Here is a 57,671-nt window from a genome sequence, read left to right as displayed (position 1 = left end):
TTTAGCGGAAATTCTTTTTCAGGATCACTCATCCTGAACTCTACATTACCCAGTTTATAACGCTCACCTGTTTCAAAGCGTAGGTTCACATCGGCTGTATTTTCGGGTTGGGCAATGCGCACATCATGCAAGCGCCAGTACGCATCAAAATAACCATTATTGCTGGCTGCGGTATTAATCCGGTCTTTGGTTTTTTCATAATCCCCATGGTTAAAGATATCACCTTCTTCCTGTTCCGGTAGAAGACTAATAACCTGGAACTGCGGCTGTTCACCACCTGGGCCACTAAACTCAATATTATGGGTATTGATAATGACCGGCTCATTCGGAGTCACATAGACTCTAACCCGACTGTCAGATAATTTTTCAAATCTGAACTGGGCATTGTAATAACCTACAGCTTGGGCAGCCTGATTGGACAGATTACGGAGTTGCGGTAATGCAGATGAAAAATCTTCAAAGGATTCCTGGGTAAAGCTGGAAAGTTTAGCTTTTACATTATTTCTGAGATTCGTATAACCTTCTGACTGGGCTTTACGATTCAATCCGCCATTGCTTTGCGCAGTGCCATTTCCATTCACAATGACCACATCTGCACTGATCCGAGGCAAACTGGCGGTCATAATCTGGCGAGGTGGACGGATTTTATAAAACAGTCGCTTGAAAATATTCGGACGTTTGTCATTTTCAGGCGTTGTTGGTGCAGGCAATTCGGATAAGGTCGCATCCGACTCATTTCTTTGCACGATGATCTGACTATCGGCCTGAATGGACTGCATAAGCTGATCAACATTCACAGGTGCCTGATTGATTTCAACCAGTTCCTGCTGACTCATATCATTGACTACTGTTTCAGTTTGCGCGGTCTGGCGATAGGCTTGCGCCTCGCGTTTCGCTTCTTCCGCAACCTGATAAATCTCATTGGCCATGCTCTGGTCAATCGTTTGCACCGGCAGGCTTTCTAAATCATCAAACTCAATTGGCTGAAATTCACCCAGAGACGTTCCCATAGTCTGCTGCTCTTGCAGCATTTGCATACTATCTACGGTCGAAGTTTCAGGTTCTAAGGCTTCTTCAACTTTTTCTGTCGCTTCAGCTTCGGTCGTAGCTACCCCTTGTCGAACGGCTTCCTGGGATAACTCTTCGATCATTTCTGCCTGAGAGAGTGCTACCGGAGTTTCCGTCTGCTCAGTTTGTGCCATGCCCTGATGCGATAACATCATGAAAAATATACTCATACATAGCCTGGCTCGGCCATGATACGGTACGAGAGACCCCATACTACGATTCAGCATCGTTTGTTTAAATTTTCTCTTTGCGGGCATAGCAAACTCTAAACGAATACATTCTTTAATTGATTATTTGACCGAAAAAGATAAGCTAAAGAACTTAAATTATTGGGTTTTGCCTTTACATGGACGAAAGTATCTTACATGATTTTTCTCAATGTTTACGTATATCTCACATTTCTTAATAAATCTTAATGTAGCACGTCTTATATGAACAACAATGAACATTTGTTAGCGAGCCGCCGCTTTTTACCCATGTTCCTGACCCAGTTTTTTGGTGCACTGAATGATAATGTTTTTAAACAGGCATTATTACTGGTGATTACCTATGGTTGGATTCAGCAACAATCAGCCAGTATTAGCACACTAAATAACCTTGCCGCATTATTGTTCATTTTGCCTTATTTTATTTTCTCTGCGACGGCAGGCCAGATTGCAGACAAATATGAACGTTCCCAGCTGATTCGCTATCTAAAGATTTTTGAAATTGTGATCATGATTCTGGGGACTGTTGGTTTCCTACTCGGTCATTTATGGATGCTATTGTTCGCCCTGTTTTTAATGGGTACTCAATCCACTTTTTTCGGCCCGATTAAATATGCCATTTTGCCTGAAGTATTAAAACCGGATGAATTGATGTCAGGTAACGCACTATTTCAGTCAGGCACTTCATTAGCGATTTTATTCGGTATGATTCTGGGTGGTGCAGTCATTGCTGCTTCTACAGGCAATCTGATCTGGATCAGCCTGACGGTGTTAAGTATTGCCGTGGTTGGCTATCTCTCCAGTCGTTATATTCTGAAGCAGAGTATTCCAGCACCCGAAATCAATATTGACTGGAACTTTTTCCGGACCAGCTTTCAGACCATTAAATATGCTAAAAGTTTACCGCTGGTTTTTTTAATTCTGCTGGGTAACTCCTGGTACTGGTTTTATGGTGCGACTTATTTGACCCAGATTCCACAGCTTACCTTACAAAACCTGCATGCTTCTGAAAATGTTGCCAGTCTGCTTTTAACCTTTTTCTCTGTCGGGATCGGTTTAGGTTCTTATCTATGCCGTAGATTAGGTGGTACTGAGGTCAATATTAAAATGGTTCCTATTGGCGCTATTGGTCTTGTAGTTTTTGCATTGTATCTGGCAGCAAGTCTTGCCTTTGTCCCGGAACGTACTGGTGCTCTACTTGGCTTGGCAGATTTATTCCAGCAAGGCTGGAGCTATTATCATGTCATGCTGGCAGTAATTTTATTGGGCATTAGTGGCGGTTTTTATATCGTGCCGCTGTATGCCATGATGCAAGCGCATTCTCCCCGCTCACATCGTGCACGTGTGGTTGCAGCAAATAACATCCTGAATGCCGTTTTCATGGTATCTTCTGCTATATTCTCAATTATTATTTTAAGCATTTTAGAGTTTGATCTTAAAATACTTTTCTGTATTACTGCAGTGTTGAGTGGCCTGTTTACTTTATGGCTGCTTTATAGATTGAAATCGATGATCAAAACTGCAAAAGCCCCTTTGGAGGATTAATTCATGCGTCAATATACAGGTGTCGATAAGCTTATTCATTCTTTTGACCAGGCATTACGCAGTCTTGTTCCCGGAACGACTTCCTCACAACGGGAAAATCCAGCCAAACCGGTCGAAACTCAGCTTACCGTAAGTGATGCCCGTCATGTGGCTGGTTTAATGCGTGTGAATCATAGTGGTGAGGTTTGTGCCCAAGCGCTTTATCATGGACAGGCATTAACCGCGAAATTACCAAATGTACGTCGGGAAATGGAACAGGCGGCAATTGAGGAGCAGGATCATCTGGCCTGGTGTGAAGACCGCTTACAAGAACTGGATAGCCATACCAGTTTACTTAATCCGGTCTGGTACGGCCTTTCCTTTGGGATGGGTGCAATTGCCGGCATTGCGGGTGACAAATACAGTCTGGGTTTTGTTGCTGAAACCGAACGCCAAGTGAGTATGCATTTACAGCATCATATTAATCAGCTGCCCGCACAGGATGAACGCTCACGTCGCATTCTGGAACAAATGAATGAAGATGAACTGCATCATCGTGATACAGCTTTGGCTGCAGGCGGTGTAGATTTACCCCTTCCAGTCAAGATTGCTATGACCGGTATTTCCAAGTTAATGACTAAAACCAGTTATTATATTTAAGTATCAAATGAAGCCCTCTTTTTTGAGGGCTTTTTTTATTCTTATGAATTCTTAAACAAGATAACTCATTGATCGTTTTTTGAGTGTAGATCAATCAATTTAACCGCCTATCCAACAGAATATTGATTCACATTTTAATCAAACTCTATTCGTTTATTTAACTGTTATAATCGAACCGGTTTCATCTCGTATTTATTAAAATTCTAGAACGATTGAGACAGGTATAACTATTAAATAGCTATGACCTATTTATCAAAAAAATAATGCTTTAAAGGTGACGTATGGAAACAGGTATTATTCTTGGCATTCTATTCGCAATTATTGTGTTGTTAGTTATTTTTTATAAAAAGAAAAAGTAAATAACAGTTTTTTGGCAAATACAGATCCCCTACTTAGATAAAACTGAAAAATTCATTAGATTAATTTCAGATACAGATTAAATTTTGACTTGTGGATATTGAAGACGGCGATCATATTCAAATGCAGGATGAGACCAGATGTCATGCATCGGGATTTTTACGTCTAGTGCAAGCGGTAATTTTTTGGGATTAAATTCCATCTGGCTTAAATCATTTCCCCATGCAATCAGGTCGACATCCAGGCTGATCTGATGCGATGGTCGAACCCGCCCTGAATCCGTTTCCATTTGCTTTAATAAATCTGTCATATCTTGAACAGAAACTTCACTGTATAGGAGGCAGGCCGCATTCCAGTAATCTGCTCCGATACTATCCCGACATGGAATGAGGTAAATTGGAGAAAACCGGACTTCCCCCAACTCACTGATCCGTTGCTGGGCAGCCTGAAAATGTTGCTGTGGATGACAATTACTCGCCAGTGCTAGGGCGAATATCGTTGCGGTGGCGTTCAAGACGTATCCCTACAGAATTGGCTTGCGCGATAATGGCAGGCTTACGGATCGTAATCATAATCGATTCTACACTTTCAAAGGTAGCAAAAAGCGCGTCTAGTACCAGTTTTGCTGCATGTTCGATCAATTTTGGCTGAGCTTCCTGAATCACCCGCGCTGAAATCTCGCAGATTTCGGCATAATTCAAAGTATCTTCCAGTTCATCTGACTGTGCCGCTTGTTCTAAGTTGGTACGAATGTTTAGATCCAGCATTAAAGGCTGAATGATTTGACGCTCCCAATTAAAGCAGCCGACTACTGTATCGACCTTTAAGCCTTCAATAATAATTGCGTCCATTTTAAAACTCGGAATTTAATATTTACCAATAATCTCCCTAAATCCCTCTTTAATACAGAGGGACTTTCATCACTTCTATTTATTTTGTAATGAAAGCCTCCCTTTCTTAAAGGGAGGACGGGAGGGATTAAATTAGTGCTTTAACAGCAAATTTGGGTCCATAGTCTGAACCATCTGCAAACGCTGATCTGCATAGATATCTGTATACGGCGCCAGAATTCTCATGAAACGGTCGAAATACAGCATTTGCTTGAACAATAAAGCAAAGTCACGTGGGAAACGAATGCCATGACGTTCACCGACTGCTACCATATCCATCATGATATCGTTGAGATCTGCAGGGCTTGAAGTTAATAGATCCTGAGGATCAGCTAACATCACACCACTAAATAAACGTTCAAGATCAGCCGCAAGCACTTTGGTATCAATCTCAACTGCAGTCATACCCATTTTCAGCATATTCTCTGCCATCAGGGTATAATTGGTATGCTGCAAGGCATCCATAAAGGCCATACACGCTGTCCAGACTTCTGGTTTAAGCTGGCCGACAATACCAAAATCAATAAAGCCCACACGACCATCTTCAAGCAGCATCAGATTACCCGCGTGTAAATCAGCATGGAAACTGTTACACATCATCAGGCTGCCAAACCAGGTGTTCATTGCAGTGATGAGAACCTGTGACGGGTCTTTAGCGACCTTTTTCACCACTTCAAAATCAGTCAGTGGCACGCCATATAAACGTTGCATGGTCAGCACACGACGTGTTGAATATTGATGATAAACCTTAGGAGCAGTTGCTGCCTTATTATTGGTGATATTCAGATAATTGACGAAATCATCCAGATTTTGTGCTTCCTCGATGAAGTCAACCTCACGCACCATTCGGGTTTTGATTTCTTCGACAATATCTGCCAATGACGCAAATTTTACTTTCGGCACTGCTTTTTCCAGCAGTTTGGTCGCCCAATGCAATACATTTAAATCGGTATATAGAATTGTTTCCACACCCGGTTTTTGTACTTTAATGACCACATCTTCACCAGAAACCAGCTTGGCCGCATGTACCTGTGCAATGGAAGCAGAAGCCAGTGGTGTTTCCTCAATTGAGGCAAAGATTTCATCCAAGTTTCGGCCAGAAAACTCTGATGCTAGCACTTCCTGGATATAGCTGAATGGCAAGGTCGGTGTTTGATCCAGACAGCCCTGAAACTCTTCCACATATTCACGCGGAAACAGCGACGGCGTACTGGCAATAAACTGACCGAGCTTGATATAGGTTGAGCCTAAAGACTCAAATGTTTCACGCATGAGTTTGGCATTACTTGGCTTTTCAGTGGCATATTTAATGCCGGCCTTCGCCGCAACTACCGCGGTTTCACCCATACGGGCAACCGAACGTATTCCATCTAACCAGATATTTTTTTTCATAATGTCTTAGGAAAAATTAATTACATGCAGTGTAGCAAAAAAATTAAATTTTGCAGGCCTATCTTGCCTGACAGACCGGGCAATCTGTATCTTTTTCGAAACTTAAAATGCGCTGTTTGAAACTCAGACCATCCCAGAGTAGAAGTTTCTGTCTAAGTGGCATTTTACCCAGGCCTAAATAAAGCAATGCATGATGAGCTTGCAAACTCGCCATCACATTTGGCGTAGTCGCCAATACGCCTGAATCTGCACAACGCAAACTGGTATCAGCCTGATGTTCAGGTGGAAACAGGCAGGCATAGCAAGCTGAATCCCCTTCCATCATGAACAGTTGCCCTTGCAAACCAATCGCAGAAGCACTGATTAAAGGCACATTCAGTTTTACACAGCTTTGATTGATCAGATAACGTGTCTCGAACTGATCACATCCATCCAGCACCAGATCTTGATGTTCAATGATACTTTCTGCATTTTCAGTTGTTAAAGCCTGATTAATATATTCAACCTGAACATTCGGATTAATCTGAGCCAGCCTTTTCGCGAGTATTTCTGCCTTATAAAAGCCTAAATCATTTGGCGTAAATGCCAGTTGTCGTTGTAGATTACTCATCTCGATGGTATCAGGATCAATCAGAGTAATTTTGCCTACACCCGCTCGTGCCAGAAGTTCTGCCAAGGCACAACCAATCCCGCCACACCCCACGATACAGATATTAGAAAATTTCAGCTTTTCCTGTGCTTCAATATCCCAACCATCCAGAAGAATCTGGCGACTATATAAGTGCAATTCAGCATCGGTGAGTTCAAACTCTGGGGATATGGCATCCATAGTCGATATAGACAACGTCGTTCCTTGTTTCGAAGATTTTTAAGAAGCATATGCCACAAAAAGTGCATTTACCGAAATTTCAATATGCGGATAAATCTCGAGCAAATTAACTTCTCTGCGCATAAACAGCAAATCAATAAATGGCTTGGCAATACTAGCGCCAAATAGCATATCAGTTAAATGCTCCGTATCAAGCTGATAGTGTCCTAATAAATATGTAATAGTCATATTATGAATGCACTTAACTTGATCTATATGCCACTTAATTTATTCACGTATTACATCTTCCTGGAACCTCGTTCTTCTATTCTTTTATCACCCTGTAACTGAATTTCGATTGTTTAGCACTTCTGTAGCTGCTACCTGCAATTCAGTAGGAAAATGTATCAGTTCAGTGAGACCCTCTGTATCCATTCCCAAATATGATTAAGCTGCTTAAGGAATAGCAATTATCCTCGCTTTCAATAAATAGTATGGAGCATATAGATGAACGAACAAAATCAGCATAATTATCGTGAAAAATTATGGGAACTAATTAAAGATGTGCGTTACACCATGATCAGCCATATGACCGAAAGTCAGGAAATTCATTCTCAGCCAATGACCATGCTCAATTCTGAGCAAATGAATGAAGATCAGAATTTGTATTTCATCATGCGTGACACCAATGATCTGGTGAAAGCTGCCAATACTGGTCGTACTCAGATTGGCCTGTCTTTCGCTAAACCTTCTGATGGTATTTATGTATCAATCAGCGCAAATGCACAGATCAGTACTGACCGTATTTTGATTGAAAAATTATGGAATCCATGGGCAGAAAACTGGTTTGAAGGTAAAGATGATCCTAGCGTGCGTGTACTGATTGCTGAAGCTGAAAGTGCAGAATACTGGAATGTCACCGATAACAAAGTAACGCAGCTATTTAAGGCATTAAAAGGTGGTGTGACTGGCGAAGCTGGGGAACCAGATGCTGAGCACAAAAAAGTTGATCTATAAGTAAATAAGAATTCCACCTTCAATTTAGCCTCTTAATAAGAGGCTAAATTTTTGATTTATTTTATTTAAAAGATGAAATATATTATATTGTAATGACAATTATTTTCTCTGATAAATTCGAACATAAACAAATTAATCGTATAAAAAAGGCCGCAATTGCGACCTTTTCAATATATTTAAATGAATATATTAACTGACCTGTTTAATGCCTTGAATCTTAGCAATTTCCTGTTGTTTAAGCAGATTACGCTGAATTTTACCGCTAGATGTTTTAGGTAAATCACTTACAAACTCAATCTCTTTCGGATAGGCATGTTTAGATAAACGGGAACGCACATAGTTTTGCAATTTCAGCATCAGTTCTTCACTAGCGGCATATTGTGATTTAAGCACTACAAAGGCTTTCACAATTTCGGTACGTTCCGGATCTGGTTTTCCAACCACAGCGGACTCGAGCACCTCTTCACACTCCAGCAAGGTACTCTCTACATCAAAAGGTCCAACTCGATAACCCGAAGTCGTAATGACATCATCCGCACGACCAATGAAATCTATTCCACCATGTTCATTCAGTTTTACGGTATCTCCTGTTAAATAGTACTGTCCCACAAAGGCTTTCCGATTATTACCGCCATAGCCTTCAAACCACATCAAAGGTGAGGCTGAGTAGTCCATGGCCAAAGTACCAATACCACCTTTTTCGACTTCCTGATGCTCTTTATTTAAAACTGCAAAACGATGTCCTGGAATGGCAAAGCCAGCAGAACCGATTTTCTTGTGATGCTCCAGCGCATGATGATTGGCAATCACCATCCCAAGTTCAGTCTGTCCATACTGGTCGTAGATATTCACGTCCATTTCATGATTAAACCACTGAATGACTTCAGGCGTTAATGGCTCACCTGCACTACTGACCACACGTAAACACGAGCTAATCTCAGCATCAAATTTCTCCTTAAAGCCAAAGAACATCCGGAATGCAGTTGGAGAACCAGTCAGGTTATTCACCCGATATTTTTTAATGACTTCAACAGCATTGTCTACACTAAAGGCACGTTCATCCAGAATAATGCTATGCCCCAAACTTAATGGACCTGCAATTCCATAATACAGACCATAAGCCCAACCCGGATCTGCCAGATTCCAGAAAGTATCTTCGTCACGTAAATCTACGGCGTGCAGCATATAGCCTTTAAATGCCAGTAAAGCTTTAAGGGGAACAGGCACTGATTTTGCCAGCCCCGTTGTACCTGAAGTAAACATCATCAGGAAAATGTCACTAAAATGACCTTGAACCGGCTCAAACTCAGTTGGATATTGCTTCAGTTCAGTCCAGAAATCTGCATCCTGATTGATACTTTCAGGCGTTTGATGGACGGTTAAAATATGTGGAATATCCAGATCATTCAGTTTCGCTCGCTGTTCCTGATTGGTAATAATGAGTCGGGTATGTGCGGTATTAATACGATGCTCGATTGCCTTGCTTTCAAAAGCGGTAAATAAAGGCTGATAAATCGCACCAATACGCCAGGTGGCTAGAATGGTAATTAATAATTCTGGGGTTCGTGGGAGCAGTCCGGCAATACAGTCTCCTGCTTGTAAACCCAGTGAGGTCATATAATGAGCCAATTGTCCTGAAGCCTCAGCCAATTGTTCAAAAGTCCAATATTGGGTCTTGCCATTTTTACCTTCCCAGATTAACGCGATCCGGTTTTGTCCCAGAAAACGTCCACAGCATTCTGTATAGGCATTGAGTGAATCTGGCGTTCCTGCCAGATGTTGTTGAACCATAGTGTCAAAATCAAATTCACGATACGCTTGTTCTAGTGTCTTCATCACGACAACCTCTATTCCGTTTATAAACAGACTTTATGTCTGTGTCCGTTGTATTTGTTGTTCTGTCTACCGTCTGCGAATTCCATTGCAATGCCGGTTTTATATAACATGCCCTATTGCTAGGACATGTTAGGTGTCACTCTACTGAGTCACTTTTCGCTTTATCAATAATTGACCATGTTTTATAGACCCTCACAATTTCCATCTCCCTCAAATGAGCTGCAGGATTTGAACAGTCGGCTATTTCATGACTTTTAAACTTTGCTCACTTCCCGGGCAATGACCAGACGCTGAATATCTGATGCACCTTCATAAATCTGGCTCACTCTGACATCACGGTAAATACGTTCAACCGGGAAATCTGAGACATAGCCATAACCGCCATGAATCTGAATCGCATCCGAGCAGACTCGCTCTGCTATAGTCGAAGCAAACAGTTTAGCCATGGACGCTTCTTTTAAGCATGGTAATCCTGCATCTTTAAGCGTTGCTGCATGTAAGACCAGTTGTCTTGCTGCCTCAATCTGGGTGGCCATATCTGCGAGACGGAATGCTACTGCCTGATGCTGCACCAGCTCTACACCAAAAGATTTACGTTCATTGGCATATTCAACAGCAGCATCCAGTGCAGCTCGTGCCATACCTACGGATTGTGCCGCAATCCCGATCCGGCCAGATTCCAGATTAGACAAGGCAATCTTGTAGCCTTCACCTTCTTTTCCGAGCAGGTTCTCAGCCGGAATCCGGCATTGATCAAAAATAATGGTCGCGGTATCGGAACAATGCTGCCCCATTTTTTCTTCCAGATTCGAGACGATATATCCTGGACTATTGGTAGGTACCAAGAAACATGAGATTCCTTTCTTGCCCGCAGATTTATCTGTCACTGCAAATACCAGTGCAATCTGGGCATGCTTACCGGTAGTAATAAACTGCTTGGTGCCATTTAATACCCATTCATCGCCATCACGTTCTGCCTTACATTCTAGTGCGCTGGCATCGGAACCAGCTTGAGGTTCCGTCAGGCAGAAACACCCCAACCATTCACCAGTTGCCAGTTTGGTCAGGTATTTCTGCTTTTGTTTCTCGGTACCATAACGCTGGGTAATCCCGCAAGGTAATGAATTCTGCACACTGACAATGGTCGATATGGCTCCATCTCCAGCAGCGATTTCCTCAAGGGCCAGTACCAGCGACACATAGTCCAGGCCTGCTCCACCCCATTGTTCAGACACGGTCATACCGAGTGCACCGAGTGCACCGAGTTCTTTCAATTCTTGTGCTGGAAATTGAGCCGTTTTATCCCTTAAACCAGCGGTGGGTTTCAGTTTTTGCTGCGAATAGTTTCGCATCATTTCCTGAATCATTTTCTGTTCGTCATTTAAAAGCACTGCGTATATCCCTTACTTATCTTTTAATTTTCCATATAGAGTGAATAAACCTATCTACTCTGACTTTTGTATTTTGCTTCGTTGGCTCGAACTTATTTTGGAGCCATACGGATGGCGCCATCCAGACGAATCACTTCACCGTTCAGATAGCTATTTTCGAAGATATGACCTACTAACTGGGCAAACTCCTGAGGTTTAGCCAGACGCGGCGGAAATGGAACCATCTGCCCCAGAGCATCCTGTACATTTTGCGGCATGCCTTTCAGCATTGGGGTTTCCATAATGCCGGGTGCAATGGTCATGACACGAATCGCTTCACGTGCCAGCTCACGCGCGAGTGGCAGCGTCATCGCAACGACTGCACCTTTAGACGCAGAATAAGCTGTCTGACCAATCTGACCATCAAAGGCTGCAACTGAAGCCGTATTCACGATTACACCGCGCTCCTCTTCATCGGTTTGCAGCTCATACTTCGCGATTAAAGCCGCTGCAAAACGAAGCATATTGAATGTGCCACTTACATTGATATTCAACACTTTCTGGAACATCGCCAGTTCATGGATTCCATTGCGGCCCAGTACCTTGGCAGAAGGTGCAATACCAGCACAGTTCACCAAGCCATTGAGTTGGCCATACTGATTTTCAACATGATTAAAGAAAGCTTCAACCGCCTGCTCATCCGTTACATCCAGTTGTACAAATTCAGCCTGCTCACCCAGTTGCTGTTGTAAGGCATTGCCCTGCTCCTGGTTCATATCCACCAGAATCACTTTTGCATCCTGTTCCACCAGATGAGTCGCTGTGGCTGCACCCAGACCTGATGCACCACCAGTTACCACAATCACTTTTCCCTGAATTTTCATGTTAATGTCCTGTTCCTATTTTTATGACAAGCTACGACTTAATAGGCAGAGTAAACAGAGATTTTATTCTGTACAATTTCCAAATGTTGCATCTTCACTGATGGATTTGGACAATAAAGAAGGGATATCTGACTGGCTATGCATTTACCAGCCTTGGAATATAGTAAGGGAACCATTTCGATTGATCTGGTTCATGAAGCACTGCTGAATGCCAAAGCACAGCATTATGATATTGCTGCGATTTTAACTAAGGCTGCCATTCCATTAGAGATTCTTCATTCCGCTAAAGCACGGGTGTCAGTGGCGCAGTATGCCGCGCTATGGACTGCACTTGCCGATAGCATGAATGACGAATTTTTTGGCATGGACAGCCATCCAATGCGCCGTGGCAGTTTCAAACTCTTGTCAAAAATGCTGTTACAGACCGATACGCTGGAAAAAGCTCTGCAGCAAATCCTGCAATTTTTTAATCTGATTCTGGATGATCTGCACAGCACACTGATGGTCGAAGAAAACTTTGCCTATATCGTGATCTATGACCAGAACCAGACCAAGCGCATGTTTAGTTATGCAACCTATCTAATGCTGATTCATACCCTGCTATGCTGGTTAAGCGGACAGCGGGTTTTACTTAATCAGATTCAACTGAAATGTGCCGCACCACTCGATGATTTTGATTATAAAGTCCGTTTTTGTGAGCAGATTGAATATCAGGCCAGTGAAAACTATATCCAGTTTGATGCAGCCTATTTGCAGCTCCCAGTAAAACAGGATCAAACCTCCTGGTATCAGTTTATTCAACAGACTCCGCATAACCTGCTAGTTCGCTTTAAAAATCCTTATGCGCTAAGTGCACAGATCCGCAAACAGCTTTTAAAAGTACCTCCGGCTGAATGGCTTGAACTGAATGAGCTTGCTTTGAAAATGAATATGTCTGAAGCCACCATGCAACGGCGTCTTAAAAATGAAGGTGTGACTTATCAACAGCTCAAAAATGAAATTCGTCGTGATACAGCCATTGAACTATTAACCCGTACGGATCAAAGTTTGCAGGACATCAGTGATCAGCTTAACTTCCAGGAAGTCAGTGCTTTTCATCGTGCCTTTAAAAAATGGACAGGGGTTAGTCCAGGTGCCTATAGACAAAATATTACTAGATAATTTATATTTAATAAGACTTAAAAACGATTAAAATTTAGCATATAAATTTAAATTTATATTTTCTCAACAGTTATATTTTTCAAGGCTTACAGCCCAAAAATAGAGGACTGAACGGTCATCCATAATGCTTTGCATTCCCTATTAATATAGTTTATTTTTCAATCAATTTTTAGTGCTTCACTTTTGGCTGTACTCCCTTTCCCTCTTTCCTTGTTGAAGGTATTTTCCATGTTAAAGATGACTGATGTTCTTGGACAAAATCTTGTTCAAAACTTCGCCCAGGCTTTAGTTTCTTCGACCGATCTTAATGCAGAGCAATTGAATCAAGGCATCTTGAATGCGTCTGATTCTGCCCTCAAAGATGCTATTGTGCACTTCTTTAACCAGATTGATGCCACTGAAGCTGCGAAATCGCTTGAAATTCCGGCTGAGCGCATCGTTGCATTACAACAAGGTATTGCACTGAAAGATGAACAATATCTTGCTGATACTGCCAAAGTCGTGGCTCTTTGCCTGGCAATGGAAACTGGTAGCCTAGATCAAGTCGAGGTTTATGACTGTCTGCAAGACTACCCAATGTAAGCTATCCAGATTGATAAAATAGTGACTCAAAAAGCGATGCTAATGCATCGCTTTTTTTATGGCACTCGTTATTTATAAAACTTCCTACTGCAAAGACGAATGATTAAAAAAACAGCTTATCAATTTACGCCATACCATTTTTAAAATTTTATCTAAGCAAAACCTTTCTATTCTTTATTTAATAAATTCAAATAAAAACAAATACCTATATTTAAAACTGTTAATTATTTCATTTTTTGATTTGATTATCTTTTTTTCTTTTTTGTGTGCTTATCGATTTATCGATATGAATGTAAAAAATTTAATTCAAGATTGAGATATTCATGAAAAAAACATTAAGAACTTCGGGTCTGACTTTACTCGGTCTTTCTATTTCTTTCTTTACCGGCTTGGCTAACGCAGCGATTCCATCTGAATTAAAATTGGATTATGCCTATTACGCACCGACCAGTCTGGTGGTTAAAGAACAGAAACTGCTAGAAAAAGCTTTGCTAAAAACCAAGATTAAATGGGTATTTAGCCAAGGCAGTAACCGCTCACTCGAATATCTAAATAGCGGTAGCACAGATTTTGCTTCTACTGCAGGTTTAGCGGCAGTGCTTAGCCGCGCCAATGGTAGCCCGATTAAAACGGTTTATATTCAGAGCCAGCCTGAATGGACAGCACTGGTCGTTAATAAAGATTCAAATATCAAATCTCTGAAAGATTTGAAAGGTAAAAAGATTGCTGCCACTAAAGGTACAGATCCTTTCTTATTTACTTTACAAGCCTTAGATACGATTGGTTTGGGCAAACGCGATGTAGAGCTCGTTCATTTACAGCATCCGGATGGTAAGACTGCGTTAGAGCGTAAACAGGTCGATGCCTGGGCAGGCCTTGATCCTTTAATGGCATCTGCGCAGGCACAGTCAGGTGCCAAATTACTATATCGCAATGTCAGTTTTAATTCTTATAGCGTACTGAGCGTAAAAGACCAGTTTGCCAAATCCAGTCCGGAAGCGATTGAAGCAGTGATTAAAGCTTATGAACAGGCACGTCAATGGGCGAAAGCCAATCCCGACAAATTGGCTGAATTACTGGCACGTGAAGCCAAGCTTCCGATTGAAGTCGCCAAGCTTCAACTCAGCCGTACTAATCTGGATCAGAATATTCCAACCACCAAACATACCGGGGCATTACAAAAAGCTGGTCGTATCCTGACGGAAGAAGAACTGGTTCGTAAAGGAACCAATGTCAATCAGGTCGTGACTCAATTATTTGATGCCCGCTATGCTAAAAAGGTTGCAACTAAGTAATGGCTATACCGAAAAGCATCTCGGAACAGTTGAGCGTGGAAGAACAGTCAAAATCCGCTGTGTTACCACGCAGCATTTCGCTGATCAAAGCCCTCACCCTGCCTGTTATTTTTATCGTATTGGTAGAAATACTGGTCCGTAATGGCGTAATCGAACCTTATCTGTTGCCTGCACCGAGTAGCCTGTTTCAGTCCTTTACTGAACTGGCTGAGGGCGATTTATGGCAACACATCTGGACCAGTAGCTGGCGGGTTTTTCTTGGCTTTGGGATTGGTAGTGGATTGGGACTGATCTTTGCGATCCTGGTTGGGCTAAACAGACATGCAGAAGATTTTCTGGAACCAACGTTTTCTGCAATTAAATCCATTCCGAGTCTGGCTTGGATTCCGTTACTTTTACTTTGGTTAGGGATTGATGAATCTTCTAAAATCACCTTGATCGCGATTGGTGCCTTCTTCCCGACATATACCAATACTGTGGCAGCGATTCAGGGTGTGGATCGTAAGCTGATTGAAGTCGCAAAAGTCTATCGCCTGAAATACTGGCAACAGGTTCAGCAGATTGTATTGCCTGCTGCCTCACCGGGAATATTGACTGGCTTAAGGAATAGCCTGAGTTTATCCTGGATGTTTATGATTGCAGCTGAATTGATTGCTGCCACTCAAGGGATTGGTTATCTGCTCAGTGATGGTCGTGAAACTTCACGTCCGGATATTGTGATTATTGCGATTATCCTGTTAGCAGTCCTAGGCAAAATCACCGATAGCATTATGAAATTGTTCGAAACCCGCTTACTGCGCTGGCGAGATGTGATTAAAAAGTCATAATTTATTGAATAAAAGAATTAAAAAAGCGACCTATCCAGGTCGCTTTTTTATTAAATCAAGCTTTAAAAATTAATGTGGCCACTGACCTAAAGTTACCCGGTCATTTCCGCCATAATCTTTCACTGTACGGACCTGTTTATAGCCAGCTTGAGTAAACAGATGGCGGACCGCATCGCCCTGATCATAGCCGTGCTCAAGCACAACCCAGCCATTTACGGTTAGATGCTTTTTAGCTTGCTGAATAATCATCTCAATATCAGCCAGACCATTTTTGTCTGAAACCAGCGCACGTTCCGGCTCAGTCGCCAGATCAGGCATATGCTCATCGTCTGCATCAATATACGGTGGATTAGATACAATCGCATCAAAGAACTGCCGACCAAATGGTTTTAGCCAGGAACCAAGCACAAACTGCACCTGATCTAAATCATGCTGTTCCGCATTATATTTCGCAACTTCCAGTGTGGGTTCATAAATATCCGAAGCGGTAACAGACCAGTTAGGGCGCTCAGACGCCAGTGACAAGGCAATAGCACCGGTACCAGTTCCCAAGTCAACAATTCGTGCATCTTCCGGCAGGTCTAATTTCAGGACTGTTTCGACCAGCACTTCGGTATCCGGGCGTGGTACTAGCGTATCTTTAGTGACTTTTAGATCCAAAGTCCAGAACGGTTGTGAACCTGTGACATAGGCCAATGGCTCACCTGCAGCAATCCTCGCCAGGCTTTCGACATAGGCCTGTTCCTGTTCAGGCGTTAACTGCTGGTCTTTTTTCATTACCAGATCAAAAGCATCAATCTTGGTAATGTGTTCCAACAGCCAGGCATTTTCCTGACGTTCATAACTTTCAGGTTCACCACGTAAAGCCAGTGCTTCTTGAATGTTCATTAGCCACCATTCTGCTGTGCAAGCATGGCCAACTGATCGGCCTGATATTCACGATGCAGACTGTCTAATAGCTCAGTCAGATCACCTTCCATCACGGCATCCAGCTTATATAAAGTCAGGTTAATACGGTGATCGGTCATACGACCTTGTGGATAGTTATAGGTGCGAATACGTTCTGAACGGTCACCCGAACCGACCAGGTCACGGCGCATTTCAGAAGTCGCTGCATCTGCTGCGGCACGTTTGGCATTTTCCAGACGTGAAACCAATAAAGCCATCGCTTTGGCTTTGTTTTTATGCTGTGAACGTTCATCCTGACATTCCACCACAGTACCGGTTGGAATGTGCGTAATACGCACCGCAGAGTCAGTTTTGTTAATGTGCTGACCACCAGCACCTGATGCGCGGTAAGTGTCGATACGTAGGTCAGCCGGGTTAATGTCGACTGAAGTATCTACATCCACTTCTGGAAGAATTGCTACAGTACATGCTGAAGTATGTACACGACCTTGCGATTCTGTCGCAGGCACACGTTGTACACGGTGTGCTCCACTTTCAAATTTCAGGCGACCATATACCCCTTCACCATTCACCAGGCAGATGACTTCTTTATAGCCACCATGCTCACCTTCATTTTCAGACAGGATTTCAATACGCCAACCTTGAGATTCCGCATATTTGCTATACATACGGAATAAATCACCCGAGAAAATCGCAGCTTCGTCACCACCTGTTCCGGCACGAATTTCCAAATAAGCAGAGTTGGCATCATTCGGATCTTTTGGAATCATCAGGATATTCAAATCAGCCTCAAGCTGTTCGATCAGGGCTTTATTTTCCTTAATCTCTTCCTGCGCCATTTCCTTAAAGTCAGGATCAGACAGCATGGCTTGCGCAGTTTCAATATCTTCTTCAGCCTGTTTGTACTTGGTCCAAACGTTGGTAATCTCGGTTAAATCATTATGCTCACGTGATAACTGGCGAAAACGCTTGTTGTCCGAAATCACTTCAACATCTGCCAATAACGCAGTCAGTTCTTCATGACGGTCAGAGAGTTGGTCTAATCGTAAACGTAACGATTCTTTCATTTTCTAAAAAATCTCAAACATAAGGCTGTGACTAAACTAAACAGTGATTTAGCACAGCGAAATCAAAAAATTGCGCCTAGTTTAACGATTCTCTGGGTCAATGAACATCATTATTCAGTAAGTCAGTGTTTAGATGCAGCGATGTCACCGCCATTTGTTAACAAATATAAATAAAATCTTCAGTTTTGGATTTTTTCTGCTCAATTCGATCCTTATTTATTTCTCATTTTACAAATTGGCAAATAAACACATTAAATATGGAGGTAGATCTTCACATTCTTTTGGGCATGATTTGTTACATTTTCTGCGTCGAAACACACTAACATATGAAAGTCCTATCAGGGACACGGAGTTACAACATGAAACTCAATGCAATTTTACTGAGTGCTGCAATGGCTGCAGGCTCAATGATGACAGTGAGTGCGCATGCAGACAGTACTGCACGTGTGGCAGCAGCAAGTGCTTTAGGTAGCGTTGCTGGTACTGCACTGGGCAAAAACATGGGGGGCAACACTGGCGCAACAATTGGTGCTGCATTAGGTGGTGCAGGTGGTGCTGCTGTTGCAAGTAACAAGAAAAACCGTACCTCATCTGCAATTGGTGGTGCTTTAGGTGGTGGTGCTGGTTATACCGTAGGTAAAAACATGGGCGGTTCTAATGGCGGTTACATCGGTTCAGCACTCGGTGCTGCGGGTGGTGCAGCATTAGGTAATAAAATTTCTAAAGATAAAGCAGCCGATCGTGCCAAAGCGAATCGTGCTAAACACTGGAAAAAACGTCACCGTTAATTTCTTGCCCTTAGGCTCTTTAAATTCGACGCTACATTTAACATTAAAAGCACCTGTTTGGGTGCTTTTTTTATTATGCGTTCAACGTATTCAAATTCATGTAATACATCAACTTATTCGAACAAGATCATGAATAAATTAAGGAGATAAAAATCACAATTCGCCAACACTGCCTCCATGCTATTTGACGGTTGCTAGATTAAATTTATCTCATCAACAAATACAGCTAGATATATAAAAGGTGTACTCATGAATTACAAATCTCTAATGATCGCTGTCGTAGCAACCTCAGCCATGGGTATGACAGCCGCCAATGCCGGAAATACAACGAATACGGCTTTAGCTTCTGCTTTGGGTGGTGTCGTTGGTGCCGCAGTGGGCAATAAAATGGGTGGTACAACTGGTGCAACAATCGGTTCTGCGATTGGCGGTGGTGCTGGTGCCGCAGTAGCAGCGAATAAACGTGACCGTAATGGTGCGATTATCGGCGGTGCTTTAGGTGGTGGTGCCGGTTATGCCGTAGGTAAAAACATGGCGGGTTCTAATGGCGGCTTAATTGGTGCTGCATTAGGTTCTGCTGGTGGTTCTGCCCTTGGTAAAAAAGTCAGCGAAGACCGTCGTTATGATGACCGTTATGACCGTCGCTATAGTTCAAAAAACTATCGTACTAGCAACTACCGTTATAACCACCGTCGCTAAGATTTCCTCTAATCACTTTTCCTCCTTGAATAAGCATCTTCGGATGCTTATTTTTTTGCCTGTTATTTTGGTTTACATATATATCGATTTTTTTCGATATACAAATACAATGCAAAGTCGTATGCTCTTAGTCATGTTTATTCAAGAGTAATATTATGCGTACGCTTACCGATACCCAGTTCTCTATTCTCGAACTGGTTCCAGTTCGTGACGATAAGACCATTCAATTCTCCCTGCAACATGCGTTGGAATTGGCCCAGACCGCAGAACGTCTAGGTTATAGCCGGATGTGGCTGGCCGAGCATCATAATATGGATGGTATTGCCAGCTCAGCGACTGCCGTTCTCTTAGGCTATTTACTGGCAAATACCAATAGCATCAAACTTGGCTCTGGCGGCATTATGTTGCCAAACCATGCACCCTTGGTAGTAGCAGAACAGTTCGGTACATTAGCGACTTTATATCCAGATCGTATTGAGCTGGGTCTAGGCCGTGCTCCTGGTACCGATCAAATGACCATGCGTGCTTTACGTCGTGGCCGTCAGGAAACTGAAGATCAGTTCCCGCAGGATGTTTTAGAAATTCTGCAATACTTTAAAGATCCGATTCCAGGCCAACGCATTGTGGCAACTCCAGGCCAAAGCACACACGTACCTGTGTGGTTATTAGGTTCGAGCCTGTTTAGCGCACAACTGGCAGCAAAACTTGGTCTACCCTATTCTTTTGCATCTCACTTTGCTCCGCGTATGCTTGGTCAAGCGATTCAATTGTATCGGGACAATTTCGAACCGTCTGAATATCTGGATCGTCCTTATGTTTCTATGGGCGTACCGACTTGTGTCGCAGATACAGATGAAGAAGCTGAATATCTGGCAACAAGTGCTTACCAGCGTGTCCTTGCCCTGATTCGCGGTCAAAGCCTGAAATTGAAAGCGCCGATTGATTCTATGGAAGGACTCTGGTCACCACCTGAAAAAATGTCTGTCGACAATTTCTTTGCCATGGCGCAAGTGGGTTCCAAAGAAACTGTTAAAGCCGGTTTGGAAGCACTCATAGCAAAATATGATGTAGATGAGTTTATCTTCACCTGTGACATCTATGACACAGAGAAACGTCTGCATAATTTTGAATTGCTGATGCAGATCAAAAACGGGCAATAATGCTGTCTTGCTTTGCCTAATTTATTCTGATCTATATACCCACTCTTAGGAATGGGTATATTTTTTAAAACTTTGTTTGAAAATTTTAAGTCTCCAAATAGATAAATCCATGTCTAAGATGGATCTCCTGCGCTTTAATACATCTATGTCTCATTAAAAATACAATAGAAAAAAGAATGACTGTCTAAGTTAAATTTTGAACTTTACCGCTCTAGGGCTTTTGTTAATATCTATAACAAAGCAAATAAGACCAATTATTAAATAATTTCAAGGAAAAACAATGTCCACCAAGCAGGATGCATACGCGGGTATATTTGAGAATCGTCCCGAAAATTTCCAGCATTTTACTGGCATTAAAATGCCCTCTTCCCAGCTCGCTGAACTTGACTGTGCCGGAAAAGATATTGCGATTATCGGTACGGATCAATTTACCGTAAGCCAGCTCAACAAGATTAGCCAGCAAGCTCACTCAGTAAAAGTTTTTCAGATTAATCCGCAATTTGTATTGCCAGGTACTGAACGTGGTTTGCAGCGGTTATTAAATCACCCCTTAATCATTAAAAATCGACGCCTATTTAATAACCGCATTAAAAGCATTTTATCATTACGTTATCTAGAAAATCAGGTACAAAATTTATGGCTCAGACGCCAGCTCATGCCAAATCTTGCAGCCGCATCCAAAGTTTATCTTAAATCAGATCACTATTATGCTGCTCTGCAACGTGAAAATTGCCAGCTGATTACCTGGCCTATTGCAAAAATTTCCGAAAATAGTATTCATTGTATTAATGGAGATGAACATCAGGTTGAGCTAATTGTGCATACTTTTCAATCAGCAAGTTAATCTGTTTTTAGCACATAAGATTAAAAATTCGGAGTGTATTTGGAAAAATTTAGCTCTGCAAAATTGAATTTTTGATTTCATTGAATAGCAAAAAAGTTTAAAAAACAATCACTGCATTTTTTATTAAAATATTGAATATTTCAACAACTTATAATATTCATATTTTATTTCTATGAAAGCAGTATTTTTATTAATTTTTATCTATAAATCAGAGCCAAACTGAAGTCTGGCTCTGAATTCTTTTTAGCCAATTCGACGTTTTAGTCCTGTCATCTGTAAGACACGCGTTGAGATTTCTTCAATCGACATTTCCGAAACATTCAGGTACTTTATCCCTTCCGAAATATAGATGCCTTCAATTGCACGCAGTTCCATCTGACACTGGCTAAAGCTGGCATAACGGCTGTTGGCCTTACGTTCTGTACGAATTGCAACCAGACGTTCTGCATCAATCATCAAGCCAAAAAGCTTGTTTTTATGCGGTCTTAGCACTGCTGGCAGGCGGTTATCGTCCAGATCTTCTTCAGTTAGCGGATAGTTCGCTACACGAATTCCAAATTGCAGAGACAAATAAATTGAGGTTGGAGTCTTACCGGAACGCGATACGCCAATCAGGATCAGATCAGCCTTATCATAGTGACGCGTACGCGCACCATCATCATTGTCGAGCGCAAAATGTACGGCATCAATACGTGCCTTATAAGACTCAGAATCGGTCACCGCATGGGTCTGACCGACTAAAGTCGTAGGTTCAGTACCAAGCTCTTCTGATAATTTACTGATAAGCCCTTCAAAAACATCAAGATTTACTGCATTTGCAGTATTAATAATTTCACGCACATAGGGATCCACCAACGTATCGAAAACCAAAGGTTTTTGACCGTCTTTTTGGGCACGTTCATTGATCTCTGTGACCACATTCATGGCCGCTTCTTCAGAGCTAATATAAGGGATAATATGAATGTCAAAATCCACATGCGGAAACTGCGCTAACAGTGAGTGGCCAAGGGTTTCAGCAGTAATGGCAGTACCATCGGAAATAAAAAACACACTCCGCTGAATTTGTTTACCTTCTGACATTAAAATTCTCCTCAAACATTTGTCTTAGTACTATATAATCTTTATAGTAAACCGATCTTACATGACTGTCGCTTAGTAAAATCAAAAACCTAGAAGATTTGCTATACTCTCATGCCAAGATAGTGATTAATACTGCAAAAGTGGAGTAACAACTTTGGAAGCGCGCGTAATTGGTCTAGAAAAATTAGGGAAGCACGATGTTGAGCTTGTAGGTGGGAAAAACTCATCTCTGGGCGAAATGATCAGCCACTTATCTAATGCTGGTGTATCAGTACCAGGTGGCTTCGCAACAACAGCTGCTGCTTATCGTGAATTTCTCGAGCAAAGTGGCCTAAACGCTAAAATCAATGCAGAGCTTGCTGCACTTAACGTTGATGACGTCAATGCACTTGCTGAAACTGGTGCAAAGATTCGTCAATGGATTGTGGAAACTCCACTTACTGCTGAACTGGAAAAGGAAATTCGTGCAGCTTTTGCAGAACTTTCAAACGGCAACCCTGACATCGCGGTTGCCGTTCGTTCATCTGCGACTGCAGAAGACTTACCTGATGCTTCTTTCGCAGGTCAGCAAGAAACCTTCCTGAACATTCGTGGTATCGATAACGTTCTGATCGCGATCAAAGAAGTGTTTGCATCTTTGTACAATGACCGCGCGATCTCTTACCGTGTACACCAAAACTTTGCGCATGACGTGGTTGCTCTTTCTGCAGGCGTACAACGTATGGTTCGCTCAGAAACTGGTGCTGCTGGTGTAATGTTCACTCTAGATACTGAATCAGGCTTCCGTGATGCAGTATTCATTACAGCTTCTTATGGCTTGGGTGAAATGGTAGTTCAGGGTGCAGTAAACCCGGATGAATTCTATATTTCAAAACCGCTTCTAAATGCAGGCAAACACGCTGTACTGCGCCGTAACTTAGGTTCTAAACACCAGAAAATGATTTATGGTGAAGAAGCCGCTGCGGGTAAATCAGTTGTTGTAGTTGATGTAGAAAAAGCGGATCGTCAACAATTTGCATTGAACGATCATGAACTGCAAGAATTGGCTAAGCAAGCACTGATCATTGAAAACCACTACGGTTCTCCAATGGACATCGAGTGGGCGAAAGACGGTGATGACGGCAAAATCTACATCGTTCAGGCGCGTCCTGAAACTGTGAAGAGCCGTGAAAATGTCGGCACGATGGAACGCTACCTGTTAAAACAACGTGGTACTGTAATCTGTGAAGGCCGTTCAATTGGTCAACGTATCGGTTCTGGTAAAGTCCGCATCGTAACTTCAATTAAAGAAATGGACAAAGTACAAGACGGTGATGTACTTGTATCTGATATGACTGACCCGGATTGGGAACCAGTAATGAAACGTGCTGCTGCGATTGTAACTAACCGTGGTGGTCGTACTTGTCACGCTGCGATCATCGCACGTGAACTTGGGGTTCCAGCTATCGTAGGTTGTGGTAATGCAACCGAAGTCCTGGTTGACGGTCAGGAAGTGACTGTATCTTGTGCTGAAGGTGATACTGGTTTCATCTACGAAGGTGCGCTTGATTTCGAAATCCAAACCAACTCTATCGAATCTATGCCAAAACTTCCGTTCAAAATCATGATGAACGTAGGTAACCCGGATCGTGCATTTGACTTCGCGCAAATTCCGAACGAAGGTATTGGTCTTGCTCGGCTAGAGTTCATCATCAACCGTATGATCGGTGTGCATCCTAAAGCATTATTGAACATCGATAGTCTGCCACGTGAAACTCGTGCTGCTGTACTTGCTCGTACTGCAGGTTATGCATCTCCAATCGAATTCTATGTAGAAAAACTGGTTGAAGGTATCTCTACTCTTGCTGCTGCGTTCGCTGACAAACCAGTGATCGTACGTATGTCTGACTTCAAGTCAAACGAATACGCTAACCTGATCGGCGGTAAACTGTACGAACCTGAAGAAGAAAACCCAATGTTGGGCTTCCGTGGTGCAAGTCGTTATGTATCTGACAACTTCCGTGACTGCTTCGAACTTGAATGCCGTGCACTGAAAAAAGTTCGTGACGAAATGGGTCTGACTAACGTTCAAATCATGATCCCGTTCGTACGTACTGTTGCTGAAGCTAAACGTGTTATTGAGCTATTAGGTCAAAACGGTCTGAAACGTGGTGAAAATGGTCTTAAAGTGATCATGATGTGTGAATTGCCAACTAACGCTTTGTTAGCTGAACAGTTCCTTGAACACTTCGATGGTTTCTCTATCGGTTCAAATGACTTGACTCAGTTAACGCTTGGTCTTGACCGTGACTCTGGTATCGTTTCTCACCTATTTGATGAACGTGATCCAGCAGTAAAAGCGCTTCTTTCTATGGCCATCCATGCTTGCCGTAAAGCCGGTAAATATGTAGGTATCTGTGGCCAAGGTCCTTCTGACCACCCAGATCTTGCACAATGGCTGATGGAACAAGGTATTGAATCTGTATCTCTTAACCCAGACTCAGTATTGGATACCTGGTTCTTCCTATCTGAAGAGAAAGCTCAAAAAGCTTAATTAACTCTTTAAAAAAAGACCCTTTCATAGGGTCTTTTTTTATGTTCTCAATATTACCTAGATATTAGACCTCTTGCGAAAGTATTATTTTTGACTATTTTAGACTTTGATATTTATTTAAAAATCAACGTTTATCACTGATTAAATTTTGACTAACGCAAGAGGTCTATTATCTTAATTATATTTATAGTTAAGTGATTAATTATATGTTTTTTGATTTAACAGAAATCAAATTATTTATATAAGCATAAGCTTCTTAGTGCAATGACAAACAAACACCAACAAACATCATGATAAAAAATTGCATAATTAAATTTAAGTGAATTTTCACATCTTGATAGCAAAATCATCAATCCTTGCTACACTGTCTCAATTATGGAGGAATTTGGTGATGAACATTCTTGAAAATCCTAAACTTATCCATATATTACACTTATATTCTTTTATTTGTTTTCAGCCTGAAAATACTTAAACTCCTAGTTCAATTTTTGTCTAAATTTATATTTTTGAGATTCAGTTTATATGCAGATTTACTTGGCACGAAATAATCAACAAGCTGGCCCATATACGCTCGAGCAATTAAATCAGATGCTTGCCAACCAACAGGTACTTCTGACTGATTTGGCTTGGCATCAAGGTATGACCGAATGGAAAGCTTTAGGTGAACTCACCCAAGGGAAACTGATCTATCAGCCTGAAGGCTATGTAGCACCAGAAATGCCAGCGACACCTGCCTATCAGGCTCCACAGAACGCAAATGAGTTAAGTACAGACCATCTTCGTGCCCGCAGCTCTCAAAATGTTGCAGCAAAAAAAGAACTGGCGAGTATTCCAAGCCGTATTTTAGCCAAGATTGTGGATCTGCTTTTATGGCTGCCTGCGACGTTTATTTTGACCGCATTTTTTACTCCTGAACAGGAAACCCAATTCGCACAACTGAACCAGGAATTTATGAATGTGATGTTAAGTAGTGATGCTGACCCTGCTTTGGCACAGCAGCTACAGACTCAGATGTTTGACATGTTTTCACAGCAGGCATGGATTGCGACTGCAATTTACCTGGTGATCATGCTCGCTATTCAGGCTTTTCTGATTGCCAAATCGGGTCAAAGTATCGGTAAAAAACTGACTAAAATTAAGATCGTAGATGCTGAGACTGGTGAAAAAACCAGCTTGATGCGTGCCTTCACTATTCGCAGTGTGTTCTTTATTTTCCTGAATATTATCTTCATGCCACTCAGCACAATCATTGACTGGGCGTTCGGTTTAGGGCAAAAACGTCAAACCGTGCACGATAAACTGGCAAAAACTCAAGTCGTTAAACAATAATTAGTTATGCCATAAAATGGGATGTTTTGGCATCCCATTTTCCTACATAACTTTGAAATTACAATAAAATTCCTATAAATATTCTTGAAACTCGACCGACAAAATCGGTTTTTATTACAGTCATTTAAAGCACCTTTATATATAGCTTAGTTTGGCAATATCAGGCATAATGCCCTACAACGTAGCGGTGTATTATGATTAGAAGGGTGTTTTGTAAAAAAACGGCCTCTTTTATCATGCGACACTTTAATCGCTATCCCATATTAAATTAGGGAATGGGACTCTTCACCGAGGTTGTAAAATGAGACAAACGATTTTAGCTGTATTGTCTTTATCAACGATGGCTGCACTTTTAACAGGGTGTGGTGGTGATCTAGTACTTCTGAACTCTAAGGGTCCAGTTGCTGAAGGCCAAAGTAGCCTGATGATGACTGCGATTTACTTAATGCTATTGGTGGTAATTCCATCAATTATCATGGCATTATGGTTCGGTTGGAAATATCGCGCATCGAATAAAGACGCAGACTATAAACCTACATGGGCACACTCTACTGCGATTGAAATTGTAGTTTGGGGTATCCCTGTCATTATTATTGGTATTTTAGCTTGGTTAACTTGGTGGGGTTCCCACAAGTACGACCCATACCGCCCACTTGAGGCAGATAAAGCACCATTAACAGTTCAGGTTATTGCTGAACAGTTCAAATGGATCTTCATCTACCCAGAACAAAACATTGCGACTGTAAACGAAATTCGCTTCCCAGAGAAAACTCCGGTAAGTCTTCGTTTGACTTCTAACTTCACGATGAACTCATTCTTCATCCCTGCGTTAAGTGGTCAGATCTATGCAATGGCGGGTATGCAAACTCACCTGAACTTAATGGCAGACGAAACTAGCCCAGCTGAAGGCTACCGCGGTTTCTCTTCTAACTATTCAGGCTATGGCTTCTCACAAATGCGCTTCCGTGCACATGCTGTGACTGATGCTCAGTTTGCTGAATGGGTAGCTGCAGTTAAAGCAGGTAACGGTACTTCAGTAAATCCAGAAGCAGTTCAAAAAACTGTTTTAGACCAAGCTGAATTTGCAAGCTTGCGTGACGGTAACCGTGGTAAACACCAAATCGAAGCGATTATTGCAAAAGCTACGACTCCTGAAGAGAAGGCTGCTGCTGAAGCAATGAAGCCTTACCCAACTAAGCCACATCCAGTGACTTACTACTCTTCTGTTGAGCAAGGTTTGTTTGAATCTGTGATCAATAACTACATGAGTAACTATCACGGTGCTGATCACTCAGCGTCTTCTGTTGCTCACCAGGAAGCAGCTGCTTCTGAAGCACATGTAGATGTTGAACATGCGACTGCTTCTCAAGGAGAATAATTCATGAGCTTCTTAGGTAAGTTAGGTCCAGATGCAATTCCGTACGATCCAATCGTACTGGTAACTGTTGCAATGATGATCTTAGGTGGTATCGCAGTTGTTGCAGGTATTACCTACTTCAAAAAATGGGGCTACCTGTGGAACGAATGGTTCACATCTGTAGACCATAAAAAAATTGGTATCATGTATATCTTTGTATCAGTGATCATGCTGGTACGTGGTTTCGCCGATGCGATTATGATGCGTCTTCAGCAGTTCCTTGCAAAAGGTGGCGGCGAAGGCTACTTGCACCCAGAACACTATGACCAGATCTTCACCGCACACGGTGTGATCATGATCTTCTTCGTGGCAATGGGTCTTGTTGTTGGCTTAATGAACATCTCTGTACCGCTTCAAATCGGTGCACGTGACGTTGCATTCCCATTATTGAACTCTTTAAGCTTCTGGCTGTTCGCTGGTGCTGCGGGTCTGATGATGGCTTCACTTGCGATTGGTGAATTCGCTGCGACTGGTTGGATGGCTTATCCTCCACTATCAGGCATTGAATACTCTCCTGGCGTCGGTGTGGATTACTACATCTGGGCACTGCAGATTTCAGGTCTGGGTACGCTATTAACGGGTGTTAACTTCTTCGTTACCATCATCAAAATGCGTGCGCCTGGCATGAAACTGATGGAAATGCCAATCTTTACCTGGACATCTTTATGTACAGCAGTATTGATTATCGCAGCATTCCCAGTGTTGACTGCTACTATTGCAATGCTGTCTCTTGACCGTTACTTCGGCTTCCACTTCTTCACAAACGAGCTAGGCGGTAGCCCAATGCTTTATGTGAACTTGATTTGGACTTGGGGTCACCCAGAAGTATACATTCTGGTATTGCCAGCATTTGGTATTTACTCTGAAGTTGTATCGACTTTCGCTCGTAAAGCATTGTTCGGTTATAAATCAATGGTGTATGCAACAGTTGCAATTACAGTATTGTCATTCGTTGTATGGGTTCACCACTTCTTTACCATGGGTGCAGGTGCCAACGTTAACGCGTTCTTCGGTATCATGACCATGATTATTGCGATTCCTACTGGTGTGAAAATCTTCTCTTGGTTGTTCACCATGTACAAGGGTCGTATCGTTTACACTACCCCAATGCTATGGACACTTGGCTTCCTTGTGACTTTTGGTATCGGTGGTTTAACAGGTGTATTGATGGCAGTTCCACCAGCGGACTTCCTGGTACATAACTCTTTATTCCTGATCGCTCACTTCCATAACGTAATTATTGGTGGTGTAGTATTCGCGATGTTCGCGGGTATCATCTTCTACTGGCCGAAAATGTTTGGTTGGAGACTGAATGAGACTTGGGGTAAAGCAGCATTCTGGTTCTGGTTCTTCGGTTTCTACTTTGCATTCATGCCACTTTATATCCTTGGTTTCATGGGTATGACTCGTCGTCTGAATACATTTGATAACCCAGACTGGGATCCGTATGTAAACATCGCAATGTTCGGTGCAGTTCTTGTAGCACTTGGTATTGTATGTTTCATCATGCAAATCGTTGTTGGTTTCCTACAACGCGATCAACGTCTAGATTTGACTGGCGATCCATGGGATGGTCGTACACTTGAATGGTCTACATCTTCTCCTGCTCCGTTCTATAACTTTGCTCATCTTCCAAAGATCAATGGTATTGATACTTTCTGGGTCGAGAAAGAAAACGGTGTTGCTTATGCAAAACCTACGAAGTACGAAGATATCCATATGCCGACTAACCGTGCTGCTGGTTTCATTATCGCAATGTTCATTACTGTTATGGGCTTCGCGTTAATCTGGCACATCTGGTGGTTAGTAGCGGTTACTTTCGTAGCAGCTATCATCAGCTTCATCGTGTCTTCTTTCACCAAGAAAGTGGATTACTATGTTCCTGCTGCTGAAGTTGAGCGTATTGAAGGTGAACGTTATGCGATCCTTGAAAAACACTTGAAGAAGGACTAAGACCATGGCTGAAGTACTTCATCACGATAACCACGGACACGATGAGCATCATCATCACGATGATACTGACATCACTGTCTTTGGTTTCTGGACTTACTTGATGAGTGACCTTATCCTTTTCGGTACACTCTTCATTGCATTCGCTGTTTTAAGTAGCCACGTTCCATTAGGCACTCCAAGCGCGCGTGATCTGTTTGGTGATTCATTAGGCTTCGTTTTAACTGAAACGTTTGCCCTTTTGATCTCTTCCGTAACTTTTGGTTTTGCCGTTCTAGCTGCCTACAAGAAAAACGTTAGTCAGGTTCTTACCTGGTTAGCGATCACTTGGTTATTTGGTGCTGCCTTCATCGGTATGGAACTTTATGAGTTCAATCATTTAGTTCATGCTGGTCATGGCCCTAGCACTTCTGCGTTCCTGTCTTCGTTCTTTACGCTGGTAGGTACGCACGGTATCCACGTGACTTCAGGTTTGGTATGGATGATCGTGTTAATGATTCAAATCAAGAAATATGGTTTGACTCTGCCTAACACTCGTCGTCTTGCGTGCCTAAGCTTGTTCTGGCACTTCCTTGACATCGTATGGATCTGTGTATTCAGCGTAGTTTACTTGATGGGAGTTCTATAATGAGTCATGATCATAACGCTGCTGGCGAATCACACGGTAACATGAAGCAATATACTGTTGGCTTCATCCTGTCTGTTGTCCTTACTGTAATTCCATTCGGTATGGTCATGGCAGGTGGTTTTAGCCGCGGTATCTTGATTACTGCTATTGCAATTACTGCAGTCGCTCAGATTCTTGTGCAATTAATTTACTTCTTGCACATGAACTCTTCTTCAGAGCAACGCTGGAACGTAATTGCATTTGTGTATACCATCTTAACCATCGCTATTCTTTTAGTGGGTTCTGTATGGATCATGAACTACCTACACTACAACATGATGATCTAAACTGGTTGTCATGCTGAAAAAGTATTTATTCCTGACTAAGCCAGGAATTCTCTTCGGTAACTTTGTTACCACTTTGGGTGGCTACTTCGTAGCCACTCAAGGTTCTGTAGATTTCCTTCTCCTGCTTCTTACTCTTATTGGTACTACTCTCGTAGTGGCATCAGGATGCGTGGTCAATAACGTTATTGATCAGGACATCGACCAAAAAATGCAGCGCACACAAAATCGCGCACTTGTCAAAAAAACTATTTCTGTACCTGTTGCTCTCACCTTTGCTTTTGTACTGGGTGTGATCGGTTTTGGCATTTTATGGTTCTGGGTAAATGCATACGCTTTCCTATTCGCAGTTATTGGTTTTGTCGTATACGTTGGTTTTTACAGCTTATGGACAAAACGAACAACTATTCACCAAACACTGGTAGGCAGTATTTCTGGTGCAGCACCGCCTGTGATCGGTTATACCGCAGTTGCAAGCCAGTTTGACCTGGGTGCCCTTTTAATTTTTCTAGGGTATGCACTCTGGCAAATGCCCCATTCATGGGGAATTGCAGTCTATCGTTTTGAAGATTACAAAAATGCAGGCATTCCAATTCTGCCTGTCGCCCGTTCAATTCGACGTACCAAGATCGAATCTTTGATCTACGTGATATTGTTCGGAATTACCATGAATGCTTTATTTGTTTATGGTTATGCAAACTGGATCTATCTGGTGGTATTAAATCTGATGACGCTTTACTGGATCTATCTCAGTATTCAGGGCTTTAAAGCTGAAGATAATCAGGCATGGGCAAAACAGTATTTCATGTTCTCGGTCAAACTAATTACCGTGATCAGTATTATTTTCAGTTTTACTTCTACTGCCCCGCAGAATCCAATCATATTCTTTTAAGAAGATAGAGTTTTACTCTATCTTTTTTATTTCTCCTGCTAAATACCTAATTCCTTTCAAGCTTACTTAAAGTAACTGTGTTTCTTCTAGAAATTTCCCTCTTGTAAATTTTTATTTGCTTCCATACCTACTTAAACATTCATCATCTGGCAAGATTTGCTTGTATTTCAGCCCCAAAACCACTAAACTTCACGCTTCGCATATTATGCGACACAACCAAGGTTGTGACTCCTTGCTTCAATTTCACTTAAATTGGGGCTGTTTAAACCGTAAGGAGCTGACAATGCGTCACTACGAAATCGTACTATTGGTACATCCAGACCAAAGCGATCAAGTTGTGGGTATGGTAGAACGTTACCTGACTCACATCAAAGAAGCTGAAGGTCAAATCCACCGTCTTGAAGACTGGGGCCGTCGTCAATTGGCTTACCCAATCAACAAGATCCACAAAGCTCACTACATTCTGATGAATGTTGAGTGTGGTCAAACTACTCTTGATGAGCTAGAAGAATTGTTCCGTTATAACGATGCAATCATTCGTAGCCTTATCATCCGTCGTGAAAACGCTATCACTGAAGAGTCACTATTGGCTAAGAGTGCTGAAGAAAAACGTGCGCGTAAAGCTCAACGTGAAGAAGCACAACAAGCTCAAGACTCTGCTGAAGCATAAGGAGAACCTAACATGGCACGTTTTTACCGTCGTCGCAAGTTCTGCCGCTTTACAGCTGAGAACGTTACGTACATCGACTACAAAGATATCGACACTTTAAAACAGTACATCACTGAAAACGGCAAGATTGTTCCTAGCCGTATTACAGGTACTAAAGCTCGTTACCAACGTCAGCTAGCACTTGCTATCAAACAAGCTCGCTACTTGTCTTTGATCCCTTACACTGACAATCATAAGTGAGGTTGAGCTGTGGATATTATCTTATTACAACGCATTAAAAACCTTGGTAAACTTGGTGATAAAGTTTCAGTTAAAGCTGGTTACGGCCGTAACTACTTGATCCCTCAAGGTAAAGCAGTTGCAGCTACTGAAGCTAACACTGCTGCTTTTGAAGCTCGTCGTGCTGAACTTGAGAAACAAGAAGCTGAAGTATTAGCTGCTGCTCAAGCACGTGCTGACCAATTGAACGAAGTAAACATCGTAATCACTGCGAAAGCTGGTGATGAAGGTAAACTGTTCGGTTCAATCGGTACTCGTGACATCGCTGACGCGTTGACAAATGCTGGTCTTACAGTTGACCGTGCTGAAGTTCGTCTTCCAAATGGCGCACTTCGCAACACTGGTGAATTCAACATCGCAATCCAATTGCACCATGATGTTGCTGCAGAAGTTCTGGTTACTATCGTAGCTGAGTAATTTCTCACCGAAAAAAGGGCATGCTTTGGCATGCTCTTTTTTTATCTCTAAAAAATATAATCTGCTCAACAGTAGAAAATTCAATTTATTCTTCGCGTTCACAAAAAATTGCACTTCGCATTTTGGATCAGACCGCGTATCATTTCATCTCGTAGTGAATAAACCTTATTCATCTCCGACAATATTTAACCATTGTATTTAAAATCAGGGATTTATATGTCACAGGCGAATGCCAGCAAAAAGGCACCTACCGCTAAACCAGAAATTGTTGCTGATACCCAACTTAAGGAGTTCCGTACTCCCCCGCACAATTTAGCGATTGAACAGGCTGTACTTGCTGCCCTTATGACTGTGGCTGAATCTTTTGAACAAGTCGGCGATGTACTTACCGAAAATGATTTTTATGCGACCCGGCATAAATATATCTTCCGTGCCATTGAACAGCTTTCTAAAGAAAACTCGCCTTATGATGCAGTACTGGTTCATGACTGGCTGATCAAGCAGAACTTACTCGATGCGGTCGGTGGTGAAGAATATTTAATGCAGCTGATGGCTGATTCGCCTTCGAGTTTCTATAACCTGGAAACCTATGCCGGAAAAATTAAAGAGTTCTCTACTTTACGTAGCATGATCAAGGTCAGCTCTGAAATTTTACAGAATGCCTATGACACTAAAGGCCGTCCGGTGAGTGAAATTCTGGATCTGGCTGAAACTAATATTTTCTCGATTGCCGAACAACATAATAACAATGCCAAGGCTCAAGGTCCAAAAGCGATTAATACCGTTGTAGCTGACGTGTTCGACAAGTTGAATGAACTGTCCCAATTAGAAGGTTCAATTACCGGTCTGACCACCGGTTTCGTGGAACTAGACAACAAAACTTCCGGTATGCAGGCCGGCGATTTAATTATTGTCGCAGCCCGTCCCTCTATGGGTAAAACCACCTTTGCCATGAACCTGGTCGAAAGTGTGCTGTTTAACAACAACCTTCCTGCGCTGGTCTATTCGATGGAAATGCCAGCGGATTCGATTGCGATGCGTTTGATTTCCTCTTTCGGCCGTGTACATCAAGGTCACTTACGTGCTGGTAAAATGGACAGCGATGAATGGTCAAAAGTGACTAGTACCATTGTGCATTTACAGGAAAAGCATCTTTATATCGATGATTCCTCTGCACTACCACCGACTGAGGTTCGTGCGCGTGCGCGTCGTATTGCCAAAATGCATGGCGGTAAGCTCGGTTGTATCATGGTCGATTATCTTCAATTGATGAAAGTACCGGGTATGGGTGATAACCGTGTAGGCGAGATCTCGGAAATTTCTCGAAGCTTAAAAGCCTTGGCCAAAGAGATGCAATGTCCAGTCATTGCCTTATCACAGTTGAACCGTTCTCTAGAAAACCGTCCCAACAAACGCCCGGTGATGTCTGACCTTCGTGAATCTGGTGCGATCGAACAGGATGCCGACTTGATCATGTTTATTTACCGTGACGAGGTTTATAACAAGGAATCGAAAGAAGCCGGCACTGCCGAGATTATTATCGGTAAACAGCGTAATGGTCCAATTGGTACCGTACGTCTGGCATTTGAAGGTCAATATACCCGTTTCAGTAACCTCTCTCCTGAGTTCTATGCCCAGTATGATGATGAAGAGTAAGTATTCAAGTTTGATCTGAGTGTAGAAAAGAGGCCGAAATGGTCTCTTTTTTATTTAGAATGCTTGCTGTGCATGAAATTATATAAATGAGCATGTCCATTTATAGTAGATAGGTCTACAATATTCACAATTTTGAAATGACCGCTTTTGTTTTCACAATCCTGTTATTTCTCTCCCTGTTTTGTGTGTTCCACACGATATTATTTTTGTCATCCCGCAGGAGTATCTAGGGTGCGCCAAGCTACAGTTTATATTGACAGTGAAGCACTGCAATATAATTTAAACCGTGTCAAACAACTTGCCCCAACCGCTAAAATCGTCAGCATGGTCAAAGCCAATGCTTACGGACATGGAATTAAAGACTGCTTAGCAGCCTTAAAAGATAGTGATGCCTTTGGTGTCGCCTGTCTGGAAGAAGCCCTGGAAATTCGTGAACTCGGCTACCAGCAACCCATTACCCTAATCGAAGGCATTTTCTCTGCAGATGAAATGCAGGTTGTGATCGATCAGAATATTGAAGTCATTGTGCATCATCAGCCACAACTGGACTGGTTACTGGCAAATAAAGAAGCCTATATTGCGAAAGGCCTAAAAGTTTGGGTAAAACTCAACAGCGGTATGAACCGTCTTGGTTTTAAAATTGATGTGATTAAAGATGTGATCAATCAATTAAAAGCAGAAGGTTTTACCTGCGTGCTGGCGATGCACTTTGCCAATGCTGATGCGGAACATCCTCTCAATGAACAGCAAATCCAGCAGTTCTTGGAAGTGAAGAATGACTGCGCACCTTTAATGGGTTCTTGCTGTAACTCAGCTGCGATCTATAAATATCCAGAATTGCATTTTGACTTTGTTCGTCCGGGCATCATGCTCTACGGCGCGACTCCATTTGCAGACAAGACTGTACATGATCTAGATCTAAAACCAGTCATGACTTTTACCGCTGAAGTGATTGCATTGAATAATATCAAACCTGGTGAACATGTCGGTTATGGTTCAACTTTTACTGCTGACAAAGACATGACCTTGGCCATTGTTTCTATCGGTTATGGTGACGGTTATCCACGTGCTTTCCCAAAACAGAACCATGTAGCGATTAATGGTCAGCAAACCCGTGTGATTGGCCGTGTGGCAATGGACATGATTGCCATTGATGCAACTGGTCTCAATCTGGAATTGGGTACTGAAGTCGAACTATGGGGCAAATCCCGTCTGGTCGATGATGTGGCTGAAGCCAATGGCACCATTGGTTATGAATTGCTTTGCCGTATGTCTGCCCGCCCGGTACGCAAACTAGTTTAAAGAAAAACTATTTAAAAATAAAAAAGCCCAACTCATGTTGGGCTTTTTTATATTGTCAGCATTCAAGCTGATTTTTGCTCTTCATTTTCGATTAATGACAGTTCAAATAATAAAGCATCTACTTGTTCCTGGTTAAAATCATTAGGCGTAAAAACCTCAAATCCCATTTCTTGGCAGAATTGTTGAATAGAACTACGTTTAGAAATATATTTCATTGACCAGTCGCCAAAAGTACGCTGCTCAATCTCTTTGGTTTCAAATAGTTTAATATTTTTATGGCGTGGATCTTTAGACAGTCTCTCTGTCAGTAAAGCTTTTAAAACCAGACATTCCCCTTCCAGGCACTGGAAAAAATGTCCATCAGCAAAATAAAGCACCCCTGTTATTTGATTAGAATGATTAAAATCATGTGCTTCTTTAAGGATATCCGTTAAATCTTGAAGTAAGTCGGCTTTGGACGAGGTACTTTCACTGGCGTAACAAAATTGGTACATGCGGCTAACCTCTATTCTTATCTATGCAATATCGTATAGAAGTTAGCACTGTACACTAAGCAGTCAATTTTTACTAATTCTTATAAGAAAAACTTATTTTTATTTCTATAAATATTATAAGAAATAATCATTCGATGGGGTGGGTAATTCAGCCAGGCCTTTCTTTAAAGTTTCTGACCATTGCCGACTGATATCCGTAAAATATTCATCGTCTTCAGCAATACGTTTACCTTTCGGCATCATTAAGCTGTCTTTTTTATAGACAAGTACATCCAGTGGCATACCGACAGATACATTTGAACGTAAGGTAGAAGCAAAAGAAATCAAAGAACAACGTAATGCTTCATCGAGTGGCATATCATAGGTCAAGGCACGATCCAGAATCGGCTTACCGTATTTGCTTTCACCAATCTGGAAATATGGCGTATCTCGTGTCGCGCAAATAAAATTGCCTTGCGGGTAGATATGATAGAGCTGCATTTCCTGATTTTTAATCTGGCCGCCGACCAGGAAATTACAATAGTAAGTACTTTGTTCTAAACTATCATCCGTGACATTGGCAATCACTTTTTTGAGTGTATTACCCACCAGTTCCGCAACATCAAACATGGTCGGTAAACTCAGGATATTCGGTTCCTGCCTGAGTTCCAGCTGATTTCTGATATGTCCGATTACCGCCTGTGTTGTTGCCAGGTTTCCGGAAGCCTGGAGTACGATAACGCGCTCCCCATCTACCCCAAAGGTATATAATTTTCGAAATACCGAAATGTGATCCACACCAGCATTGGTACGTGTATCACTGATAAATAGCATACCTTGCTCTAAACGAAGGGCACAACAATACGTCATTTTTTGTCCTTATTAATGAATTAACATCCTAGTACCTGGACGATGGAATACATGGATTCCACACCGCCTTCTTCTCTTACACCACGTACTGGTGCAACATCCCAATAGTCGCGCCCCACCGCAACATAGACATGCGCACTAGGCGTAAATAACAGGTTACTCACATCAAAACAGTACCATGCCTGTTCAATAAATACCTCAGCCCAAGCATGACTCGCCAGATGTGAGGCATTCTGTGCATAAAGATAACCTGATATATAACGTGATGGTAAACCTAAATGTTTACACATGGCGATAAAAATATGACTGTGATCCTGACAGACGCCCTGACGTGCTTCAAAAGCATCAATAGCAGACCCCTGTACCGTAGTACTATTTGATATATAAGGAACGTGTTCGAGTACGGCTTGAGCCAAGCCGATTAAATGTTTACGAGTTAATGCTGGAACATGACGATCTGCAAAATCCTTCATCTCTGCATTGCATTTTGTTGCTTCAGTCGGCTGTAAAAATAGATATGGATTTAAGGAATCATTTAAGCCCTGCTCATGCGCGAGATTTAGCTCAACGATGCCTTGTGCCATGATCATCAGGCTATGATAGGATTCACGCTGTGTACTGGTCATCCAGAGATTTTTAAAGGCATCATGCCGAATCACTTTCTGACCCGGTACACTGACATCCCAATAATGCACCTTCTGATGTTCATTGGTGGAAGGCATCATTTTGATGTACTGAATACTGTTCCTCACCTCGGCTGTGTACGTGTATTGCGTTTGGTGATTCACCATCAATTTCATACATCAGCCTCGAACAAGCGATGAATATGATCACTAAACTGGTAAAACTGCTTCAGATCAGGTGCGGCACGTAACTGTGTCCAGTATTGTTTTACACTGCCCCAACCAATCTCACAGAGTGTATCCACAATATAATCGATTTTACATAAGGTACGGGTAGTATCCTCACCGAGACGTAACTGCTGATCTAGCTGTTCCAAACATTGGCCCAGACTGAAAAATAGAAATACATCTGATGATTCTGCTTCTAGAATTTCGGCACAATCTGTCACGACATCGCAGATATAACCGGCATTCTGATCCGCAGTTTTAATCAGTTTCAGTAGTTCGGAATAGGCTTTGCCAGACAATACACCGCGTAATTCCTGAATATTGTCTTTTGCCACCTGAAACTGTTGGGTAAATGAAGTCGGTTGGGTACTATCCAGAACCAGCTCATTTAATGAACTGGCATCAAACGCAGGCAAACAGAAAGCATGTGCATAAGCCACAGCGGCTTCATCATCTAAAAATGGAAAATGCGAACATAAAAACTGGGTACGAGATAAATAACGGCCTAACCAAAAAATATGTTGCGCATTGGTATTTAACAAAACCATGACGTTATCCTTCTTTGGAATGTTATGAATGTAAGTTGTCGACTACCCAAGTATCTTTGATCCCGCCACCTTGCGATGAGTTGACCACCAGTGAGCCTGCCTGCATGGCTACCCGGGTCAGACCACCTGGCACAATTTCAGTGCGGTAAGGTGAGCTCAAGACAAAAGGACGCAGATCAATATGTCGTTCAGCAATACCAAAATTGCTTAAAGTCGGACTGACCGACAAATTCAAAGTTGGCTGCGCAATATATAAATGCGGCGCAGCTAAAATTTTATCTCTGAAAATATCAATATGCTGTTGAGAGGCTTGTGGCCCAATCAGCATGCCGTAACCGCCAGAACCTTGTGCTTCCTTGACGACCAGCTGATCCAAATTTGTCAACACATAGTCCAGATCTTCCGGATTACGGCATTGGTAGGTTGGAACATTATTTAAAATCGGTTTTTCACCCAAATAAAAATGAATCATTTTATCGACATAAGGATAAATCGATTTATCATCTGCCACACCTGTACCCGGGGCATTTGCGATTACAACATTGTGCTGTAAATATGCGGACATTAAGCCCGGAACACCCAAAGTACTGTCTGGTTTAAAGCACAGTGGATCAAGATAGGCGTCGTCGACTCTTCTATAAATAACATCAACCTGTTGACGCCCACGTATTGTTTTTACATAAACCTTCGAGTTCTCAACAAAAAGATCACGTGATGTCACTAAAGGCACATTCATCTCCCTTGCAAGGCAAGCGTGTTCATAGTATGCACTATTGAAACGACCCGGGGTCAAAACTACAATGAATGGATTATCGGTATAAGCATTTTCCGCCAGAATTTCTTTTAAGAGTTTTGGATATTGTTCAATACCGGCAATATTGGATTGCTCAAACACTTTTGGCATTAACTTCTGGCTGATCTTGCGGCATTCCAGCATATAAGACACCCCAGATGGCGTTCTCAGGTTATCTTCCAGTACATAAAATTCACCTTTGGAATCTCGGATAATATCAATCCCGCTAATCTGGCTATAGATACTGCCTTTCAAATGATGCTGGTACATATGTGGCTGATACGCTTCATGGGTGAGCACCTGAAGCTCAGGGACAATATTGGCTTTAAGAATATCCTGCTGATGATAAATATCATGCAGAAACAGGTTTAAGGCTTGAACACGCTGTGCTGAACCGAGTGCCACCATATTCCACTGTTTACGGGCAATCACCCGTGGGATTACATCAAAAGGAATAGTCCGCTCAGTGCCTTGCTCATCTCCATACACGGTAAACGTAATACCGTCATAAAGAAAATGTTCTTTTGCTACTTCATTTAGCTGATTCAGTTCATCTAGTGTATGCTGTGACAGCCATTCTTCAATTCGTTGACCTGCCTGACTGTGTATTACCTGATGATCACGCATTTCATTGAAAAATTTCGAAGAAATCTCTTGGTATAAAAAATGCGGACTGTGCTTGATTGAAATATTAAGTGCTGTAGTATCTGTAAAATTTTTGCTTAAATCTGCTGCAGTATGATTTTCTACTGTTGTAATAGTATTTGTATCCTGGCTTTCTTTTAGCATACAAACCTCTTCATTGTAATCTATTATAATAAAATCAAAGCAATATCCATGCCATGACATCCGTTTCGAAGTCTGTATTAACCCAGTAAAGTGCCTATTCACTCAATATCATTTTTCGCCAAGATGTTTACGGATTGTAGGTCAATTGTTGCGCAGAATAACTTGCGAAAAAAATTCAGATTTCTTATTGTGGTAAGCTCATATTTAATTTGTTTCCACTGATTGCCAGTAAAAATACATTATGTCAGCACAAGAAAAAGAAACCTCCAATAGCCTTTACCGCCAATGGCAAATCTTGTCGCGTCTTTCTACCGGCAAATGGATGGGAACCCGTGAACTCCAGGAAATCCTGAATCGCGAAGGGATCGAGATCAGTTTACGCACCATTCAGCGTGACCTGAATCAGATTGCCCAGCGTTTTCCGATTGAGAGCAGTAAAACCACACCACAAGGCTGGCGCTGGCGTTCAGATGCCCCTATTCAAAGCTTGCCGCATATGACCAGTTCACAGGCGGTGACTTTTATGATGGTGGAAGAACATCTCAAACACCTACTGCCACCTAGTCTGATTGAAGAAATGAATCCCTGGTTTGATCTGGCTCGACGCAGCCTGTCTTCACAAAATAACGTACGACAATGGATTAACCGGGTCAGAATCGTGCCAGCTACCCAACCGCTTATTCCGCCTGTCGTTGATAAAACGGCCCAACAGGCGATTTACGAAGGCCTGTTACAGGACAAACAGCTGGAATGTGTTTATCAGGGTCGTGGTCATAATGGCGAAGAGAAAACCTATATTTTAAATCCGCTGGCATTAGTGCAAAAAGGTTCAATTATCTATCTGGTCTGTACCCGTCATGATAAATCGGATATTCAGACCTTTGCCCTGCACCGTTTTAAATCAGCAGAGGTGCTGAATTCTCGTGCCCTACACCCGGTAAATTTTGATATTGATGAATATATTGAATCTGGCGCTTTAGGATTCCGGGTCGATTTTAACCAGCCAACGGAAAATGTATTGCTTCAACTGAGCATGCCTGAATCTGATGCGCACTATTTTGAAGAAAGTCAGCTCAGCAAAGATCAAAAAATTGAAAAAATTGAAAATGGCATAGCCCTGATTAGCGCAACTGTGCCTTTTACCTCACAACTGGTTTGGTGGTTACGAAGTTTTGGCAATAAAATCAAAAATATCGAACCAAAAATAGTGGCAGATGCTGTTTACCAAGTGAATGAAACTGATTCAGTCTCTTCCAAAGAATAAAAAAGTCCCCATTTTGGGGACCTGATCAATTTATCATTTTATTTTTATTATTGCTCTGGTGGTCTGCTACTGAGCCAGTCTGCTTTCCTCTTGCCCCAGAAAACAGACCGGATGTGTCACATTAGAAATTAAAGAGTACGGCAGCATGAGCAAGCCAGCTCTGCATTATTAAAACGGATCGATTTTTTTGTCATAATTTACACTCCTACTGTGGGGGTAAAATCACTATAAAACGCTTAAGCCTGTTTTTGAAATAAAAAGAATGCATGCCTTTTGCACAATTTTTCCATAGAAGATTATTTGGAAAATTTATTATCTATCTAGAAGTCAGGTATAGCGGCCTACGCCCCATTTTCAGCAAGTTTATAAAATTAAAAAACAATTCTATGCTTGTATAAGCCAGGGAGCTCTGCACATTATTAAACGCTATCGTAGTGGAAATAGGGATTTAATTTCATAATGGCTAACCCTGCGCAATTAGTACGACACAAATTACTTAATACTTTCTTTTCACGGCATTCGGTCTGGTTTGCCTGCATCACCATCGCCGTTATTTTTACGATTTTTCATATCGGTTATGAGCCGCGCTATATTTATTATTTTATGCCGGCAACCTTAGTGAATACACTATGGATCGTTAGTATTCTGCTGAGCCTGCTAGGCCTATATGACGTCTTGCAGAACAGACATTCAATCTTAAAAAATTATCCGATTATGGGCCACTTCCGTTTTATCTTTGAAGAATTCCGCCCCGAAATTCGTCAGTATTTTATCGAAGCAGATCGGGATGCTTTGCCATTTTCACGTATGCAGCGTAGTCTGGTGTATCAACGGGCCAAAAATGAAAATTCAGATAAGCCCTTCGGCTCAATCATGAATGTCTATGAAGAAAACTATAAGTTTATTAGCCATTCCCTCACCCCTTGCCGACCTGCTGATCCAGAAACCTTTCGTATTCTGATCGGCAATGAGCAATGTACCCAGCCTTATTCTGCTTCTATTTTGAATATCTCGGCTATGAGTTTCGGGAGTTTAAGTGCCAATGCGGTTCGGGCTTTGAATCTTGGTGCGCAAAAAGGCAAATTCTTTCATGATACCGGTGAAGGTAGTATCAGCCCTTATCATCTGGAACATGGCGGTGACATTGTCTGGGAAATTGGTAGCGGCTATTTTGGTTGTCGGACCTTAGAAGGTCAGTTTGATCCGGTAAAATTTGCAGAAAAAGCCAAACTTCCTCAGGTAAAGATGATTGAAATCAAGCTTTCACAAGGTGCCAAGCCTGGACATGGGGGGATTTTACCTAAAGCCAAGATTTCAGAAGAAATTGCTCAGATTCGCGGGATTAGCCGTGAACATGACTGTGTCTCACCTTCTGGACATCCGGCGTTTAAAACCCCGATTGAAATGATGAATTTCATTCAACAACTACGTGAGCTTTCTGAAGGTAAGCCAGTCGGATTCAAGCTTTGTCTGGGTCAACCTTGGCAATTTATGAGTATGGTGAAAGCCATGCTACATACCAAAATTTATCCTGATTTTATTGTGGTAGATGGATCTGAGGGCGGTACCGGTGCTGCACCAATTGAATTGATTGACTATATGGGTACTCCTTTAAGAGAAGGTCTTTTGTTTGTGCACAATACCTTGGTCGGTGCAGGATTGAGAGACAAGATTAAAATTGGTGCAAGCGGGAAAATTATCAGTGCCTTTGATATTGCTAGTACCATGGCACTTGGGGCTGACTGGGTTAATTCAGCGCGCGGATTCATGTTTGCAGTCGGATGTATCCAGGCTCAAAGTTGTCATACCAATCAATGCCCTGTGGGAGTCACTACTCAAGATAAAGAGCGTCAAAAAGCCCTGCATGTCCCGACTAAGGCCGAGCGAGTGTTTTATTTCCATAAAAATACAATGCATGCCCTGTCTGAGCTAATCGCTTCAGCAGGTTTAAAACATCCTTCTGCTATTAAACCGCATCATCTGGCACAGCGAATCAGCAATCATGAAATCAAGAACTTTGCCCAGATTCATTTCTGGCTTAAAGAAGGTGAATTATTACATTGCGAAAATAAAGATGAGGAAAATTTCTATTTCCGTATGTGGAATATGGCCAAATTGGAAAGTTTTTGAGCTTATAAGAATCAAAACTTAGTCAAATTAGACAAGAAAAAGGCGTTTACTGAAACGCCTTTTTAATTGGGAGTAAGATAATTTAATAATAGGTCTTACTGCCATGCGCATGTAAAAAGGCTGGAATTAAACCTGTTAATGCTGCACGGATATCCGCGCGCTCATTAATCAGTTGATGTGAACCTTCTTCCAGCATTAACAAAGTTTGCAGGCGGAACTTGCGACGGATAAATTCAATATTATAACGCCAGTCCACTGTCTGATCCTGAGCACCTTGAGCTAACCAGACAGGGATTCGGCAAGCTGGACGTGCTTCCATTTCCAGCATCCAGCGTGACATCGCCAGAATCCAGTCCATGCCCATCATGCGGGGTTGCAAAGGATCTTTAAGGCGGATAAAACGCAGAAATTCAGGATTATGGTTATTACGGCGGAAATGACGCGGTACTTCACGCTTGATCCGGCTGATAATGCCAAGTCCGAGCGGATTATGCCACCAGGCAGTTTTAGCCGGACGAATCAACGGTGACAATAACAGCACGCGATCTACAAACGGATTTTCGCGTCGTTCTGCAAATTCGAGCAAATGATGCATCCAGATCGCACCACCGGTACTTTGTCCAATGCCAACCCAAGGTTTAGGTAATTGCTCGGCATGCTTCACATAACGATATACCGCATGCAAAACCTGCTGGTAATGATCAAAATTCTGGATACTGGCAGATGAACCATCGCTGAGACCATGCCCCGGCAGGTCATAGGTCAGGACGCTAAAGCCCTGTTCCAGCAACTCACGTACAATCGGCTGATAAATTCCGCTATGTTCCAGATATCCATGTAACAGAAAGGCCGTTCCCTGAATCTTGTCAAAACGGGTATTTTCCAGATTTGGCGTAAATACCTGCACATGCAATTTAAACAGCGGCATCTGTACATAGCCCTGCCAATGCTTGCAATCCAGTAAATCAAAACCATACAGTCTGCGATAAGACAGCAGATCAATAGTCGGCTGGTCATCCCTGTTCAAGTTTAAGGGCTGCAAAAGATGTGGCGTTGTTTCCCTGCTTGGCACAGGTAAATCCAGCTGCTTCAGGATGGTCGGATTTAAAAACGGAATATCAGACATTAAGGCACCTCCCGACAGTCACTGGAGCCAAACCACATATCGCGGATAGTGGCCAGCATTTCATAATTGGCACGGCGACTATGATCATAATTTTGTCGACTTGGACGCCAACGGGTCAAGGACTTCGGCATCGGTGCTTCCACTGGAATGGTTTGAATACCATTCAGTGCAAACAGACGACGGGTACGCGGCATATGATAACGGTCAGTAATCAGAATCACAGTCGGTGCCCCACCTTTTTTTTGCAATAATAACGAGCTGAAACGGGTATTTTCACAGGTATTCATGCTGCGGTCTTCAAGCAATTTGGCATCGACATTGTAATTTTGTAACCAGCGCTGCATATACGGCGCTTCCACACCACTTAATACGATCGGTAACTGATACTGTTTTTCAACTGCGAGTGTGGTTTCCAGACGTAAACGGGTATAGTCATTGACCACAATATCCTTGCCATTTTCATGCAAGGTTAGACCACCACCTAAGACCACAATGGCATAAGGTTTAGACTGATTGACCGGTTTCTGTTGCTGCTGTTCCTGCAGTAAAGCCAGATCTTCCTTGATTTCCTCTTTCGCTGTGACCTGTACGGCACTCGCTTCTTCATCTTCCAGAGGATGAGTCGTTAAGAATTCAACATATTGTTCAATCCGTTCCTTGTTTTCATTACTGTCCCATTCCAGCAGTTCGCGGACCTTCTGAGTCGGGTCAACGGCTTCCACAGGTTCTTGCTGGGACAATAAAGGCACTTGTGCAGGCTGGTTCTGTTCTGCTTTTTCTTCCTGCTGTTCACGCTGATGTTCTTCAATCATCTGTTGCAGTACCTTGTAACGTGCCTGAATCAGCATCAGATTGGCAGAATGATTTTGCTGGATATCCTGCTCCATCACACGCAAATAAGCCTGACGGGCAATCCACTGATCAGAACCTGGTTCGAGCGTATCATCTTCACTCAAGGAAGCCATTTTCTGGCTTTGTGCTGCAACTTCGTTAATTTCAAAGGACACAAATCGATTGAGTCCCTTAACCACAAGCTGCGAATAAAATGGCGAATAGATCAACATCACCAGACAGCCGAAAAATACAAACAGTCCTGCGACGATTTGTACTAAACGGACCATCCAATGGGTGTTTTTCATATACGTTATTTATCCTGATGAGATCGAATTAAGCCTTTACAATCAAATAATACCGGTTCAGGTTCGAGCATAATCTTGAATTTGTCCCAGACAGCCTGCTGTACTGCGCCATAGGCTTGACGGACATCCGTCAGAGAAGCATGACCATAGTTCACCAGAACCAGTGCCTGTTTATGGAACATGCCAACTGGCCCAAGCTGTTTCCCCTTCCAGCCTGCCTGATCAATCAGCCAGCCTGCCGCCATTTTAACCTGATCATTGGCCTGTGGATAATGGGGCAAATTAGAAAAATGCACAGCAATTCGGTCAAAAACCTGTTGATTTACGATAGGATTTTTAAAGAAACTTCCCACGTTTGGAAATTCTTTAGGATCAGGCAGTTTGCTCTGACGAATCCGGATCACCTGCTGCTGCAAGTTTTCTGCTGTGAGATTATCACCCACCGCTGCTTTAAGATCACCATAATTCAGTTTCAGATTTGCCTGTTTTAGTAATTTAAAAGTAACGTGTGTAATCACATAACGTGTTGGATCATCTTTAAAAATACTATGACGATAGGAAAAATGACAGTCTGAAGCAGGAATGGAATCAAATTTTTTGAGCTTACGGTCATAGACCTCTACCGCATGAATAAATTCGCCGACTTCGACACCATATGCCCCAATATTCTGCACTGGAGATGCGCCGACCAGTCCGGGAATCAGGGCCAGATTCTGTAGACCATAGAGTTTCTGTTCTGTCGTCCAGAGTACGAAGTCATGCCAAACTTGGCCCCCACCTACCCGCAGACATTGATGCTGCTCATTTCCTTCTAGCATTTCAATGCCCTGGATATCCATATGCAGGACGAGAGCATCAATCTGTTCCGGCAATAACATATTGCTACCGCCAGAAAGAATCAGCACATTCAGTTGTTGCTGCTCAGCAAACTCCAGTGCAGCAATCAGATCATCAGTTGATTGGATCCGGCTGTAGTAAGCGGCAATCACTTCGAGATTTAGCGTATTAAAAGGTTTAAGTTGAACCTGAGTCTGAATCTGCATGACTTAAACCTTTTCTGTTTGATGTTGTTTAAAAATTTCTACCCAGGCCCGACTGCTGGACTCACATTGGTTCAGGACACGCTCAAAACCATCTGCCCCGCCATAATATGGATCTGGCAAAGCCTGTTTTGGATAGTGCTGATCATGTTCACTCATTAAAGCAACCTGGGCACGCAGGCGTCCGAATTCTGCCTCTGCCTGATGCTGGAGCGCCTGAATATCTGCCAGATTTTCCAGATCCATCGCTAGAATCAGATCATAATCAATAAAATCATGGGTTTTGAGTTGACGCGCACGCAGGCCAGAAAGATCATAACCCCGTTTTAAGGCATGTTGCTGGCTACGCAAATCAGGTGCTTTCCCCGGATGGTAATTACTGGTTCCTGCTGAGTCGACCACAATATCGAGTTTCTGTTCATCACAATAATGTCTGAGTACCACTTCTGCCGTGGGAGAACGACAAATATTTCCCAAACAAACACATAACACCTTATATGGCGTTCTGGATGACATAAACAACCTCAGAGTTAATCATTTTCAAGATACTTATGTTAAGTTATTTACCTGATGAATCCTATATCACCGCCCCATAATAATTTTGTATTTGCGATAAAAATTAAAGGATAAAGACATGAATCGATTTCAGTTTCAAACCGTTCCCAACATCATCGCCGGCCTCGGCACGATTCAGGAATTATCCTCTATTCTCAAACAGGGCCGTTATCAGCGTGTTTTACTGGTCACTGATCCAGGCATGCTACAGCATCAATTACACCTGCCTATTCTGGAAATTATTGAAGATGCGGGACTAGATTATGCAATTTATTCCGATGTACAGGCCGACCCACCTGAGCATGTAGTGCTTGAAGCAGCAGATTTTGCCAAACAGGAAAATGTCGATATCGTGATTGGCTTTGGTGGTGGCAGCTCTATGGATGTCGCCAAGCTGATCGCAATCTTGAGTCATCCGGCACAGCACCAATCTTTGTCTGATCTGTATGGCGTAAATCAGGCTACTGGCCCCCGTTTGCCCTTGATTTTGGTTCCTACCACTGCAGGTACAGGATCTGAAGTTACTCCGATTTCAATTGTCACTACAGGTGAAACTACCAAAACCGGAATTGTGGCACCGATCCTGTTTGCAGATACTGCCATTCTGGATGCAACCTTTACCCAAAATCTGCCGTCCTTAATTACTGCTGCGACCGGCATTGATGCCATGGTCCATGCCATTGAAGCTTATACTTCTAAAATCAAAAAAAATCCCTATTCCGATATGCTGGCCAAGCATGCCTTAAAACTGTTAAATGCCAATCTTCAACGTGTGCTAGATGATGGTCAGGATCTGGACGCACGTCAAAACATGCTGGTCGGCTCGATGCTAGCAGGTCAAGCTTTTGCCAATGCACCAGTAGGTGCAGTGCATGCTTTGGCTTATCCATTAGGTGGACATTTCCATATTTCGCATGGACATAGTAATGCACTGGTATTAACTGAGGTGATGAAATTTAATACGCCGGATGCCAAAGCCCTCTATGCCGAACTGATGTGCTGGTTAGATCCACAAAGCAAAGGCTGCCATGATGGCCTGACTGACCTGTTTATCGATCATTTTAATAATCATCTGGTGAAAAGTGGCTTAACCCTGAAACTTAAACAGTTAGGAATTCCTGAACATATGCTAATGATCATGGCCGAAGATGCCATGAAACAGAGCCGCCTGTTACAGAACAATCCACGTGAACTTACTCTGGAAGATGCTTACAACATTTATCAGGCGATCTATTAGATTTAGGATTATTTTCGACTCAGCAGATCTAGCCACTACAAGTTATTTAAAAATATGAAAGCAGCTCTTAAACAACGCGAACATTATTCATTTTTTCTGCCGATACAGACTCGTTGGGCGGACAATGACCTGTATGGCCATGTCAATAATGTCACTTATTACAGCTATTTTGATACGGCCGCGAATGCCCTTTTGATTCAGGAAGCCGCATTTGATCCCAAATATTCTCCAATGATTGGACTGGTGGTCAGCTCGCAATGCCAGTTCAATCAGGAACTGTCTTATCCGGAAATTATTGAGGTAGGTGTCGCCATAGAAAAAATGGGGAATAGTTCTCTCAGCTATGATCTGGCAATCTTTAAAATGAATTCTGATACGGCAGCCGCTCAAGGCAGTTTTGTGCATGTGTTTGTCGATCGCTACACACGAAAAAGCACCCCGATTCCAGCTGAAATGCGGGATGCTTTAGCGCGTTTTGTCTCAGCCTAAAATTATTTTATTTCAGCTGAATATTGTGCAATTCACCATCAAACTGTTCCAGCAAGTCACGTACAGCCGGTTCAGCATGCAGCAGCTCTTCTGCGCGTTTAAAAGCGCGTACTTTACGTTCTTGCTGCATGGTATATGGCGTTAACTGCTCTACATCTTCAAACTTCACCTGGAAAATGGTCTGTGGCCATTGTTCCCGCAAAGCTGCTTCCAGATGATGTTGTAGCTGCGACAAAAGCGGCTGATAACGCTCTGGAATATGAAAGACCGATGCTGCATTAATCTGACCAGTCATGATGCCATACTGAGCCAATTCCTGAACTGCCGGAGATAACTGACTGTTACGGAACCAGAATTCCCATTTTTCTACCGTCCATTCACCCTGCATATCCTGTACCGGAATTTGCAGAATATCCTGAGGCATCAGATTACGGTCTGTAGAAATATTTGTATTTTCGATCTGAGTAGATGCAACCTCAGTCTGAGTAGAAATTTCTGGCTGGCTTTCATCTGCTTTATGAATCACTTGTTCTGATTCAGGAGCTAAAGCATCCAGACTAAACTCGGATTCTTGTTCTACTGGTGCAGCAATATCATTTTCAGGAATGAATTCTTCTAAGAGAAAATCATCACTGCTGGCTTCAGGACTGGATGGAACAGGTTCTGCAGGAACATCGTCAAAACCAAACAGGCCATCTTCCAGGTTTGGATCAAATACAATCTGATCAGACTCAGATTGTTCTACTCTAGTTGATTCAGCTTGTATGACTTGAGGCTCAGAATTGGTTTCTGGCTCGTCTTCATCCAGAAAATCATTCGAAGATGGTTCAGACTGTGCAGTGACTGGATGATTATCCTGATCGTCTTCATAGCCAGCATCTAATGAAAAATCTTCTCCAGCAGCTTGAGCAACCGGCGCACTTTCCTGCTGCGTTATCTGATGTTGCTGTGGAACTGATGCAGCAGGTACAGCTTGTGGTATCTGAGCTGTATTGGCTGGAATTTCATTGGGCTGTAGCGGACGGAAGGCTAGCAAACGCAGCACCGTCATCTCAAAGCCTTGCTCCTGCGTAACCGCAAGCTGTAGGTCAGCCCGGCCTTTACAGGCAATCTGATAATACAGTTGCAAATCTTGTGCTGAAATCAAAGCCGATAACTGCATGATCTTTTGATTGATCTCGGCACTGTATTTCAGGCTTAAATCCGGCAGATATTGTAATAAAGCCAGTTCATGCAGGGTAGAAATCAGCTGATCTAATACCAGTGATACATCCAGCGCCTGCTGACGGAATTGCAATAATAATTCGCTAACACGTGCTTTCTGATTCTGATGAATCGCCAGAATCAGATCGTAAATGATGGTTCGGTCGATCAAGCCCAGCATGTCTTTGACATCCTGATGTTGAATGGCACCCTGACCATAAGCAATCGCCTGATCCGTTAAAGACAAAGCATCACGAAGCGAACCCTGTGCTGATTCGGCAATCTGCCAGATCGCATCCTGATCAGCCTGAATGCTTTCTTTGGTGAGAATATTACCCAGATGTTCAGTAATTTCATCAACAGCCAATGGACGCAAAGTAAATTGCAGGCAGCGAGAAATAACAGTAATCGGCAGCTTTTGCGGATCTGTGGTTGCAAACAGAAATTTGACATGCTCCGGTGGTTCTTCCAGTGTCTTTAATAGAGCATTGAAAGAATGCGTGGACAGCATATGTACTTCATCGATCAGATAGACCTTGAAACGACCCTGAGTTGGCGCATAAGGGACATTGTCCAGCAGCTCACGGGTATCTTCAACTTTGGTACGTGATGCCGCATCGATCTCAATCAGGTCAATAAAACGGCCTTCATTGACGGCGGTACAGGTCGGACATACCTCACAAGGAGTCGAAGTAATACCGGTTTCACAGTTCAAGCACTTCGCCAAAATACGTGCAATCGTGGTTTTACCAACACCACGCGTTCCCGTAAACAAATAGGCATGGTGCAAACGGCCACGCTCCAGTGCGCTGGTTAAGGCACGTGAAACATGGTTTTGACCGACCAATTCGTTGAAATTGCGGGGACGGTATTTTCGCGCAAGTACTTGATACATGTATGCTCCTTTTTACAGGTCTAAGCATACTGTTTTTTTATAAAATAGTGAATGAATTAATCAGTTATGATCTGGAGAGATAGACCTATCAATCTGATTTAAATCAACTATCTCGAAGCTGTTTGCTCCATTTTTATGCCTGACTGAAATATCAGGATATTTTTAGTATATTTGGAAAATAAAATATCTATTGATTTTCGCTCTATTTGAGCGGATTAATACAATCTTAGAAATAAAAATTTCTGATCAAAGATAAAGGATTGGGTTGAATCTGTTTAAGCGAATCGCCCTAAAATAAAATCACTCTGCATCTGGTAGCGTTTACCGCTTTTGTCTTCACGGATTTCCAGCACATGCTCTTCCAAATCAACATACAGTAAATTACGAGTCGCTACATTCACCAGCTCAATTTTCTGATGAGAATCATCTTGGAAACGAATCGGGCCACTAAAGGTTTCCACCTCATTATGACCACTCAGGCTTTCACGTTCTAAAGTATAAGTTTGATCTTCGTGCAGAGTTAGCATGACAGCCATGCCCGGACAATCATCACAACGGGACAAGCAGCCCATGCAAGGAGTTGTACCCTGATACTCTCCCGCCCATGCTGGAATCTGTGCCTTGGCTTCAACAACAGTATTTTTAGCTGACTGGGTTTGATCCTGACAACCGAATAAAGCACCGGTTGCCACTAAGGGAATCAGTATTACTTTTTTCATGGTTTCATTTCGCAGCGCTGGAATTTGCCACAAAATAGCATATTTTAAATGGCTGACTAAACTCCCAAATCAAGGATATTCAGTTAGCGCCAGCCTTTTCTTCCTGTCAATACCGCATCAGCACAGCGTAAAGTTTCCTGCGTCAGCCCCCAAAGACGGTAATCTCCAGTTAATGAACCTGTTGGGAAGTTATGGGTATAGGCAAAACTTAATTCGCGTTCCGGATCACACCAGGCACCAGAACCGTTAAAACCCATATGACCAAAACCTGTAGAGGCTTTACCCAAGGTCAATATACGGTGATAACCCAGACGCCAGTGCATGGGTACAGGCATCACCCGATCACGACGGGTATATTGCACCTGGCTTAGTCGCTGGAATACTGGAGGTGAAATCAACTGCTGGCCTTGCCAAGCACCGTGATTGGCCAACATCGCATAGATTTTTGCCAGACTGTCTGCAGTAAAGACGCCATTAGCTGAAGGAATAATCGCCTGTAATCCCTCATCACTAAAGAAGCTAAAATTCTTCATGCCTTTAGGAATCATGCCATCCTGAAAATCTTGTGGACTCTGACCACTCCAGACCAGAGCACGCTCCATTAAACCGGGTTTGCGTGTAACTACTCTTTTGCCTTTAGAAGATTGAGATGCAGATTTTGCTTTAAAGATCGGTCGCGCAACTCGAGGCAGTTCATCCAGCGGCACACTAAAATAGGCACCATTTAATTGCAGAGGCTGAACTAAATATTCCTGCATTAATTGGCCTAATGATTTACCGGTTGCCTTTTCCAGTACTCCACCCACCTGCCAGCCAAAAGTCAAAGGTTGATAAGCGGCATCAGTCGTGGTCTGAAAACGTGGTTCAGCTGCCGCGATCCGCTCCAGCATGTGTGACCAGTCAGCCATTTCAGTGGCATCATCAATGATATTACGGATATCAAACAAACCACTTTGATGGCTCAGCATATGTGCCAAAGTAATCGACCGTTTACCTTTCTGGGCAAATTCAGGCCAGTATTCTGCAACTGATCTGTCATAGTCCAGATAACCTTTACTGACCAGAATGTGTGCCAATGTCGCCAGTACACCTTTGCCAGTGGAATAGCATAGTGACATGGTATCGGGCTGCCAGTTTTCTGTGGCAGACTTCTTTCCGGTATAAATATCGACAACTTTTTGTCCCTGAAAATATACGACAAGTGCTGCACCACCCTGATTAGTACGTGCATCCTGTAAGCGGCTAAACTGACGAGCAAGGTCGCGAAAACGTGTATCAACATCGCCCTGATAATTATGCTGATCAGCAAACAGATAATCTTTGATTGGCTGCATCATTCTATCCATAGAATTTTGATCCCTTAAAATGAAAAAGCCTAAATCGAGTTTAGGCTTTTGATTTAGATTTAAATCGCTTTTACATGGCCGGTCACATGCGGCTTCTGGTTTTTGCTATTCCGGATCAGGAAATCTGTATCATTCGCTGCTTGAGCCGTTAGAAACTCAACTTTAGAAGGCAAGTACATCGGTAGCTTGAACCAGACATCGGCTTCATACGCATCCGGCAATAACAGATTAGCCAGCGCTTTGGCTTTGCTCCACATACCATGTGCAATCGCCTGTTTAAAACCAAAAGCCTTCGCTGTAACAGCATGAATATGAATCAGATTAAAATCACCTGAAGTCATGGCATAACGGCGGCCGGTATTTTCTGAAATTTTCCATTCAGTATTTAGCTTATAGTCTGGCGCTTTACTTTCTGCCGGTTTAACAGCCGCTTTAACATCAGTCTTTTGACGTGAAAGATATGTAGTTAATGCCTCAACGACAACTTCATTGCCCACTTTGACTGTGGTAATAAAATCAAACTGAACGCCTTTGTCATGGGGCTGTAATTCACCAAATTTGCATGACAGGGTTAAAGTCTCATTTACACCGACTTTACGGTATTGCTTGACCTGATTACGGATATGTACCAGTCCTAAAATCGGGAACGGAAATGCTTCCGAGGTCATCATGTGCATTTGTAGACTTTGAGACAATACGGTCAAATAAATAGCTGGAATATAACCATTATTTTTAAAGCCACATACTTCATTATAGGCTTTTAAATGTTTCTGATCGACCTTGAATGAATCCACCACATATTCAACTTGCGGTAGAACTTTTTCAGCTTTCGGCTTTTTAAAAATCAAGCCTTGAATCACTTTTGGATAGGCTAAATAAGGTTTTGGAAGTTGACTAAAATGGCGCGTATTCATACTGAACCTTTAAAATATTCTTTTCATTTATATATGAGTGGAGTTCTCTCTCCCTTTGGGAGAGAGTTAGAGAGAGGGCTAAAAAAAGGCCCCTAATCTCCCTCTCCTAAATCCTCTCCCTGAGCTTTAATTAAACTGCAAGAAAGGACTTGATGCTTTAAGCCCCTAATAGGCTTTGACCACAGACACGAACCACGTTGCCATTTAAACCTGTTGAAGCCGTAGAAGCAAACATGGCAATTGTTTCTGCAACATCTACAGGTAGACCACCTTGGCTCATTGAGTTCATACGGCGGCCAGCTTCACGGATTGCAAATGGAATCGCAGCCGTCATTTGTGTTTCGATAAAGCCCGGTGCAACGGCATTAATCGTTATACCATTTTTTAAGGTTGGTGCTGTGAATTTCACCACACCAATCACACCCGCTTTAGACGCTGCATAGTTGGTTTGACCCAGGTTACCTGCAATGCCTGAAATTGAGGATACACAGATAATACGGCCATTGGCATTTAGACCATCGTTGGAGATTAAATAGTCATTTACACGTTCAATGGCAGACAGGTTGATGTTAATCACCAGATCCCATAGCTCAGGTTTCATATTGGCCAAAGTCTTGTCGCGGGTAATACCGGCATTGTGCACAATAATGTCCAGACCGCCTTGCTCAGCTGCTGCTGCTTTGATTTTCTCACCTGCATCTGCAGCAGTAATATCGATGGCTAAAGTTGAACCGCCAATTTCGCCGGCTACACGGTCAAGGTCTGCTTGCTGTTGCGGAACATCCAGACAGATGACATGTGCGCCATCACGTGCCAATACATGAGCAATCGCTTCACCAATACCACGGCTCGCACCAGTCACTACAGCAGTTTTGCCCGCTAATGGTTTAGTCCAGTCTACATCCACTTTTTCAGCAGGTGAAACACGGATCACCTGACCAGAAACATAGGCAGAACGTGGAGAAACTGCAAAGCGTAAAGCAGATTCAAGATTTGCTTCAGCACCGGCATCTACATAGATCAGGTTTGCTGCAATTCCCTTTTTAAACTCTTTACCCACAGATTTTACAAAACCTTCCAGTGCGCGTTGAGCAATTGACTGACTGACTGATTTAGCAGTTTCAGGCGTAGTCCCCACAATCACGACACGGCCAGAACTTTGGATTTGACGCGCAATCGGGTTGAAGAAATCATAAAGTGATTTTAACTGTTCTGAATTTTCGATTCCTGAAGCATCAAAAATGACAACTTTGAATTTTGATTCTTTATCGCCCGGATTAAACGCGCCCAGATTCAGTCCAGCCGATGCAGCAGCCTGTTGCAGTTCAGCATTGTTACCTGCATAACTATTGGCATGAATATTTGCCAGAACCTGAGCAATAGCACCAGTCAAGGTACTTGCCGGTGCTGCTCCAAACAATACCGCACCTTTGACAACTGGTGTAGCAGACTCAAAACGGTCTAAAGAAGTTGGGGATGGCAGACCCAAATTTTTAATGACAAATTTACCAATAGGAGATTTTGCAAAAGTTTGGTACTGATCAGTCATGTTTATTATCTCTCATACAAATTAATTTTTGGTTGATCTAAAGTTATCCTTAAACTTCAGTATGATGCCAGACACTTATATTTCAATAGATCTACCAGTTTCCGCCCAATCATACTTGAGATAACAGGCAGATGACTTGACCTAAGCGCAGTCTGTAATGTCATTGTAGTCAATACAGCCTATCTTCTTCTATGCTAATGTAACCGCCAAGAAGACGATCTATTTGCCTGGTAAAGCCTTATGAGCAAAACAACTCAAGATAATCCAGCAGTCGAGAACTCTGCGACAGAAACTGTGTCAAAACCATCAACGCGTAGCAAGCGTAGCACTAAAAATCCTGATACAGCCAATGCCGCAGAAAAAAGTCCGGCTAAAACCACACGTACACGCAGTACATCTGCACGTACCAAAAAAACGACTTCAAGCCAACAAGATTCAACATCTATAACACAGACTTCTGTTCAACAGGAACCAAACATGAGCCAAAATACAGTTCGCCGCGTTGCTATTATCGGTGGTAACCGCATTCCATTTGCACGTTCTAACGGTGCTTACTTTACGGCATCCAATACTGATATGTTCACAGCAGCCCTGAATGGTCTGGTTGAACGTTTTAACCTTCAAGGTCAACGCTTAGGTGAAGTGGTTGCAGGTGCTGTACTGAAACACAGCCGCGACTTCAACATGACGCGTGAATGTGTACTGGATACTGCTCTTGCACCGGAAACCCCTGCTTATGACATCCAGCAAGCATGTGGTACTGGCCTTCAAGCGGCCTTCCTGGTCGCGAACAAGATTGCTCTAGGTCAAATCGAAGTGGGAATCGCAGGCGGTGTAGATACGACTTCTGATGCACCAATCGCTTTCGGTGATGGCTTACGTAAAGCATTACTTGAGCTGAACATTGCGAAAACAGCGAAAGACCGTTTAAAAGCCCTGACTAAAATCAATGTGAAAGACCTGATGGACGCACCAAAAAATGGTGAGCCACGTACTGGCCTGTCTATGGGTGACCATCAGGCAATTACTACACTAGAATGGGGTATTTCCCGTGAAGCGCAAGACGAGCTTGCAGCCTCTTCACATCAAAAAATGGCAGCAGCCTATGAAGAAGGTTTCTTTGATGACCTGGTGACTCCATTCCTGGGTCTTGAACGTGACAACAACTTGCGTCCAGATTCTTCAGTTGAAAAACTGGCGAAACTAAAGCCTGCTTTTGGTAAAGGCGATGCACGTACCATGACGGCGGGTAACTCTACTCCACTGACTGATGGTGCGTCTTGTGTGCTATTGGCTTCTGAAGAATGGGCTAAAGCAAATGGCCATGAAGTACTGGCTTACCTGACTTTCCAGGAAACTGCTGCCGTTGATTTCGTAGAGAAGAAAGAAGGCTTGTTGATGGCACCTGCTTATGCAGTTCCTCGTATGCTGGAACGTGCTGGTCTAAAACTTCAAGATTTTGACTACTATGAAATTCACGAAGCATTTGCATCGCAAGTACTTTCAACGCTGAAAGCTTGGGAAGATCCAAAATTCTGTAAAGAACGTTTAGGTCTGGATGCTCCACTAGGTTCAATTGATCGTGCCAAACTGAACGTAAAAGGTTCTTCTCTAGCTGCAGGTCACCCGTTTGCAGCAACTGGCGGTCGTATTATCGCAACTGCAGCAAAACTGATTAACCAGAAAGGTTCAGGTCGTGTACTGGTTTCGATCTGTGCAGCTGGTGGTCAAGGCGTAACAGCAATTATTGAAAAATAATCCAAGCCTCATATAAAAAAACCGCTCTCTATGAGCTAATGCCAGTCAGTTAAGAGATTGACTGGCATTTTTTTGGGTATTTCTGTGGTTTCCCTTTCACAACTCGTGGGTAGTTTCTACTTCTTTTTTTCGGTAAAACATACCTTTTAGATTTTTCCATTAA

54 protein-coding genes (1 of these 54 running past the window's edge) are annotated in these 57,671 nt (G+C 42.6%); 28 read left to right on the top strand and 26 right to left on the bottom strand.

Features of this window, described 5'->3' with window-relative positions; genetic code table 11:
- A protein-coding gene (locus FTV13_RS11220) for an autotransporter assembly complex family protein (RefSeq protein WP_180012066.1) crosses the window boundary here: on the bottom strand, positions 1-1,325 show its 5' end (the start). It extends 1,432 nt beyond the left edge of the window; only the first 1,325 of its 2,757 coding nucleotides appear in the window; the start codon lies at positions 1,323-1,325; its stop codon lies beyond the left edge, outside the window.
- A 174-nt stretch (positions 1,326-1,499) separates the two neighbouring features.
- Between FTV13_RS11220 and FTV13_RS11215 the strand changes: the two genes are divergently transcribed.
- Both FTV13_RS11215 and coq7 read left to right on the top strand, forming a co-directional pair.
- Positions 1,500-2,819 carry an MFS transporter gene (locus FTV13_RS11215; protein WP_180012064.1) on the top strand — a complete coding sequence of 440 codons (1,320 nt, stop codon included), beginning with the start codon at positions 1,500-1,502 and terminating at the stop codon, positions 2,817-2,819.
- Positions 2,820-2,822: 3 nt separating this feature from the next.
- On the top strand, positions 2,823-3,458 hold the full coding sequence (gene coq7 / locus FTV13_RS11210) for a 2-polyprenyl-3-methyl-6-methoxy-1,4-benzoquinone monooxygenase (protein WP_004783823.1): 636 nt from the start codon (positions 2,823-2,825) through the stop codon (positions 3,456-3,458).
- A 436-nt stretch (positions 3,459-3,894) separates the two neighbouring features.
- On the opposite strand, the gene FTV13_RS11205 is transcribed toward coq7, so the two are convergent.
- The 5 genes from FTV13_RS11205 to FTV13_RS11185 all read right to left on the bottom strand — a co-directional run bounded on the left by FTV13_RS11205 (position 3,895) and on the right by FTV13_RS11185 (position 7,154).
- Positions 3,895-4,329, bottom strand: a complete 435-nt coding sequence (locus tag FTV13_RS11205) for a 2-amino-4-hydroxy-6-hydroxymethyldihydropteridine diphosphokinase (RefSeq protein ID WP_004783827.1) — start codon at positions 4,327-4,329, stop codon at positions 3,895-3,897.
- Positions 4,286-4,666 (bottom strand): dihydroneopterin aldolase, encoded by a 381-nt coding sequence (gene folB / locus FTV13_RS11200; protein WP_004783828.1) that lies wholly within the window; start codon positions 4,664-4,666, stop codon positions 4,286-4,288. The genes FTV13_RS11205 and folB overlap by 44 nt, the downstream gene beginning before the upstream one ends.
- A 132-nt stretch (positions 4,667-4,798) precedes the next feature.
- Positions 4,799-6,097: an AarF/ABC1/UbiB kinase family protein gene (locus FTV13_RS11195; RefSeq protein ID WP_159123174.1), complete on the bottom strand. Its 1,299-nt coding sequence runs from the start codon at positions 6,095-6,097 to the stop codon at positions 4,799-4,801.
- Positions 6,098-6,155: 58 nt separating this feature from the next.
- The gene (locus FTV13_RS11190; protein ID WP_166135057.1) at positions 6,156-6,926 is read right to left on the bottom strand and encodes a HesA/MoeB/ThiF family protein; all 771 of its coding nucleotides are present in this window, start codon (positions 6,924-6,926) and stop codon (positions 6,156-6,158) included.
- A 39-nt stretch (positions 6,927-6,965) separates the two neighbouring features.
- Positions 6,966-7,154, bottom strand: a complete 189-nt coding sequence (locus tag FTV13_RS11185; protein ID WP_180012062.1) for a hypothetical protein — start codon at positions 7,152-7,154, stop codon at positions 6,966-6,968.
- 258 nt (positions 7,155-7,412) lie between these two features.
- Between FTV13_RS11185 and FTV13_RS11180 the strand changes: the two genes are divergently transcribed.
- Positions 7,413-7,922, top strand: coding sequence for a pyridoxamine 5'-phosphate oxidase family protein (locus FTV13_RS11180; protein ID WP_180012060.1), 510 nt, complete (start codon positions 7,413-7,415; stop codon positions 7,920-7,922).
- 189 nt (positions 7,923-8,111) lie between these two features.
- Here FTV13_RS11180 and FTV13_RS11175 read toward each other — a convergent pair whose 3' ends face one another.
- From FTV13_RS11175 to FTV13_RS11165, 3 genes are all read right to left on the bottom strand, one after another.
- Positions 8,112-9,758, bottom strand: a complete 1,647-nt coding sequence (locus FTV13_RS11175) for an AMP-binding protein (RefSeq protein ID WP_179993314.1) — start codon at positions 9,756-9,758, stop codon at positions 8,112-8,114.
- 254 nt (positions 9,759-10,012) lie between these two features.
- A complete protein-coding gene (locus FTV13_RS11170; RefSeq protein ID WP_180012058.1) occupies positions 10,013-11,149 on the bottom strand; it encodes an acyl-CoA dehydrogenase family protein in 1,137 nt (378 codons plus the stop codon).
- A 92-nt stretch (positions 11,150-11,241) separates the two neighbouring features.
- The gene (locus FTV13_RS11165; RefSeq protein ID WP_166134944.1) at positions 11,242-12,012 is read right to left on the bottom strand and encodes a 3-hydroxyacyl-CoA dehydrogenase; all 771 of its coding nucleotides are present in this window, start codon (positions 12,010-12,012) and stop codon (positions 11,242-11,244) included.
- A gap of 138 nt (positions 12,013-12,150) precedes the next feature.
- Between FTV13_RS11165 and FTV13_RS11160 the strand changes: the two genes are divergently transcribed.
- From FTV13_RS11160 to FTV13_RS11145, 4 genes are all read left to right on the top strand, one after another.
- Positions 12,151-13,173 carry an AraC family transcriptional regulator gene (locus FTV13_RS11160; RefSeq protein ID WP_166134947.1) on the top strand — a complete coding sequence of 341 codons (1,023 nt, stop codon included), beginning with the start codon at positions 12,151-12,153 and terminating at the stop codon, positions 13,171-13,173.
- 228 nt (positions 13,174-13,401) lie between these two features.
- Complete coding sequence (locus tag FTV13_RS11155) at positions 13,402-13,755, top strand: hypothetical protein (RefSeq protein WP_004783846.1); 354 nt, start codon at positions 13,402-13,404, stop codon at positions 13,753-13,755.
- 323 nt (positions 13,756-14,078) lie between these two features.
- Positions 14,079-15,050: an aliphatic sulfonate ABC transporter substrate-binding protein gene (locus tag FTV13_RS11150; protein WP_179993312.1), complete on the top strand. Its 972-nt coding sequence runs from the start codon at positions 14,079-14,081 to the stop codon at positions 15,048-15,050.
- Positions 15,050-15,877 carry an ABC transporter permease gene (locus FTV13_RS11145; protein WP_179993311.1) on the top strand — a complete coding sequence of 276 codons (828 nt, stop codon included), beginning with the start codon at positions 15,050-15,052 and terminating at the stop codon, positions 15,875-15,877. Before FTV13_RS11150 ends, FTV13_RS11145 begins: the two co-directional genes overlap by 1 nt.
- 69 nt (positions 15,878-15,946) lie before the next feature.
- Here FTV13_RS11145 and prmC read toward each other — a convergent pair whose 3' ends face one another.
- Together prmC and prfA are read right to left on the bottom strand one after the other, a co-directional pair.
- Positions 15,947-16,765 carry a peptide chain release factor N(5)-glutamine methyltransferase gene (gene prmC / locus FTV13_RS11140; RefSeq protein WP_159123180.1) on the bottom strand — a complete coding sequence of 273 codons (819 nt, stop codon included), beginning with the start codon at positions 16,763-16,765 and terminating at the stop codon, positions 15,947-15,949.
- Positions 16,765-17,853: a peptide chain release factor 1 gene (gene prfA / locus FTV13_RS11135; RefSeq protein WP_179993310.1), complete on the bottom strand. Its 1,089-nt coding sequence runs from the start codon at positions 17,851-17,853 to the stop codon at positions 16,765-16,767. The genes prmC and prfA overlap by 1 nt, the downstream gene beginning before the upstream one ends.
- Positions 17,854-18,212: 359 nt before the next feature.
- On the opposite strand from prfA, the gene FTV13_RS11130 reads away from it, so the two are divergent.
- From FTV13_RS11130 to FTV13_RS11115, 4 genes are all read left to right on the top strand, one after another.
- The gene (locus FTV13_RS11130; RefSeq protein WP_034171622.1) at positions 18,213-18,641 is read left to right on the top strand and encodes a glycine zipper domain-containing protein; all 429 of its coding nucleotides are present in this window, start codon (positions 18,213-18,215) and stop codon (positions 18,639-18,641) included.
- A gap of 249 nt (positions 18,642-18,890) precedes the next feature.
- Positions 18,891-19,340: a hypothetical protein gene (locus FTV13_RS11125; protein ID WP_004783858.1), complete on the top strand. Its 450-nt coding sequence runs from the start codon at positions 18,891-18,893 to the stop codon at positions 19,338-19,340.
- Between the two features lie 155 nt (positions 19,341-19,495).
- On the top strand, positions 19,496-20,500 hold the full coding sequence (locus FTV13_RS11120; RefSeq protein WP_004783860.1) for an LLM class flavin-dependent oxidoreductase: 1,005 nt from the start codon (positions 19,496-19,498) through the stop codon (positions 20,498-20,500).
- A 280-nt stretch (positions 20,501-20,780) separates the two neighbouring features.
- Positions 20,781-21,344 (top strand): flavoprotein, encoded by a 564-nt coding sequence (locus tag FTV13_RS11115; RefSeq protein WP_179992468.1) that lies wholly within the window; start codon positions 20,781-20,783, stop codon positions 21,342-21,344.
- 243 nt (positions 21,345-21,587) lie between these two features.
- Here the strand turns inward: FTV13_RS11115 and FTV13_RS11110 are convergent, their stop codons facing one another.
- Positions 21,588-22,424 carry a pyruvate, water dikinase regulatory protein gene (locus FTV13_RS11110; RefSeq protein WP_166134959.1) on the bottom strand — a complete coding sequence of 279 codons (837 nt, stop codon included), beginning with the start codon at positions 22,422-22,424 and terminating at the stop codon, positions 21,588-21,590.
- Positions 22,425-22,578: 154 nt separating this feature from the next.
- Here FTV13_RS11110 and ppsA point away from each other — a divergent pair, with 154 nt between their 5' ends.
- From ppsA to alr, 12 genes are all read left to right on the top strand, one after another.
- A complete protein-coding gene (ppsA, locus tag FTV13_RS11105; RefSeq protein WP_004783865.1) occupies positions 22,579-24,957 on the top strand; it encodes a phosphoenolpyruvate synthase in 2,379 nt (792 codons plus the stop codon).
- A 522-nt stretch (positions 24,958-25,479) separates the two neighbouring features.
- On the top strand, positions 25,480-26,286 hold the full coding sequence (locus FTV13_RS11100; protein ID WP_179992467.1) for an RDD family protein: 807 nt from the start codon (positions 25,480-25,482) through the stop codon (positions 26,284-26,286).
- Positions 26,287-26,587: 301 nt separating this feature from the next.
- Positions 26,588-27,664: a ubiquinol oxidase subunit II gene (gene cyoA / locus FTV13_RS11095; protein WP_005236020.1), complete on the top strand. Its 1,077-nt coding sequence runs from the start codon at positions 26,588-26,590 to the stop codon at positions 27,662-27,664.
- Between the two features lie 3 nt (positions 27,665-27,667).
- On the top strand, positions 27,668-29,656 hold the full coding sequence (cyoB, locus tag FTV13_RS11090) for a cytochrome o ubiquinol oxidase subunit I (protein ID WP_179992466.1): 1,989 nt from the start codon (positions 27,668-27,670) through the stop codon (positions 29,654-29,656).
- A gap of 4 nt (positions 29,657-29,660) precedes the next feature.
- Positions 29,661-30,281: a cytochrome o ubiquinol oxidase subunit III gene (gene cyoC / locus FTV13_RS11085; RefSeq protein ID WP_166134969.1), complete on the top strand. Its 621-nt coding sequence runs from the start codon at positions 29,661-29,663 to the stop codon at positions 30,279-30,281.
- On the top strand, positions 30,278-30,607 hold the full coding sequence (locus tag FTV13_RS11080; protein ID WP_171064814.1) for a cytochrome o ubiquinol oxidase subunit IV: 330 nt from the start codon (positions 30,278-30,280) through the stop codon (positions 30,605-30,607). Before cyoC ends, FTV13_RS11080 begins: the two co-directional genes overlap by 4 nt.
- A 10-nt stretch (positions 30,608-30,617) precedes the next feature.
- Positions 30,618-31,496, top strand: coding sequence for a heme o synthase (gene cyoE / locus FTV13_RS11075; protein ID WP_179992465.1), 879 nt, complete (start codon positions 30,618-30,620; stop codon positions 31,494-31,496).
- A gap of 283 nt (positions 31,497-31,779) precedes the next feature.
- Complete coding sequence (gene rpsF / locus FTV13_RS11070; protein WP_004696436.1) at positions 31,780-32,166, top strand: 30S ribosomal protein S6; 387 nt, start codon at positions 31,780-31,782, stop codon at positions 32,164-32,166.
- A 12-nt stretch (positions 32,167-32,178) separates the two neighbouring features.
- Positions 32,179-32,406, top strand: coding sequence for a 30S ribosomal protein S18 (rpsR, locus tag FTV13_RS11065; RefSeq protein WP_004278792.1), 228 nt, complete (start codon positions 32,179-32,181; stop codon positions 32,404-32,406).
- A 9-nt stretch (positions 32,407-32,415) separates the two neighbouring features.
- Positions 32,416-32,862: a 50S ribosomal protein L9 gene (gene rplI, locus FTV13_RS11060; protein WP_004783880.1), complete on the top strand. Its 447-nt coding sequence runs from the start codon at positions 32,416-32,418 to the stop codon at positions 32,860-32,862.
- A gap of 216 nt (positions 32,863-33,078) precedes the next feature.
- Entirely contained in the window at positions 33,079-34,518 is a 1,440-nt protein-coding gene (gene dnaB / locus FTV13_RS11055; RefSeq protein ID WP_004783882.1) for a replicative DNA helicase, read from the top strand.
- Between the two features lie 231 nt (positions 34,519-34,749).
- Positions 34,750-35,820: an alanine racemase gene (alr, locus tag FTV13_RS11050; protein ID WP_179992464.1), complete on the top strand. Its 1,071-nt coding sequence runs from the start codon at positions 34,750-34,752 to the stop codon at positions 35,818-35,820.
- Positions 35,821-35,882: 62 nt separating this feature from the next.
- Here the strand turns inward: alr and FTV13_RS11045 are convergent, their stop codons facing one another.
- The 5 genes from FTV13_RS11045 to FTV13_RS11025 all read right to left on the bottom strand — a co-directional run bounded on the left by FTV13_RS11045 (position 35,883) and on the right by FTV13_RS11025 (position 40,144).
- Positions 35,883-36,314: a BLUF domain-containing protein gene (locus FTV13_RS11045; protein ID WP_179992463.1), complete on the bottom strand. Its 432-nt coding sequence runs from the start codon at positions 36,312-36,314 to the stop codon at positions 35,883-35,885.
- Positions 36,315-36,428: 114 nt separating this feature from the next.
- On the bottom strand, positions 36,429-37,163 hold the full coding sequence (locus FTV13_RS11040; RefSeq protein ID WP_004783888.1) for a proteasome-type protease: 735 nt from the start codon (positions 37,161-37,163) through the stop codon (positions 36,429-36,431).
- Positions 37,164-37,183: 20 nt separating this feature from the next.
- On the bottom strand, positions 37,184-37,963 hold the full coding sequence (locus FTV13_RS11035; protein WP_179992462.1) for a transglutaminase family protein: 780 nt from the start codon (positions 37,961-37,963) through the stop codon (positions 37,184-37,186).
- A complete protein-coding gene (locus tag FTV13_RS11030) occupies positions 37,960-38,562 on the bottom strand; it encodes an alpha-E domain-containing protein (RefSeq protein ID WP_004783892.1) in 603 nt (200 codons plus the stop codon). Before FTV13_RS11030 ends, FTV13_RS11035 begins: the two co-directional genes overlap by 4 nt.
- A 22-nt stretch (positions 38,563-38,584) precedes the next feature.
- The gene (locus tag FTV13_RS11025) at positions 38,585-40,144 is read right to left on the bottom strand and encodes a circularly permuted type 2 ATP-grasp protein (protein ID WP_179992461.1); all 1,560 of its coding nucleotides are present in this window, start codon (positions 40,142-40,144) and stop codon (positions 38,585-38,587) included.
- Between the two features lie 241 nt (positions 40,145-40,385).
- Here FTV13_RS11025 and FTV13_RS11020 point away from each other — a divergent pair, with 241 nt between their 5' ends.
- Both FTV13_RS11020 and FTV13_RS11015 read left to right on the top strand, forming a co-directional pair.
- Positions 40,386-41,408, top strand: coding sequence for a YafY family protein (locus FTV13_RS11020; protein ID WP_166134987.1), 1,023 nt, complete (start codon positions 40,386-40,388; stop codon positions 41,406-41,408).
- Between the two features lie 459 nt (positions 41,409-41,867).
- The gene (locus FTV13_RS11015; RefSeq protein ID WP_004783900.1) at positions 41,868-43,538 is read left to right on the top strand and encodes an FMN-binding glutamate synthase family protein; all 1,671 of its coding nucleotides are present in this window, start codon (positions 41,868-41,870) and stop codon (positions 43,536-43,538) included.
- 82 nt (positions 43,539-43,620) lie between these two features.
- Here the strand turns inward: FTV13_RS11015 and FTV13_RS11010 are convergent, their stop codons facing one another.
- The 4 genes from FTV13_RS11010 to FTV13_RS10995 are packed head-to-tail and all read right to left on the bottom strand — an operon-like array spanning position 43,621 to position 47,359.
- Positions 43,621-44,664, bottom strand: coding sequence for an alpha/beta hydrolase (locus FTV13_RS11010; protein ID WP_180012056.1), 1,044 nt, complete (start codon positions 44,662-44,664; stop codon positions 43,621-43,623).
- Entirely contained in the window at positions 44,664-45,803 is a 1,140-nt protein-coding gene (locus FTV13_RS11005) for a YdcF family protein (protein ID WP_166134989.1), read from the bottom strand. The genes FTV13_RS11010 and FTV13_RS11005 overlap by 1 nt, the downstream gene beginning before the upstream one ends.
- 5 nt (positions 45,804-45,808) lie before the next feature.
- The gene (murB, locus tag FTV13_RS11000) at positions 45,809-46,846 is read right to left on the bottom strand and encodes a UDP-N-acetylmuramate dehydrogenase (RefSeq protein WP_166134992.1); all 1,038 of its coding nucleotides are present in this window, start codon (positions 46,844-46,846) and stop codon (positions 45,809-45,811) included.
- Positions 46,847-46,849: 3 nt separating this feature from the next.
- Positions 46,850-47,359, bottom strand: coding sequence for a low molecular weight protein-tyrosine-phosphatase (locus tag FTV13_RS10995; RefSeq protein ID WP_004783908.1), 510 nt, complete (start codon positions 47,357-47,359; stop codon positions 46,850-46,852).
- 118 nt (positions 47,360-47,477) lie between these two features.
- Between FTV13_RS10995 and FTV13_RS10990 the strand changes: the two genes are divergently transcribed.
- Both FTV13_RS10990 and FTV13_RS10985 read left to right on the top strand, forming a co-directional pair.
- Positions 47,478-48,635: an iron-containing alcohol dehydrogenase gene (locus tag FTV13_RS10990; RefSeq protein WP_180012054.1), complete on the top strand. Its 1,158-nt coding sequence runs from the start codon at positions 47,478-47,480 to the stop codon at positions 48,633-48,635.
- Positions 48,636-48,689: 54 nt separating this feature from the next.
- Positions 48,690-49,124: a thioesterase family protein gene (locus FTV13_RS10985; RefSeq protein ID WP_104425981.1), complete on the top strand. Its 435-nt coding sequence runs from the start codon at positions 48,690-48,692 to the stop codon at positions 49,122-49,124.
- A 7-nt stretch (positions 49,125-49,131) separates the two neighbouring features.
- On the opposite strand, the gene dnaX is transcribed toward FTV13_RS10985, so the two are convergent.
- The 5 genes from dnaX to FTV13_RS10960 form a co-directional block, all read right to left on the bottom strand.
- Positions 49,132-51,222 (bottom strand): DNA polymerase III subunit gamma/tau, encoded by a 2,091-nt coding sequence (gene dnaX, locus FTV13_RS10980; RefSeq protein WP_179992460.1) that lies wholly within the window; start codon positions 51,220-51,222, stop codon positions 49,132-49,134.
- 275 nt (positions 51,223-51,497) lie between these two features.
- Positions 51,498-51,941, bottom strand: a complete 444-nt coding sequence (locus FTV13_RS10975) for a copper resistance protein NlpE N-terminal domain-containing protein (protein WP_180012052.1) — start codon at positions 51,939-51,941, stop codon at positions 51,498-51,500.
- Between the two features lie 83 nt (positions 51,942-52,024).
- Positions 52,025-53,287: a serine hydrolase gene (locus tag FTV13_RS10970; RefSeq protein ID WP_179992458.1), complete on the bottom strand. Its 1,263-nt coding sequence runs from the start codon at positions 53,285-53,287 to the stop codon at positions 52,025-52,027.
- 59 nt (positions 53,288-53,346) lie between these two features.
- Complete coding sequence (locus FTV13_RS10965; protein WP_179992457.1) at positions 53,347-54,201, bottom strand: MaoC/PaaZ C-terminal domain-containing protein; 855 nt, start codon at positions 54,199-54,201, stop codon at positions 53,347-53,349.
- Between the two features lie 157 nt (positions 54,202-54,358).
- Complete coding sequence (locus FTV13_RS10960) at positions 54,359-55,750, bottom strand: 3-oxoacyl-ACP reductase (RefSeq protein WP_004783922.1); 1,392 nt, start codon at positions 55,748-55,750, stop codon at positions 54,359-54,361.
- A 240-nt stretch (positions 55,751-55,990) separates the two neighbouring features.
- Here FTV13_RS10960 and FTV13_RS10955 point away from each other — a divergent pair, with 240 nt between their 5' ends.
- A complete protein-coding gene (locus FTV13_RS10955; protein ID WP_179992456.1) occupies positions 55,991-57,508 on the top strand; it encodes an acetyl-CoA C-acetyltransferase in 1,518 nt (505 codons plus the stop codon).
- Positions 57,509-57,671 lie beyond the last annotated feature (163 nt).

The organism is Acinetobacter sp. YH12235 (assembly GCF_013417705.1).
Taxonomy (GTDB): domain Bacteria; phylum Pseudomonadota; class Gammaproteobacteria; order Pseudomonadales; family Moraxellaceae; genus Acinetobacter.
The sequence above is the reverse complement of the archived record's forward strand: the minus strand, read 5'-3'. Positions and strand labels throughout refer to the sequence as shown.

Excerpts from the sequence above, each read along its gene's own strand:
- FTV13_RS11215 (WP_180012064.1), top strand. The coding sequence starts at position 1,500 with ATGAACAACAATGAACATTTGTTAGCGAGCCGCCGCTTTTTACCCATG.
- coq7 (WP_004783823.1), top strand. The coding sequence starts at position 2,823 with ATGCGTCAATATACAGGTGTCGATAAGCTTATTCATTCTTTTGACCAG.
- folB (WP_004783828.1), bottom strand. The coding sequence starts at position 4,666 with ATGGACGCAATTATTATTGAAGGCTTAAAGGTCGATACAGTAGTCGGC.
- FTV13_RS11195 (WP_159123174.1), bottom strand. The coding sequence starts at position 6,097 with ATGAAAAAAAATATCTGGTTAGATGGAATACGTTCGGTTGCCCGTATG.
- FTV13_RS11190 (WP_166135057.1), bottom strand. The coding sequence starts at position 6,926 with ATGGATGCCATATCCCCAGAGTTTGAACTCACCGATGCTGAATTGCAC.
- FTV13_RS11185 (WP_180012062.1), bottom strand. The coding sequence starts at position 7,154 with ATGACTATTACATATTTATTAGGACACTATCAGCTTGATACGGAGCAT.
- FTV13_RS11180 (WP_180012060.1), top strand. The coding sequence starts at position 7,413 with ATGAACGAACAAAATCAGCATAATTATCGTGAAAAATTATGGGAACTA.
- FTV13_RS11175 (WP_179993314.1), bottom strand. The coding sequence starts at position 9,758 with ATGAAGACACTAGAACAAGCGTATCGTGAATTTGATTTTGACACTATG.
- FTV13_RS11165 (WP_166134944.1), bottom strand. The coding sequence starts at position 12,012 with ATGAAAATTCAGGGAAAAGTGATTGTGGTAACTGGTGGTGCATCAGGT.
- FTV13_RS11160 (WP_166134947.1), top strand. The coding sequence starts at position 12,151 with ATGCATTTACCAGCCTTGGAATATAGTAAGGGAACCATTTCGATTGAT.
- FTV13_RS11155 (WP_004783846.1), top strand. The coding sequence starts at position 13,402 with ATGTTAAAGATGACTGATGTTCTTGGACAAAATCTTGTTCAAAACTTC.
- FTV13_RS11150 (WP_179993312.1), top strand. The coding sequence starts at position 14,079 with ATGAAAAAAACATTAAGAACTTCGGGTCTGACTTTACTCGGTCTTTCT.
- FTV13_RS11145 (WP_179993311.1), top strand. The coding sequence starts at position 15,050 with ATGGCTATACCGAAAAGCATCTCGGAACAGTTGAGCGTGGAAGAACAG.
- prmC (WP_159123180.1), bottom strand. The coding sequence starts at position 16,765 with ATGAACATTCAAGAAGCACTGGCTTTACGTGGTGAACCTGAAAGTTAT.
- prfA (WP_179993310.1), bottom strand. The coding sequence starts at position 17,853 with ATGAAAGAATCGTTACGTTTACGATTAGACCAACTCTCTGACCGTCAT.
- FTV13_RS11130 (WP_034171622.1), top strand. The coding sequence starts at position 18,213 with ATGAAACTCAATGCAATTTTACTGAGTGCTGCAATGGCTGCAGGCTCA.
- FTV13_RS11125 (WP_004783858.1), top strand. The coding sequence starts at position 18,891 with ATGAATTACAAATCTCTAATGATCGCTGTCGTAGCAACCTCAGCCATG.
- FTV13_RS11120 (WP_004783860.1), top strand. The coding sequence starts at position 19,496 with ATGCGTACGCTTACCGATACCCAGTTCTCTATTCTCGAACTGGTTCCA.
- FTV13_RS11115 (WP_179992468.1), top strand. The coding sequence starts at position 20,781 with ATGTCCACCAAGCAGGATGCATACGCGGGTATATTTGAGAATCGTCCC.
- FTV13_RS11110 (WP_166134959.1), bottom strand. The coding sequence starts at position 22,424 with ATGTCAGAAGGTAAACAAATTCAGCGGAGTGTGTTTTTTATTTCCGAT.
- FTV13_RS11100 (WP_179992467.1), top strand. The coding sequence starts at position 25,480 with ATGCAGATTTACTTGGCACGAAATAATCAACAAGCTGGCCCATATACG.
- cyoA (WP_005236020.1), top strand. The coding sequence starts at position 26,588 with ATGAGACAAACGATTTTAGCTGTATTGTCTTTATCAACGATGGCTGCA.
- cyoB (WP_179992466.1), top strand. The coding sequence starts at position 27,668 with ATGAGCTTCTTAGGTAAGTTAGGTCCAGATGCAATTCCGTACGATCCA.
- cyoC (WP_166134969.1), top strand. The coding sequence starts at position 29,661 with ATGGCTGAAGTACTTCATCACGATAACCACGGACACGATGAGCATCAT.
- cyoE (WP_179992465.1), top strand. The coding sequence starts at position 30,618 with ATGCTGAAAAAGTATTTATTCCTGACTAAGCCAGGAATTCTCTTCGGT.
- rpsF (WP_004696436.1), top strand. The coding sequence starts at position 31,780 with ATGCGTCACTACGAAATCGTACTATTGGTACATCCAGACCAAAGCGAT.
- rpsR (WP_004278792.1), top strand. The coding sequence starts at position 32,179 with ATGGCACGTTTTTACCGTCGTCGCAAGTTCTGCCGCTTTACAGCTGAG.
- dnaB (WP_004783882.1), top strand. The coding sequence starts at position 33,079 with ATGTCACAGGCGAATGCCAGCAAAAAGGCACCTACCGCTAAACCAGAA.
- FTV13_RS11045 (WP_179992463.1), bottom strand. The coding sequence starts at position 36,314 with ATGTACCAATTTTGTTACGCCAGTGAAAGTACCTCGTCCAAAGCCGAC.
- FTV13_RS11040 (WP_004783888.1), bottom strand. The coding sequence starts at position 37,163 with ATGACGTATTGTTGTGCCCTTCGTTTAGAGCAAGGTATGCTATTTATC.
- FTV13_RS11035 (WP_179992462.1), bottom strand. The coding sequence starts at position 37,963 with ATGAAATTGATGGTGAATCACCAAACGCAATACACGTACACAGCCGAG.
- FTV13_RS11030 (WP_004783892.1), bottom strand. The coding sequence starts at position 38,562 with ATGGTTTTGTTAAATACCAATGCGCAACATATTTTTTGGTTAGGCCGT.
- FTV13_RS11025 (WP_179992461.1), bottom strand. The coding sequence starts at position 40,144 with ATGCTAAAAGAAAGCCAGGATACAAATACTATTACAACAGTAGAAAAT.
- FTV13_RS11020 (WP_166134987.1), top strand. The coding sequence starts at position 40,386 with ATGTCAGCACAAGAAAAAGAAACCTCCAATAGCCTTTACCGCCAATGG.
- FTV13_RS11015 (WP_004783900.1), top strand. The coding sequence starts at position 41,868 with ATGGCTAACCCTGCGCAATTAGTACGACACAAATTACTTAATACTTTC.
- FTV13_RS11010 (WP_180012056.1), bottom strand. The coding sequence starts at position 44,664 with ATGTCTGATATTCCGTTTTTAAATCCGACCATCCTGAAGCAGCTGGAT.
- FTV13_RS11005 (WP_166134989.1), bottom strand. The coding sequence starts at position 45,803 with ATGAAAAACACCCATTGGATGGTCCGTTTAGTACAAATCGTCGCAGGA.
- murB (WP_166134992.1), bottom strand. The coding sequence starts at position 46,846 with ATGCAGATTCAGACTCAGGTTCAACTTAAACCTTTTAATACGCTAAAT.
- FTV13_RS10995 (WP_004783908.1), bottom strand. The coding sequence starts at position 47,359 with ATGTCATCCAGAACGCCATATAAGGTGTTATGTGTTTGTTTGGGAAAT.
- FTV13_RS10990 (WP_180012054.1), top strand. The coding sequence starts at position 47,478 with ATGAATCGATTTCAGTTTCAAACCGTTCCCAACATCATCGCCGGCCTC.
- FTV13_RS10985 (WP_104425981.1), top strand. The coding sequence starts at position 48,690 with ATGAAAGCAGCTCTTAAACAACGCGAACATTATTCATTTTTTCTGCCG.
- dnaX (WP_179992460.1), bottom strand. The coding sequence starts at position 51,222 with ATGTATCAAGTACTTGCGCGAAAATACCGTCCCCGCAATTTCAACGAA.
- FTV13_RS10975 (WP_180012052.1), bottom strand. The coding sequence starts at position 51,941 with ATGAAAAAAGTAATACTGATTCCCTTAGTGGCAACCGGTGCTTTATTC.
- FTV13_RS10970 (WP_179992458.1), bottom strand. The coding sequence starts at position 53,287 with ATGGATAGAATGATGCAGCCAATCAAAGATTATCTGTTTGCTGATCAG.
- FTV13_RS10965 (WP_179992457.1), bottom strand. The coding sequence starts at position 54,201 with ATGAATACGCGCCATTTTAGTCAACTTCCAAAACCTTATTTAGCCTAT.
- FTV13_RS10960 (WP_004783922.1), bottom strand. The coding sequence starts at position 55,750 with ATGACTGATCAGTACCAAACTTTTGCAAAATCTCCTATTGGTAAATTT.
- FTV13_RS10955 (WP_179992456.1), top strand. The coding sequence starts at position 55,991 with ATGAGCAAAACAACTCAAGATAATCCAGCAGTCGAGAACTCTGCGACA.